We start from the raw sequence: 57,671 nt of genomic DNA, 5'->3' as shown, positions 1-57,671 counted from the left end.
TCGGCGGCACTGGGCAGCTTTTCGCGCGCGGCCCGTGAAGTGAATTTGCTGCCGGGACAAGTGAGCGCCGCGATTCAGCGACTGGAGCGAGAACTGGATCGCCGCCTGTTTGCACGATCCACACGAAGTCTGCGTTTGACCGCAGAAGGTGAAAAGTATCTGCCGTACGCGCAGGAGATGCTCAACCTGGTGCAAGCGGGCGCCGACAGCCTGCAAAGTCATGAAGACGCGCTGAGCGGCGAGCTTAAAATCGCGATGCCTTCCGATATTGGTCGCAACATTCTCTTGCCGCTGATCACCGAGTTTTGCTGTGAACACCCTGCCTTATCGGTTCGGTTATCGTTATCCGATCAAATCAGTGATGTGTTTCGCGATCCGGTAGATATCGCCATTCGCTACGGCAAACTGGAAGACAGCAGTTATGTGGCATTACCGCTCGCCGAGGACAATCGCCGCATCATGGTGGCTTCACCAGCCTATCTCGACCAACATGGGCGCCCGCAACAGCTGGAAGATTTAGCACAACATCACTGTCTGCCCTTTGTGATGGGTGGCCACGTCTACGACAAGTGGACCTTCCCGCAGGAAGGTATGCGCCGACAAATCACCGTCAAAAGTCGCTTGCTGTGTGATGACGCCGAAGTGGCGCGGCGTTGGGCTATCAATGGCATGGGCATCGCGTATAAATCCTGGATTGATGTCTGTGAGGATATTCAGCAGCACCGCCTGGAACGGGTGCTGCCTGAAATCCCCGGTGAAAGTACGCCGCTGCATTTAATCTGCCCGCATCGCAAGCAGTTCTCTCCCGCCATTCGGGCGCTACATGGCGTGTTGCGGACGCATTTGCGGGCGATGACCGCGCAGCTTTAATAGCTGTAAATGTGCAGAACTTATGCGAACTTGCGGTTTTGATTGCCTCGTGAGCGGCTTTATCATTTTTGAAAATTGATAACACCTTCAGGGACTCACATGCACAAAACGACAAAGACAATTCTCGCTTCACTGCTTTTCTTCTCACTGCTTGCCAACGCCAGCGCCGAGGAGACACTTCGCATCGGCTATCAAAAATCCTCTACCTTGCTGACACTCATTAAGCAGCGTGGCGACCTGGATAAGGCCCTCGCCGATCGCGGTATCAAAGTGACATGGCACGAGTTCACCAGCGGTTTGCCGCTGCTGGAGGCGCTGAATCTCAACAACGTTGACCTGTCTGCTGACGTGGCCGATACCGTGCCGGTGTTCGCGCAAGCGGCAGGTGCGGACCTCACGTATTACGCACGCGAGACGCCCTCTCCAGAAGCTCAGGCCATTCTGGTTCCGGCCAACTCCAGCATCAAATCACTGCAGGATTTAAAGGGTAAAAAGATTGCCGTCACCAAAGCGGCTGGCAGCCATTATCTGCTGATCGCCGCGTTGCAAAAGGCGGGACTAAAATTCAGCGATGTCACACCTGCATGGTTGACGCCTGCAGATGGGCGTGCCGCGCTGGAACACGGCAGCGTCGATGCATGGGTGACATGGGAACCCTTTGTGACCAGTTCCAAAGTGGAACAGCACACTCGCGTGCTGGTGAGCGGCAAAGGTCTCGCCAGTTATCAGCGCTACTATCTGGTGTCGACGCCTTACGCGCAGAAGCATCCTGAGGTGTTGGGCATTGTGTATAAGACGCTGGATCAGGAAGCACAATGGCTGAAAGCACATCCGACAGATGCCGCAAAGATTCTCTCTCCGCTGTGGGGTAATTTGCCGTTGGCGACGGTGGAACAGGCCAATCAGCAACGCAGTTATCAGATCGAGCCGGTGAAGAAGAGCGATCTGGCTGAGCAGCAAAAGATTGCGGATGCGTTTTATCAGGCGAAGTTGCTGCCGAAAGCGATTGATGCCCAGGATGTAGGTACCTGGCAGCCGCAGGCGAAATAACCGCTCTGCCAGACAATGGCCTACTCAGGCAGGCTGCCATCGGTGAGGTGCACAGAACGCATTGAAGCTTTGCCCGGCGGTGCCGATAGACGTATCAGGCTTTCTCAAAGCCGTTTCAGCCCCCCATTAGTCGTTTTAAAGGAGAGCAAGATGGATGTATCACAGATTACTTCACTGGCTATCGGTCTGTCTAACATGGACCTCAGCAGTAAGGTGAGCACCATGGTACTGAAAAAGACCCTGGATAATCAGCAGTCTATGGCAGCGGGAATTCTTAATTCGATTCCGCAACTGCCGGCAAATCCCGCTGTTGGCCGCAACATCAATACCACCGCATAAACTCACGTTGCATCGTTGCACTCACTGAACGACCTCCGTTAGCATGTGTTTTTGACCACTCCCTTTCCAGGGGGTGGTTGCTTCCTGGCTTCAACTCAATAGATGAACATGACCTTTATCGCATGGTCTGGCTTTGCACCCTTCATCCGACCATTTGCGGTTAGATATTACAGTTTATAGGTAAGAAACAATGACTGTTCAGCATGAACCCTACTGGAACCGAATGGTTCCCGAACTCACCGTAACGGACTTTACTGCCTCACTGTATTTTTATACTGAAGTTTTGGAATTCCAGATTATGGTCAGACGAAGCGATCCCGAATTTGCTTACATCAACCTCGGCGAAGCACAGCTGATGCTTGAGCAGTATCACACCGAAGGCTGGAATACTGCTGAACTCGTCAAACCGCTGGGGCGCGGCGTAAATTTCCAGATTGAGGTGGACGATATTAAGTGTGTGCTGACGCGGGTGAGGAAACATGGCGTGCCGCTGTATCGGGATTTGAGTGAAAACACCTATCGGATTGGAAAAACTGAGGCTTGCCAGAGAGAGTTTCTTGTTCAGGATCCGGATGGCTATCTTTTGCGTTTTTGCCAGTTTATTGAGTGAGGGTGATTGTTGAGGTTGGGGGCAGGTTTTCGAGTGATGGCTTCCTGGGGCTGGGGCCGCTTTGAGCGCAGGCTGTGTGAAAACTCTGAATTAAAACTGAAGTGCGCGCTTCTACGCAAAATCTGGAATTAATCGACAGGTTAGCTGAGCCAAGTTCACGTATGAGCGCAGTTTCCAGCACTGTTTTCCGCAGTGGAGGCGACCAAAATGGTTTTCACACAGCCTGAGCGATCAGCAGGCGTTGACTGATGACTACTCAGTGAATTAATCATTATTGAACATACCCTCCCGGCAACGAACTCAATCTTTATCGTTCTCAGACAGCTAGCGCTAGTTGTTGATGACGCTCTATAAAGTTCGCTTTGAGGGCACTATAGCGATGTACATCGTTCCAGCTGAGTAATGCAGCTGCGTGTTTTATCTCAGCATACTCTTCTGCAATGTCTTTGTTTATTCGAAGATAATCACGGAAAGCAAGATGCCTTAATACCTGCGTATCTCCGACTGCAAACGCATGGACTTGATGACTACGCTGATCACCACCCTTAATGAAATATCTGCGCCCCGCAATCCCGTTCTCACCGCGAGCAACATACCCGGCGTGGGCCATTGCAGAATGGTACTTATCCAGTTCATTGATGTCGGAAACTTCAAGTAGCATATCAATGACGGGCTTTGCGGAGAGACCAGGAACTGACGTGCTCCCAATATGATGTACATCTTTAGCCACTCCACCGAGTACTGTCTTTATCAGTAAACTTTCAGCTTCAAACATCTCAGGCCATCTATCATCGTATGGCACAACAATAATTTTCCGCACAGAAAAACATCCTCTCTGCCGTGGTTATTTACCATCACAGCACTGTTTCGCCCTTTCCTGACATCCTGATAACGTTAAATTACCTGAGCTTTTTGCACATAAAGACACTCAACGGATCTGCTGCATATGGGGGGAATGCATCGCATGTCTCGTAACCACATCTACGATAAAGTGCTATAGCCGGTTGCTGGTGAATCCCTGTCTCAAGCAGCAAGATGCCCGAATTCTTTTCTGAAGCCATCGTCTCGATTGCAGTGACAATTTTTTCTCCGAGCTTCCTGCCCCGGTATTCCGGTCGAATATAAACCCGCTTAATCTCGGCTGAGCCGTTTTCCTGAAGTAGCAGAGCACCACAGCCTACAGGTGAGCCACTTTCATCACGCACGATAACGCACCGGAGTTGTTTGTCAGTAACTGTTGAAAGATCCAGGCAGTGATTACTCTCTGCAGGATACAGTTGGCTTTGAAAGGCATCTAGCTCGCTCACCAGCCACGTGAGGTCAGAATCATATTTGTCTACTTCTGAAATGCTGAACATGCATTATCCTCGTTTCAGTTTTTACTACGGAACCTACCATAGTGTTCCACCTATTTCGGCATTCAGTATTTAACATACGGGTTCGTTTGCAAGTTCCGTTGTTGGCACCGAGCTGGCCTGAACGCAGCGCAAGATATGCTAAGAGCGAGGAGCGGTCATCATGTACGTTGTATTCAACCTTACTTTTTTGTAGTTTCACAATCTATCACGAAGATATTTCAGCCCAAAGAAATGGCCTTTCTTCTTCTCAAGAATTCCTAGGTTTAAATCGTGAAAATACCACATTAGATCCGGCTTTTTTGGCCGTTCGAGAGATGGAGATTGTAATGCACCATCTGCATACAGTTGAGATATAAAATTGGTATCATTTAATCTTGGGTCCAAAGAATTTATTGTTTCCTCACAATGTATCGCATAGGAAAATATTTCTAATGTATGGCCTGAAGACATTACAGGATTAAGCATATAGGGTTGGTCTGGCGGGATATCTCGTTCAAGGTATCGGCGACGGATGTCAAAGAATCGATGTGCATCCTCAGTGTCATGTTCGAAAACACTGTGAGGGGCGATCGCCACTATAGTGAATATGTCTTTTGATACATCAGCAAAGATAAGGTAGTTACTTCGTCCTTTAGGGTTTTTGTTATCTTTAGGGGCAAAATGAAAGTGATATAATCCTTCCCTGAGCACAAGAGTGTCTATATCCTTCCCTTTGTTTCTTAAGGAAGCACCTGGTAAAATGACACCGTGCGTCCTAACTCGCTCAGATAAATACGGATTGAGATCATTACCTTTAATGACTTTATCGAGAAACACCTTTATGTCATGATGCATTTTAAAAAAAACATTTAAATCTATGCCCATGGGGTAAAAAGCTATAGTTCTTTTCTTTATAGGAATAGTCCTGATCTTCCAAGTGATATATTTCGAAATGATTTCTCTGGTTGGCATTCTTTCAAGTTCTTCGATGGCTACAGGAGTATTAGGAACCTTCGGCAGTTCCTTAATCATTGCTTTTCTGAAACGCTTTATATTCAGCGAATATTCTTCACCCATGTTCAATATTCTCTATATTTTTGATTACTCATGGCTAAAAAATAACAACTTAAATCTAAATGCGGTAAAATTCAATTCATAAACATCTCAATGGTTACGAGCTAGTTAGTCCATTATTTAGACTCGTCCGCTTTTGGCACACAGCGGACACCCACATGTTTCAGCACCGTAGTTAACGAACGTCGCTCCTACCTGACGCCACAATGAAGACCACTGCGTCTAAGTTGATAGCACTCGAAGACAGGTGGCATGCGATGTATTTCGCTGATAACTTGAATATCTTCGTGAACATGTGCAGCACGCAAAGGGCTCTGCATAAACACCCCAAATCGAGGTTAAGGATGATTTCACTGGGTTTTGTGTCAAAAAAAATGCTTGCCAATTGGAATGGCGCCCCGCTTCACCTGCCTGATTTCCAGTTCCACGAAAAACACAGCGCTGTAATCAAAACGAACTGCCCTGAAAAGATCATGCCGCTTATTAAGTCATTCGATCTTGAGCCGGATTCTGTCATCCGGACATTGATGTCGATACGACAGTTGCCCCAGAAGTTGCAAGGCAAGGCGCCTAAAACCCATGATGATGAATTCGGACTGCAAACGTTCACGCTTCTTCACGCGTCTGATTTAGAACTTTGCTAGGGGTTAAGAGGAGAGTTTTGGCGCGCAGACTTTGGCCTGGAAAAAATTTCTAACGCTGAAGAGTATCAACAGCCCGCGCGGCCGGGTGCTGCTAAGCTGTTGCTGCGCTATCAAGTCAATCTTATCAATGGCAGCCAATCCGAACTTATCACTGAAACGTTCATTCACTGCCCGGATAAAGCTTCTCATTGTAAGATGGCGGCTTATTGGCTGGCGATCAGAGCGGGGAGTGGTCTGATCCGACGCAGAATGTTGAGTTCTGTTAAGCATGAGCTGGAAAATACCCTCATAAAAGGTAAACGGGATGATTTCTAAAGAGAATGCTGAGCATTATGTATGGGGTGATAGCTGCGACGGTTGGTATTTAGTCAATCGTCAGGACATGCTGATTATTCATGAGAAAATGCCTCCTGACACGCGTGAAACGCGTCACTTTCACTCAGTGTCCAGACAATTCTTCTTCGTTCTGCAAGGCGTGTTGACGATGGAACTGGAAGGTGAAAAACATGAGATTAATGCCCAGCAAGGTCTCGAAATCGCCCCAGGGTTGAAACACCAGGCCAGGAACGACAGTGGATATCCAGTGGAATTTCTTGTTATCTCCCATCCAACACCACGGGGGGATCGTACCGATCTTTCATCATGCTGAGTTTCGCTTATGATGAACCCTCGCCTCTGCATGAAGCCAAATCATGAATCACGAGCAAGAAGCTGAACATATTATTGATCTGTACAGAGAAGGTGCCGAAGTCTGGGATAACCACCGTACTCAGCATTTCATCGAGCAGCACTGGCTGGCGCGTTTTCTCGAGCTGATTCCTGCAGGCGGGGAGATACTGGATGTAGGCTGTGGTGCGGGTATTCCGATTGCACAGTACTTTTTGCAAAAGCAGTTCAAAGTCACGGGCGTGGATGCTTACGAGCCGATGATCGCCCGCTGTCGGGAAAGGTTCCCACACGCGCAATGGCACATTGCCGATATGCGCACGCTGGCACTCGAGAAGACCTTTAATGGCATCATCGCATGGGACAGCTTCTTCCATCTGACACGCGACAACCAACGGGCGATGTTTCCGCGCTTTGCTCAGCATGCTCAGGTCGGTGCTGGCTTAATGTTCACCAGCGGCCCCGATGATGGTGAGGCGATGGGCACTTTCCTTGAACGTCCGCTCTATCATGCCAGTCTGTCTCAAGATGAGTTCCGCCAACGGCTGTCGGATAACGGCTTCAGCGTGGTTAAGCAGGTGACTGAAGATGCGACCTGCGGTGGTAGAACGGTTTGGCTGGCACAGAAACAATGAAACTGCTTAAAGCGCGAAATCCACGTGCTGGCCGCCAGGCATATTCACGCCAATCGTTAATTGCCCGCCCAGCGCCTCAACATAACGCTTTAAAGTGGCAATTTTCAGGTCTTCGCCACGCGCTTCAATTGCAGCAACCGACCGTTGGGCGATACCCATCACCTCCCCTCAATCATCCCCCACATCCCTGCAAACACTCCGCTCAGACTTTTGTTTCCCACTTCCGAAAGGTGGTTATCGTCTCGATACAGCGGCGCATTCTCCCTCGCTCCGTAGCAGAAACGGCTGTCACATAACCCCTGCGTGGCATCCAGCAAGGTAACGTTGGGCGAAAGCGCCGCGATATTGTTGAGCATTGCCAGCGCGTCCTGATGCCGTGCTTGATAGTCGGCACGAGATTGCTGAATGGTCAGCGCTTTGCCACGCATCGCATCGCGTGACATGCGATAAATGACGTCATAACCAAATTCCGGCACCGGCGTCATGATAAAGACTCGGTGATGGCTGGCGAGTTGTTTCACTGCGGCACCAAAATGCCGTTGATAGGCGGCGATGGAACTGCCGTCCTGCCTGAAACTGTAGGTGGGTGCGCTGCTGCCGTTGCCATACTCGCCGTGCAGATAAAACGACATGCGATTGATGATCAATACCGATGCCTTGGGATACTTGCGTTCGATATCAGCCATCGCCGTCTTCACAAAGCGACCGCAATCAGGGCTGGCGCTGCGTTGAATATCCGGGACCGAAGGGCAACCAGACTGTGCGATGAATACCACGCCATCCTGCGTACTGGCGCTATCCACAATCGAGGACAACATAGCGGCGGCGTGGCTATCACCCAGTACCACCAGATTCACCCGACTGGCATCGCCAAACACGCACTGTGGTGATGTGATGCCGCTGAGCACAAAGCAATTTTTAGCCAGCGTAAAACGTTGCTGCGAATAGTGATCGATTGAGGCCACCACTGCGGGCGCACGTGAAGGGATTCCCGCCCTCGCTACGATCGTCACCCCGAACAACATCACCACAGCAGCCTGTACTAGCGCGATATAGGTTTTCCGGCTGAACCAGCTTTGCCTGTTCTCAACCCAGACGTAAGAAGCCCAACCAGCAGCCAGTGACAGCAGGATCAGCACCAGCAGGCTGACAAACGTGACCGGCCAGTCCGCCAGATGCCAGAACACCCACAAGGGCCAATGCCATAAATAGATCGAGTAAGACGTTTTGCCGATGTGCTGCACGACGCGATGATTTAACCACCGACTGTTCTGTACCCCCGCGTGAAGAATCAACGCGGTGAACATCACCGGTATCAGCGTCATGATACCAGGCCAGGCGATGTTTTCATCAAACATTAACGCACATAATATCAGTGACAAAATACTGACTGGCGGAACCCAACCCTGCTCGCTCAGTTGGGTTTTAGGTGCCAGATACACTAATCCGCCAACCAGCATCTCCCACGCGCGGGTGGGCAACAAATAATAAGTGGCGGTGAGATGATAATCAGTGGCGACCATCGCCAGTACTAATCCAAACGACAACAGCGCAGCGATACCCATCGCCCAGGCAAATTGCTGACGCAAGAAACGTGCGGTAAACATTAATGCCAGAGGTAATAATAAATAAAACTGCCACTCAACGCTTAATGACCAGGTATGCAGCAGCCATTTATACACCGAACCGGTATCAAAATAACCGCCCTGTTTGAAATAGACCACATTAGAGATAAAACTAAGGCTGGAAACCGCGTGCTCCGCCATGCGCTGATACTCCGCGGGCGGCATCAAAAAATAACCCATCAGCATTATTATTGCGCACAGCACCATTAATGGCGGGATAATGCGTCTACAGCGCGCCGCATAAAATGCCATCAGCGAAAATTTCTGATTTTTAAGTCGTGACAGAATAATACTCGTCATTAAATAGCCAGAAATAACAAAGAACACATCAACGCCGAGGAATCCCCCGCTCACATGAGTAAAACCAAAGTGATAGAGGAGGACTAACATCACCGCATAGGCACGCAGCCCGTTAATGTCAGAGCGGAAAGTCATGGGAATGATCCGTGAAAGAGGTTTTCAGGATAATGTAAAGATTGTGAAAAGACTCAGCAATCGATGAAATCTCTGTAATTACATGTCCATGACCCAAGAAATGGAACTGTACACCCGATGATTTATCTTAAGGTCATGTAATTCCCCCTCGAATAATCATCAGGTTGTCAGACGCGCAAACAGGAACAGCTTTACGAAATCATTATTAACTTAAATGAAATGAGATCAGGATATTCAGAATAGTGGCACACTCCCATCAGTCGATATTAACGTTCCAAAATAGTGAGCCATTAAGTTTTATCGGGTGCTAATACCGCAATGGCACCTTTGATTAAACGATAATGTGCAGGTGTGCGACCAATAATTTCCCCATCAGCATTAATGTCATGCGGACGCCGGGTATGCAGGCTAAATTGGGTGCCGCTCAACGTACGCACGCTGCCCCAGCGACCATGCGTACCACGACGCAGAGAGGGAAAGAGCGCCAGAATTTGCCACCAGTGACGCACTTCCAGGCTATAAGCATCCAGACGACCATCATCGGGTGCCGCGTCCTTCTCTATCGTCATCCCACCGCCGTAAAAGCGGCCATTGCCAACTGAAAATTGCACCGTTTTAATGGCTTCCTGCTGGCCAGCATAATGCAGCATGGCGCTAAATGGACGGCTTTGCCGCAGCAGGCGTAAAGCAGCAAGCGCATAACCCGCGGTGCCCCACTTTTTCTTGGCTGCTGCGGTGAGATTGCGTGCCAGGCTGGCAGAAAACCCTACGCTGGACACGTTTAAAAACAGATGGCCGTTGACTTCACCCAGATCGATACGCCGCGTGTGTCCTGCGACAATGATGTTGATCGCTGCATCCAGATTGAAAGGAATGCCCAAGGTACGGGCAAAATCATTGGCCGTGCCGAGCGGCAAAATGCCCAGCGGCAAGCGGGATTGCATCAATCCTGGTGCTGCCGCATTCAGCGTGCCATCGCCGCCGCCGACTATCACCACATCCACTTGATGCTGATGCGCCAGAATCAATTCACCGTAACTGCGTTCATCCTCTTCGTGCGGTGTAATCAGGGAAAAGCCTGCTGCCGTTAATAGTTGATGTGCCAGATTCGCCCACTGTGCACCACGGCGTGCCCGACGATTGACCAGTAGGAGCGCGCGCCGCTGCTCAGGTTGAGCACCAGGATTGGTCATTTCGATATTTCCCTGAAATTAAATGCATCACGCGAAAGTAAACAGAGATAACGAAACTGGCAATCTTCCTTAGATATCTTTACACCCATAATAGGATTTTTCTATATCTAAAAGTAATTAAGATCCTCTTAAGATTTTTGTGCTTCACTTATTCACTGGCGAACACTGGATTTGACGCATTGCGTTATCACAATACTCTCAATGAGCAGGGGTGAATTATGCTGATAAAACTGAAGCGCACCAGAACACACGTTGAAGATCGTAATCTCGCCCTGTGCCTGGCCACATCAGCGGGATTATTAAACGCCATGGCGTTAGCCGCCTTCGGCTTCTTTCCCTCACACATGTCCGGCAACATTGCACAAATCTCCAGCGATTTGAACGAGATGGACATTCGTAATCTTAAAGTCTTCATCGCTATGATTGGTGCCTTTGTTACCGGCGCGGTGGTGGCAAGGATTTCAGTGGTGCTTGGGGTGATTAATGGGCTGCGCACCATATTTAGCTGCATTTTACTGGTGGAAGGCGTGCTGTTAATATTGACTTCGCTGTTCGAGATCTATTATTTCTCATCAAATAATAACGGCGAAATATTGCTGCTATTGGCCTTTTTGATGGGTGTGCACAATTCTACCTCGACGCAACTTTCCAATGGTCGCGTACGATCCACCCATATTACCGGCACCCTAACCGATGCAGGTATCTCTATCGGTTCGGTATTTGTCGCCTTATTGCGCCGCGATCCCTCGAAAAATATCCGTGCCTTTAAGCAGCAACTGAACACCCATCTGGTGACCATTTTCTCCTTCCTGACCGGTGGCATTGTCGGCCTGCTAATCTTCAATGCTTTAGGCTTCGGATCGCTGATTGGCCCCGGATTAATTCTGGTAGTGATTGCCACGCTTTCGATTGTTTTCACGCTTTATAAAGTGAAAAGTCGCAGCTACGCCAAAGCGATCCTTTCTTAATACAGAATCAGCAGTAGTCATTCTGCGATGCAGGCGATATAACAAAAGCAGGACAATCTTATCGCAGAGGACGACATGGCGCTTTCACACGAATTGATTCTGATCTACACCACCTATTTTGTTGCCACCGCCAGCCCTGGCCCGAGCAATATGGCGATTATGGGCACGGCAATGAAGAAAGGACGCGGTGCCGCACTGGCGCTGGCTAGTGGTGTGATCAGCGGTTCGATGATGTGGGCACTGCTGGCAGCCTGCGGCGTGTTAACCGTACTGGCAACCTTTGCTCAACTATTGATTGTGCTGAAAATCGGCGGTGGCTTATATCTGCTGTGGCTGGCCTATAAGGCGGGTAAATCGGCATTACGTCGTCCTGATGCGAATGAATTCAGCGCCAGCGGCGACAAAGTCACTTTTGTCAGGCTGTTTCGTCAGGGTATTTTGATGCACGTCGGCAATCCCAAGGCGATTCTCACCTGGGTGGCGATCATGTCGGTGGCACTGAAACCGGATGCTGCGACTTCAACCTTACCGATGATCATCGCCGGTTGTGCCACGATCTGCGTGCTGGTGTTTTGCGGCTATGCCCTGCTGTTCTCCACTGCGATCATGGCAGCATTTTATCGCCGTATCCGCCGTGGGTTGGATGCGCTGTTGGCGTGCTGCTTCGCCGTTGCGGGTTTGAAACTGGTTTTTAGCCGGAGTTAACCGGAAGCGGTGCTGGCAAGCGCAGCACCGCTTGCAATTCATCAGGAGTTGTTAGGCGTAGCGGCCTGGGTTTCGCTAAAGGTCGGCTTCTGACGTGTCACCGAATAGACCACGTTCTTCGGGCCTTTAGTGTCGGTGGTCACATCCACCGATGCAATGGTCACCTTGCCAAAACCGAACAGCGTCTGCACGTAACCACCGACCTGGTGTTTACCTTCACTCACGCGGATCTCTTTATTCTCGCCTTTTTGCAGCAGCCCGGCATCCTGACCATCTACCGTCACGTAAACGGAAGACCCGTCATCGGTACGCGTGATCAGATGGGAAACGTTGATCACGGTCGGGCCGCTATCAAACTGGGAAGGAATGTTGTCATTCTCGATGGGGGCAGCAGCTGGAGCGTCAGCTTGCGCGGTAGCGTTGCTATCTGCGGCGTGGCGTGCACAACCGGTAAGCATGAGTGCGGCCGTCAAAGCGGCCAGAGTGAAACGCGAAAACATCGTGACGAAAAACCTTTTGCTAAATGAGAAGCAATTATTTTAGCGTGCCTCGCGGAGTGATGACAGTCACACAAATCCAGTATTTTCCGAAAACCTGTCTCGATGTGTTTCAACCGGGGAAAAGCAGCACGGAATGCAAATGGGTAAATTGAGGGCGCCCGGAAGGACGCCCTGCCTGAGAGTGATTACCAGCTGTAGCTAACAGACGCCACAATCGAACGACCGCTGCCGTAGAAGCACGCGCTGGTGTTGCTGCAGGATGCAACATAGTGCTTATCGGCCACATTGTTCACGTTCAGCTGCAGCGTGGTGCCACGCAGTGAGTTAGCCGCTTCGCCCAGCTCATACTTCGCCATCACGTCATACAGCGTGTAATGCGGAACCTTGTCCTGACCGGTGGAATCCGCCCAGGCCGTGCCGGTATAACGCACACCGCTGCCGAGCGTCAAACCGTTCAGCACGCCGTCCAGGAAGCTGTAGCTGCCCCAGGCCGAAGCAGCATGGCGCGGAATACTGGCAGGCGTTTTGCCGACCTGTGCCGCGGTGTTGCTCTCTTTGGTTTCCGCATCGGTAAAGGTATACGCCGCCATCACCTTAATCTCCGGGGTGATCTGCGCGTGCGCTTCTGTCTCAATACCTTTGGACTTCACCTTACCGATCTGCTCGTTGTAGCCCAGATCGCTGTTGTAAGTAGTGATGTTTTTCTGCGTGATATCAAACGCGGAAACGGTAAACACCGCATCCCAACCCACAGGCTGATACTTGATACCGATTTCGGTCTGCTCGCCCGTGGTCGGTGCGAACGGATCGCTACCCGGTGCACCGGTGCTCAGATTCGGTTCGAACGAGGTGCTATAGCTGATATACGGCGACAGGCCATTATCGAAAGCATACAGCAGGCCAGCACGGCCGGTGAACTTGCTATCATTCTGCTGGGTGGTGCTGTTCTCAATGCGGTCCTGCGAACGCACTTCTGACCAGTCCTGGCGACCGGACAGCAGCAGATTCCATTGATTCCATTCCAGCTGGTCCTGCAGATACACGCCAACCTGATCGAGCTTTTTGCGCGTGCTGGTGTTCAAGGCCAGATCGCTCTCATTGATTGTCACGCTGGTCGGATTCGCCCAGTCGAGAATGTACTGGTCACCGCTGTCGCGCCACAGTTTGTTGTCGACATCGCTCCATTTGTAATCCAGCCCGCCCAGCATGGTATGCGCAACGTTGCCGGTATCGAACGTCGCTTTAACCTGGTTATCAATGCCCAGTTCTTTGGACTTGATTTTATCATGCTGTGGACGACGGTTGATCTGATGGTCACTGCCATCCACATCGAAGGTATAGACCAGATATTTGTACGACTCATCCATGTTGCTGTAACGCATATTCTGCGTGAAGCTGATGTTGTCGTTAAAGTTATGCTCGAAGATATAGCCAACAGAAGTCTGCTCGCGTTTCGCTTCGTTAAAGCTCGGATCGCTGACGTTGAAATCGTAAGGAATGTAGCCCGCGCTGGTGTTAAACAGCGTGCCATTGGCAGGCAGGAAGTTACGATATCCGGCCTTTGGCTCGTTCTGATACATCGTCAGCAAGGTGAAACTGGTGTCCGCGTTTGGTAGCCACGTCAGCGCGGGGGCAATCGCCATGCGCTGCTGTTTGTTATCTTTCACGAACTCATGCTTGGTGCTGGCGATACCGTTAAGACGATAAAACAGCGTGTTGTCGTCATTCAGTTTGCCGCCGAAATCAAACGCCGCTTCGCCCAGATGCTGATTACCGGTGCTGAGCTGAACTTTATGAATGCTCTGCGCAGTCGGGCGTTTGCTGGTCATCGCAATGATGCCGCCGGGGTTCACCTGGCCATACAACACCGACGCAGGGCCATGAATCATCTCCACACGCTCCAGCAACCACGGGTCGATCTGCCCTGCCGCGCCAGCCTGGCCGGATAAGCCATAGCTCAATCCATCGAGGAATTTCGGTGCATAGCGGAAACCGCGCGCGATGATCTCATCGTTACGGTTCGAGTTACCACGGTAGTTGGTCAGTACGCCGCTGGTGTAACTCAATGCATCCGCTACCGACGGTGCTGCCTGATCGTCCATCTGCTGACGCGTAATCACCGAAATCGATTGCGGAGTTTTACGCAGTGGCGTAGAGGTTTTGGTACCCGCAGCACTCTCTTTCGCCACATAGCCTTGTAGCGGAGACGTCACGCTTTCACGCGTATCCGCATTCACGGTAATGGTCTCTTCTGCCGCGACGCTGAAGGTGGCAGGTGCCACCAGCAGAATTGAGGCCAGTGAAAGGTGAAGACGGGAGAATCTGAACGGAAGTGCCACAGCAGGTATTGCTAAATTTTTTGCTTTAACGGACATAGTTGCCATCTCTATTTCAAACTGCCTTGTCGATGAAATAATCCGTCCACTCCCCTCCACCCAACGGCGAAAGCTGTAACGGATTGAAATATAACTTCCTCTCGCGAAACGCGGTCCTGAATCCCCCTTCAACATCAACTTCAGAATAATCATCTGAAAAATAGGGGATTTATTCGGCGCAAAAATAATATTGCAAATGTAAATCGTTATCAATAGCATTTGCATTACGTTTGTTAATGTAAAGTCTTTGAAGAAAATGTGGAGAGAGATTGCAGGATGTTTCTCAGTGATGCAGAGCAAATGACGCAAAACGAGTTGCCAACCGGAACCGTCACCCAATGGTTACAGCTTGATGATTTAGGCAGTCACCACTGGTGGGAGCGGCTTCAATCCGTGGGTACGCCGGTGATTGAGCACCAGGCAGGCGGCGAAACCCGTATGCATTTTTTCTGGCGCGATCCGGAAGGCCGTTCCGAGCTATCGTCTACCAAAAAGGTCTATATCGATATAAACGGCGTAACCGATCATCACAGCCAGGCGCCTGAATCCCTTGTTCGCATCGGTCATAGTGATGTCTGGCATTGGTCGACGCCTATCGAATCTGACTGGCGCGGCAGCTACAGTCTGATCCCGGTGACCGCTGAGCATTTGCCCCCGCTGTTCTGCGGCAGTGACGAATCCTGTCGGGTACTCCAACGCAAGTGGTGGATATCGCTGATGCCGCTGGCGATCCCCGATACGCTGAATCCTTCGCCCCCATTTCTGAGTAGCCGCCGTTTTGCGTTGAGTAATGCGCATATGCCCGACGCGACGGATCAATCCGCCTGGCAACCGCTGGATGCCGGATTGGCCGACACCTGGCCGGATGGTCTGCAAACCTTGCAGTGGCACAGCGATCTGCTCAACGTCACGCGTCACGTTTGGCTTTACACCACCGGAAAGACCGCACAACCGGACCAGCGCCCGCTGGCAATTCTGCTGGATGGGCAAAACTGGGTATACGGACAGCCGATTTTCAGCGCCCTCGATCAGGTTACTGATGCGGATGAGCTGCCGCCTGCCTGCTGGTTATTTATCGACGTGATCGACAGCCAGCATCGCGAGGTTGAACTGCCCTGCAACGAAACCTTCTGGCTGGCGGTACAACAAGAACTGTTGCCACTCGCACGCCAGCATGCGGCGTTCAGCAGCGATGGCAGCCGCACACTGGTGGCGGGTCAAAGCTACGGAGGCCTCGCCGCGCTGTATGCCGGTCTACATTGGCCGCAGCGTTTTGGCCGCATCCTCACACAATCTGGCTCTTTCTGGTGGCCGCACCTGCAATACATCCGCGATTACGCCAACCGTGAACAGCATGCGCCGGGTCTGCTGTTGCAGCGTTTGCAGAACAATGCCCTGCCCGCTGGACAACTGAAGATTTTCCAGGAAGTCGGCGATCGTGAGCAGGACATGCTGTTCGTTAACCAGCAAATACGTCCCGCGCTGGAAGCCGCAGGCCATGAACTCTTTTTCCGCTGCTACGCCGGAGGGCACGACGCGCTGTGCTGGCGCGGCGGCTTGATCGACGGCTGCCGCTGGTTGCTGGCCGATCTTCTCTCTGACCCAACCTCAAAAGGTAACCACCATGTCTGAACAACAAAATCCGTTTGATAACGATGCGCTCGATTTTCTGGTGCTGATCAATGCGCGCCAGCAGTACAGCCTGTGGCCCGCATTTGCCCTGGTGCCTGCGGGCTGGCAAAACGTGGCGGGTCCGCTACCGCGTGCCGCAGCGATTGAGTACATCGAAACACACTGGCAAGACATGCGACCAGCGACGCAACAGACGTCGTCCAGCGCACATTAATTTTTCGTTTTTTGACTTTTCCTTTTTTTGATTTTTTAGACGGGAACATTCCTTTGGCATCGATAATCACGCATTCACCTGCGTATCCTTTGGTGGCGGCTCAGCCCGGCATCTGGATCGCGGACGCTATTGCGCAGCAGCGCAATCAATTTACCGTGGCGCACTACAGCGTGCTGCACGGCGACATTAACCGCGCGGCGTTGGACAGCGCCATCCGCCAGACGATGGCAGAAGCCGACACCGTGCAGGCACGCTTTGGCCTCGATGAAAACGGTGATCCCGCGCAGTGGTTTGATGCGCAGGTTCTGGTGCTGCCGGAGTGGCACGACTTCAGCCAGCGCGCGGACGCCACCGGTCAGGCACATAAACTCATGCAGGCCGATCTGCGTGCTGACCTGGCGGCTGACGGCGATAAACCGCTCTATCGCCACGTATTAATGCGCGTGGGTGATGGTAGCTGGTGGTGGTATCAGCGCTATCACCATTTGCTGGTCGATGGGTTTAGTTTCGAGGCGCTGACGCAACGTGTGGCGGCCATCTATGCCGAACTGTGCCGTGGCGAAGAACCTTCGCCTTCACCCTTCACGCCATTTAGCGAAGTCATTGATGAGTATCAACAGTGGCAGGCATCCCCGGCGTTTACCCGCTCCGCCAGCCACTGGCAGAGCTATGCGACTGAACTGCCCGAGACCTTAACCCTCTCCTGTGAAAGCGTACCGGGTGCTGGCGATCGTCCCATCAGCTGCCACGTCGCACTGCCAGAGTTGGCAACGTTGCGTCAGCACGCTGCATTCCAGGATTGCAGCGAAGGCGATATCGTCAGTGCCCTGCTGCTGGCTTATCTGGCGCGCATCAGCGACAGCCCGCGCTTGTCGATTGGCTTTCCCTTTATGCGCCGCATGGGTTCAGCGGCGCTGACGGCGTTGGGTCCCGTGGTCAACGTCCTGCCGCTGATCTTCGACATTCCTCATCAGAGCGATTTAGCCACGCTGGTGCAGCAGGTGCAGGCGGAAATCCGTAAAGCACGCCGCCACCAGCGCTATGAAGCAGAGCAACTCCGTCGCGATCTGGGTTTGGTCGGCAGCAACCAACAGCTTTACGGACCGGTGATTAACGTCAAGGTCTATCATGATGAACTGCAATTCGATGGCATTCCGTCGGCAACTCATACTCTGGCCATGGGACCGGTTGACGATATCGAGTTTGAAGTGGGCTTCCGCGAGGGGGCTTTACAGTTAACGCTGGTGGCAAACCCAGGGCGCTACGACACGCAAATGTTACAGCGTCACGCCAATCGCATTCGTCATCTGCTCACGCAGTTCGCCGCGCAACCACAAATCAGCCTGGATACGCTGTCGATCATTGCCCCAGACGAACAGGCTGATTTGCAGCGCTGGTCCACTGGCCCGGAATTCACTCTGCCTGCGGGCGCGACCACCATCGTGGATATGCTGCTGCAACGCACGGCGCAAAGCGCTGACCAGACGGCGGTCGTCTGTGGCGCACAGTCGCTGACCTACCGCCAACTCACCAATCGCGCCATGCAACTGGCGCATGTACTGATTGCGCGTGGCCTGCGAGCGGACGACGTAGTGGCGATTGGCATTCCGCGCTCGGTAGATTCGCTGGTTGCGATCTTCGGCGTACTGGCGAGCGGCGCGGCTTACATGCCGCTGGATCTCGATTATCCACGCGAACGTCTGGCACTGATGTGCGACGATGCTCAACCCGTATTATTGCTGACCCACTCCGCGACACTGGCGCAGATGCCGACACTTCCCGCGCTGTGCATCGATCAGCTGGAGAGTGAACTGGCGGCACAGCCGTCGAGTGTGCCGCACACCGCGTTGTGCGGTGTCGATCTCGCTTATATGATTTACACCTCCGGTTCAACCGGCCGGCCAAAAGGCGTGATGAGCACACATCAGGGATTACTGAATCTGTTCCTGTCACATCGCGAACATCTGTTTGGACCGGCGATTGACCGCTTCCACGCCAGCAACCCGCGCCGGATGCGCGCCGGCCATACCGCGTCGTTCTCATTCGACTCTTCGTGGGAGCCGCTGTTCTGCATGCTGATGGGCTGCGAGCTGAATATCTTCGACGAAGAACTGCGTCGCGATGCCTGGGGTTTGATTCAGCAGATGAACGCGGTGCCGGTCGATCTGCTGGACATCACACCGTCATTCTTCTCTCAGATGATCGACAGCGGATTGCTGGAAGCGGAAAACCATCGCCCTGCTTTTGTCATGATCGGCGGTGAAGCCGCCACGCCGACGTTGTGGAAACTGATGCAGCAACAGCAGCAGATGGAAATCCACAACTATTACGGCCCGTCTGAGTACACCATAGATACCCTCGGTGCCAGCGTGCTGGCTTCACCGCAGCCGGTAATTGGTCGTCCGGTGGGCAACAGCCAGGTTTATCTGCTCGACAGCCAACTGCGGCCGGTACCGATTGGCTGCACCGGCGAACTCTATATTTCCGGAACGGGCATCGCGCGCGGATATCTGCGCCGCCCGGATCTGACTGCCGCCCGCTTTGTCGCTAACCCCTTCCGTGAAGGCGAGGTGATGTACCGCAGCGGTGATGTGATGCGCTGGCGTCAGGATGGTCAACTGGCGTTTATCGGGCGGGTGGATCACCAGATCAAAGTGCGCGGGTTCCGCGTCGAACTGGGTGAAATTGAAAACGCACTAGTGGCACTGCCCGAAGTGAGTACCGCAGTGGTGATTGCCGAAGTGATGGGCGCCACTCACCGTCTGATTGGCTACTGCTCGGTACAGGATGATGCCCTGCGCGCCGATCCGCAACTCAGCACCCGCTTGCTGGCGCAGCTGGGTACCCAGTTGCCGGACTATATGCTGCCAGCCGTGCTGATGGTGCTGGATGACCTACCACTGAATGTGAATGGCAAAATCGACCGCCAGGCACTGCCGAAACCACAGCAGGCTCAGCAACAGCAAAGCCGCGCTGCGCGCACCCCGCAGGAAACGTTGATTTGCCAGGCGATGGCCAGCCTGCTCGGATTGGAGAGCGTCGGCGCGGAGGATGACTTCTTCTCACTCGGTGGAGACAGCATTTCGGCGATGGGCCTCAGCACCGCCGCTCGCCGCGCAGGTTATATGCTGCGCCCGCGAGACATTTTTGCCGAACGTACCGCCGCACGCATGGCACAAGATTTAGCCCCGCTGGCACAGCACTCTCAACATGCTCGTGTGTCACAACAGGGGACGATTGGCGGATTGCCGATTCTGCACTGGTTCAATGCGCAAGCAGGCATCAATGCCCGCTTCGCCCACGGCGTGCTGCTGTCCGTGCCGCCAGAGCTGCAACTCGCGCAGCTGGAACAGCTGATTGAACAGCTTGCCAGCACACATCCAGCCCTCAACGCCTTCACACATGATAATCAGTTAGTGGTGGGCGAACCGCTCTCTGCGCGCCCTGCGCGTTGTCGCGTTATCGAAGTGACAGCCCGTGACCAGGCCGCCGATCAGGTCTTCCGTGACGATGCAGCACGCCTCGATCCGGCGACAGGATCATTGCTACAGGCGACCCTGCTTCAGACACAAGGTGCAAGCTGCGGATTGGTGTTAACGTTGCACCATCTGGTGGTGGATGGCGTGTCATGGCGCGTATTGCTGGATGAACTGCAACAGGCCGGTGATGCACTGCTGAGCGGCGCGCCGATCACCTTACCCGCTGAAGAGACCTCGCTGCATGACTGGTCCGCTACGCTGCTGGCCAACCTGGCCTCACGCGCCAGCGAAATGCGGTTCTGGCAACGCATGCTGGAGCAACCGTTGCCTGCACTGGGTGAGCGTGCCTTAAACGGTCATGAACGCGCCTTGCATCAGCGCACTCTGCTGGATGCGCCCACCAGCACCGCCTTAATGCATACCCTGCCGCAGCAGTTCCGCGCCACCAGCGAAGAGTTACTGCTGACTCTGCTCTCACTGGCGCTGCGCAGCATGAACGGCAGTGCGTTACAACGCGTGACGCTGGAGTCACACGGCCGTGCCGAGTTGCACGATCATCAGGATCTGGCGCGAACAGTAGGCTGGCTGACAGCGGAGTTTCCTCTGCTGCTCGACCTGCCTGCTTCGGCCGACCTCAATGACAGCGTGCGCGCGGTGAAATCTGCGCTGCGTGCCGTGCCGGATCGCGGCATCGGTTATGGCCAACTGCGCTGGCTGGATTCCCACCGTGGCATCACGCTGGCGAAACTGGCCGCCGACCATGCGCCACAGGTGCTGTTCAATTATCTCGGCCGCTTCACTCAATCCGCTGGTCACTGGCAGCCTCAGCGCACCGCGCAGCAGTTCCGCGACACCTTTGCGGTGATTCAGGACGATGCTATGCCGTTACAGCACGCACTGGAACTCAACGTGTTTGTTGATGACCAGCAGCTGGCGCTGAACTGGAGCTGGGCGGAGGGCGTCTTGCATGCCGATCAGATTCAGCAACTGCATCAGGCCATCGCTCTGGGTGCACAACAGCTTTGCCACTTCGCAGAGCAACAGCCACAGCAGGCCGCTAACACGCTGGTCGCTGCGGAAATCAATCTTGAAGGTGTGGATGATGCGCTGCTGCAACTCTTGCGCGCACGTCACGGGGCCTTTAGCCACGTCTTGCCGCTGCTGCCGTTGCAGAAAGGATTACTGTTCCACGCGCAGACCAGTGGCGCGCAAGGCAGCTATAACTCACTGACGCGATTAACCCTCAGCGGTGATGTGTCGGTAGCATCCGTGCAGCAGGCGCTCAACCAGGTCTTAAAGCGCCATCCGCAGCTCGCCGCCCGATTTGACAGCGAACTTAGTCTGCAACCCTTGCAGTTGCTGCCGGAAGGCGATCTGCATTGGCCGCTGCAGGTGCTGGAAGCCGGGGATATGGACGCCGCTGAACACCAGGCGCTGTCACAGGATCTTTTCCAGCAGCCGGTGATGTTGCAGGCCACGCTGATCCCTCATCAGCCTGAAGCACGCTGGACGCTGCTGCTGAATGCGCATCATCTGGTGGTGGATGGCTGGTCAACGCCGGTAATTTTAAACGATTTACTTAGCGCGTTGCGTCAACAGCCGCTGGCCGCCCAACGCACCCATTATGCCGACATCGTGCGCCAGCTTAGCCAGCGTGACGTGCATCAGGCACGCCAGCAGTGGCAGGAATGTCTGCGCGACGTGCGGCCCACGTTGCTGTATCCCAATGCCGCCGACAGTGCTGTGCAGGAAAAACGCATTACGCTGGATGCCACGCTGGAGCGCGAACTCTATGCGCTGTGCCGCACTCGCGGATTGACCCTCAATACCGTGATGCAGGGCCTGTGGGGCATGATATTGTCGATTGCCAGTGGTCAGCAGGACGTGGTGTTTGGCGCGCCGGTTTCCGGTCGTTTCGGCCAGATTGAAGGGATCGATCAACATGTCGGTCTGTTCAGTAATACGCTGCCGGTGCGCGTGCGGTTTGATACTCAGCGCCCGCTGCTGGAGCAGTTAGCCGCGCATCAAAATCAGCAGATCCAGCTGATTGAACAGGATTGCCTCGGACTGGCTGAAATCCAACAGCTGGCAGGTGCAGGCACCCTGTTTGATACCTTGCTGGTGGTGGAAAACTACCCTGACAATCCATCGTTACAGGATGCCAACGCGCGAGTACGCTGTGAAGCGATCCACAACCGTGGCTACACCCATTATCCGTTGACGCTTCTGGTGCTGCCGGGTGAACAGCTAACGCTGTTGATGGAATATCGCGCCTGTGTCACCGATGCCGATCGTCTGGCTGAACGCCTGTTGCTGCTGTTGCAACAACTGGTCACCACACCGGATCTGCCGTTAACGCAATGGCGTTTACAAACCCTCGCCGAGCAATCGCTGCTCGAGTGGGTCAATAACACCGGTGTGCAACTGGAGAATGAAACTCTGCAACAAGCCATCGCCCAGCAAGCCGCACGCACGCCGGACGCGCTGGCGCTGAGCGACGTCGATCATCAACTCACCTACCGCGAGATGCAGCATCAGGCCACATTGCTGGCCGATCGACTCATCGAAGCGGGCGTGATGCCAGGCGATATCGTTGCCGTTGCCTTGCCGCGCTCGGTTCGTCTGAGTATTGCCCTTACCGCCATCTTGCAGGCAGGCGCGGCCTGGTTGCCGCTGGATATTGGTTATCCCGATGAGCGTCTGGCGTACATGGTGGACGATGCACGACCGTGGGTGGTGATCACCGAATCGGCGCTGGAAAGTCGATTCGCCAACTTTGGCACCCTGATGATGTTCGATCGCCTTGCCAGTGAGCAGAGTGTGGCGCGTCATACGTTGCCTAAACCCGACGCGCAGCGACCGGCTTATGTGCTTTACACCTCAGGTTCGACCGGCCAGCCAAAAGGCGTGGTGGTCAATCAGCGCGCCATCGTTAACCGCTTGCGCTGGATGCAAGCCAGCTATCCATTGCGTAGCGACGACGTGGTGTTGCAGAAAACCCCGTGCAGCTTTGATGTTTCGGTATGGGAGTTCTTCTGGCCGTTAATGACCGGCGCACAGCTGATGATGGCGCCCCCGGATGCCCATCGCGATCCGCAGGCATTGTGGCAGTTGATTGACGATTATCAGGTCACCACCCTGCATTTCGTTCCATCAATGCTGGCCGCCTTTGTCGGGCATGTCAGTGCGCAAACCGATCGCGCCTGCGCCTCACTACGCCGTGTATTTTGCAGCGGTGAAGCGTTAGCCTGCGATCTGGCTCGCAGCTATCAGCAAGTGATCGCGGCACCGCTGCATAATCTTTACGGCCCCACCGAAGCGGCCGTGGATGTGACCTGGCAACCCGCCAGCGGTAGCGCGCTCGAAGGCCTGAATGGCCCTGGCGTGCCGATTGGTCGCCCGGTGTGGAACACCCAACTGCATATCCTCGATAATCTGCTGCGCCCGGTGCCGGTCGGCGTGCCTGGCGATCTTTATCTCAGCGGCATCCAGCTTGCCGATGGCTATCTGCATCGTGCCGATCTTACCGCGCAGCGCTTTGTTGCCGCTCCGTTTGCCGATGGCGAACGTATGTACCGCACCGGTGATATCGCCTGCTGGCGCGAGGATGGCGCCGTGGAGTATTTCGGGCGCAGCGACGACCAGCTGAAGATGCGTGGACAACGTATCGAACCGGGTGAAATTGAGCAGGCGCTGGTGGCACTGCCGGGCGTGGCGCAGGCAGTCGTGGCTGCACGCAATTTGACACAACAGGCGACGGCGGGTGTCGATAATCGCCAGCTGCTCGGCTGGCTGGTGGCTCAGCCTGGCGTGGCACTGGACATCGAACAGGTAAAACAGCAGTTGAGCACTCGCCTGCCCGCCCACATGCAGCCGGTGAGCTATTTGCTGCTGGACGATTTGCCCCTCAGTGCCAACGGCAAATTGGATCGTAAAGCACTGCCGATGCCGCAACGCAGCGCGCAGGCTGGCCGTCTGCCGGAAACGCCTCACGAGCAGATGCTGGCAGAACTGTTCCAGCAGCTACTGGGATGTGAGCAGGTGTATGCCGACGATGACTTCTTTGCGTTGGGCGGTCATTCGCTGCTGGCGATGCGACTGGCAGCAGAACTACGCCGCCGTATAGCGCAGCCAGTGAGTGTCGGGCAGATCATCGCCGCACGCAGCGTGGAGAAACTGGCGGCACTGCTGGCGGGTGATGTCAGTGACAGCAGCGGCAACGGGGAGTTGCTGCCACTGCGTGCCGGCCAGGGTCCGACGCTGTTCTGCATCCATCCGGCATCGGGCTTCGCCTGGCAGTACAGCGCGCTGCTGCACTATCTCGACGGCGATTTCCCGATTGTGGGGCTGCAATCACCGCGCCCGGCGGGCGTTATCGCAGCCTGTGCCAGCGTAGAAGCCATGTGCGATCGCCATCTGGCCGCTATTCGCGAGCACCAGCCACAGGGGCCTTACTTCCTGTTGGGCTACTCGTTGGGCGGCACGCTGGCACAAGGCATTGCGGCGCGTCTGCAGGCCAGCGGCGAGAGCGTGGCCTTCCTTGGTCTGCTGGATACCTACCCAGCCGAAGGACAGGACTGGCGCACACCCGATGCTGAAGAGGCAGAGCAGGAAGTGGCACGGGAACAGGCCGAATTTATGGCCGCCACCGAAGATGAGCGCGATCCCCTGTTGCGTGCTGAGAAAGCCGCGATGTTTAGCACCATCGTCGCCAACTACAAGGACGCTGTTGCACGGCTGGCGGAAGCGCGTACGCCGCGTTATGCCGGTAAAGCCACGCTGTTTATGGCAGAGAAAACCCTGCCTGCCGACATGGATGTGCCTGCGACCTGGAAACCGTTTGTTTCAGACCTGGAAATCTGGCCGCTGGATTGTGAGCACGCTGACATTTTGTCTGCGGCCTCGCTGAAAGTGCTGGGTCCGCTGATCAACCGGTTGCTGACCGCGACTCGCTTATAACCCGGCCCTCGGCCAATGAATGTGGGCGCGCTGATGTGCGCCCCAGCTCGTTTTTAACAATGGATATTTATGGCTAAGCCTTCAATTTTTCTTGATTTCAGCCTGCTGAAAAACAACGCCGCGTTTCGCGCCATCTTCTGCGCTCGCATGCTATCCGTGTTTGCGCTGGGCATGCTGGCAGTGGGTGTACCGGTTCAGATTCAAGCCATGACCGGCTCGACCTTACAGGTTGGCGTGGCCGTGATGCTCGATGGTATCGGCATGTTTATTGGCCTGCTGCTCGGCGGGGTGCTGGCAGATCGCTACGATCGCCGCAAACTGATCCTGTTTGCGCGTGGCACCTGTGGCATCGGTTTTGTGCTGCTGAGCCTGAACGCGTTTAGCCATGCCCCTTCATTGTGGGCGCTCTATTTCCTCGCCTTCTGGGATGGTTTTTTTGGTGCACTGGGCATGACGGCGCTGATGGCGGTGATTCCGTTAATTGTGGGACGCGAGCATCTGGCGGAGGCCGGTGCGTTAAGCATGTTAACCGTGCGGCTGGGTGCGATCCTGTCTCCGGCGCTGGGTGGCATGATTATCGTGGCGGCAGGTGTTGGCTGGGCGTTTGCCGTCGCCGCCCTCGGCACGCTGGCGACGCTGATCCCGCTGGTGCGGCTGCCCGCGATGAAACCTGAACAGGAAGAGCCTGAACACCCTTTGCGCGCGCTCGCCAGCGGCATTCAATTTGTCTGTCGGCACAATGTGGTGGGCGCTGCGGTGCTGGTGGGTTTGCTACTCAGTATGGTGGGTGCGGTGCGCATTCTTTTCCCGGCGCTGGCGCAGGTGTGGCAGGTTGATGCCTCAGCGCTGGGGTTAATGTACTCCGCCGTGCCGCTCGGTGCGATGATCGGCGCGTTCACCAGTGGCTGGGTGCGACAGCTGTCACGACCGGGTCTGGTGTTGCTGGTGAGTGCGTTGGTGGCATTTGGCTGCATCGCTTCTCTGGGTCTTTACAGCCAACTGATCCCGGCGTTGCTGGCATTGGTGGCTTATGGCTACAGCAATGCCATCGCGTCCCTGCTGCAATTCATCCTGATTCAGCACCACACGCCGGACGCTCTGCTGGGTCGGGTCAACAGTCTGGGCACCGCGCAGGATGTGAGTGGCGATTCGCTGGGTGCATTAGGACTCGGTGCATTGGCACGTGCGCTGAGCGCGCTCAACAGTGTGCTGTGGTTTGGGGGCGTGGCTGCAGGTTTACTGCTGCTGATCGCGCTGGCCGTACGCGGTTTGCGCACGGCACAGCTGCATCATGAACCTCCAGCCGCTGAGCAAGCTGCCGCTTAGTGTACGAACTGTCGTTCGATACTGTTGAGTATATTGCTACCTGTTAGTGCACGAACTGCCGCTCAATACTGCTGAGCATGTTGCTGGCGCTATAGTAATCGAGGCGGAAAGTGTCGTTACCCATGGCAAAGATGTCGTGATGCTGCACCGCGGGTAAATACGCGAGGAACGGATTCTTCGCCACCTGCGGCACGGTTTTATCATCGGCGGCAAATAGCAACAGCGTATTCCCGGTAACGCCATCCGCCATCGTCTCGCCGTTAAGTTGGATGATGTCTTTGCGTTTGCCCATACTGGTACTGCCCTGCAGACTGGCAGGCGGCATCGCCAGCGTGAAGCCCAGAGCCTTGAGTAGCTCTCCCTGCGCCGAAGCCGGCGTCCATACATTCATCCCGCGACCATCTTCGTAATAAACAATCGCTGAAGTGGGCTGCGGCGGCAGGGTAATTTTGCTGCGCAGCGACTCAACGCGTTGGTCAAACTTTGCAATCACCTGCTTCGCCTCCGCTTCGTGGCCAGTGATATGACCCAGCTGCAACGCCAGCGCCTGCCAGCTCTTATCGCCGTAATCAACCACCAGCACGGGCGCGATGGTTTTCAGCTGATCGTAGAGTTTCAGCGCGGAGTCTCCACCCGTGGCAGCGATGACGATCAGGTCTGGTGCCTCCGCCGCTATCGCTTCTGCGTTGGGCTGGGAAACATACAGCGGCTTGACGTGACGGGCTTTGGCGACCTCCCCCCATTGGGTAAAGAAGCCCTGGGCATCGGAAACGCTGCTGTTGCGGCTGGTGGCACCCGACCCAATCAGCGGCGCGTTAATCGCCAGTAGGGTGCCGCTTAATGTCACGCTGGTTGAAACAATGCGCTGTGGCGACTGTTGCAAAGTGAACGGGCCCTGCGGTGTGGGTATTGTGCGTGGCCAGCGGGCTGAGTCTTCAGCGGCAAGCGCGGGGTTAAACAGCGAGGTGAGGCAAAGCAGTAAGGCCATTACGGGCAAACGCATCAGGTTATCCATCACTTGATAATTGAGAATGGATATCATTATCAAAATGGCGATGTGGTGCAAGTTGATTTGGTGGCGAGGAGTTATTAAGGGGGCGATTAGTGATGGGTAAATGTATTGCGGGCCAGCAAATTAGCCAGCCCGCACACCGGTTACTGCTCCAAAGAATAACGTGTCATCGGCGCCACATCTTTGATCAGCCCGTTGGCTTTCATGTATTCACCAAACGCCTGATAGCGCGCTTTATCAAAGATGGCGCTGTGCCCATCAAACAGCGGCAGCGTCGCTTCCCATGCCTGATGATTGAGTTTGGTGTTCAGCTCAGGATACTGTTTGATAAACGCCTTCCAGGCTTCTTCCGGATGCGCACGCAGCCACACAACGCCAGCATCCAGACCGCGTAAAAATGCGGGGATGCGCTTGTCCTGCGCCGCGCTCTTGTTGTTCGCCAGAATAATCAGCTCATCATAAGCGGGCACACCGTAATCTTCGGGTTTAAACACGACGGGCTTCGCGCCCTTATCCTGGAGATCGATCAGCTCGTAATTGCGGAAAATGGTCATCGCGCCATCGATTTTGTGCGTCAGCAGCGCCGAAGTGGAATCCATATTCAGGCTGATCAACTTCACCGAATTAACATCCACTCCCTGCGATTTCAGCATGTTGCGGATCGCCACATCTTCCGATCCTGGCACCGCATAGCCCAGCGTTTTGCCGGCTAAATCCTTGAGCGAATGAATATCGTCGGACACGGTGGTCAGCGTATTCAGCGGTTGTCCAATCAGCGTACCCACGCGGATCACCGGAACATCCTTGTCTACCAGCGTATAAAGCTGTGGCTGATAGCTGATTGCCAGATCGGCCTTGCCTGCCGCCAGCAGCAGCGGCACCGACGCCGAATCAGCCGGAGCGATCATCTCGACATCCAGCCCTTCTTTCTTGAAAGCGCCGCTGTACTGCGCGGCAAAAATGGCTGCATGGTTGGGGTTCACAAACCAGTCGAGCAGCAGGCGAACTTTTTGTTCGGCGTGCGCGCTGGTGGTCGCCAGCAGCAGCAAAGCGGTAATCGCGTTACGTAGGGTGTTCAAGGGACGTCCTTATGTTGAGTGCCAGAGAAATTTTTTACGCAGCATCGCGACGCCGCCGGAGAGCAGCAGCGCCAGCATCAATAACAGCAACAAAGCAGCAAAGCTGGTGGCCGTTTCCAGCCGGGCGTTGGATTGCATCATCAGATAGCCCAGCCCTTCGCTGGCACCGACCCATTCGCCAATCACCACCCCAATCGGGGCCAGCACCACCGCCATCTGCAAACCGGAAAAGAACTGCGGGAGCGCTGCGGGCCAGCGCACGTACCAGAAAATCCGCGCACGTGAAGGATTCAGGGTGCCCGCCAGTTCCAGCCAGCCGGAAGGCGTACGGCACAGGCCATCAAATAGCGACAGACACAGCGGGAAGAAGACGATTAATGCTGCGACCACCACTTTGGAGGCGATGCCAAATCCCAGCCACAGCACCAGCAGTGGCGCCAGCGCAAACACCGGAATCGCCTGGCTGGCGGTCACGAGCGGAAACAACACGCGACGCAGAGTCTGGCTGCCCGCCATCAGAACCGCCAGCATCACGCCCGTCCCAACGCCAAGCAGCAGCGCCAGCACAATCTCTGCCAGGGTAAACAACGCGTGATGTGCCAGCAGCTGGCGATGCAGCCATAATGCCTCCAACACCGCCAGCGGCGAAGGCAGCAAAAAGTCAGGCACGCCATGGTGCCGCGCCAGCAGCCAGCCACACAGCAGCACCGCGATCAGATAGATCGCACTAAACAGTTTTTTCATCTTGATTCAGTCGGGAAAAGAGTTCGCCCTGCGCCTGTAACAGGCGAGGGTCATCAAGGGATCGGGGAGCATCACCCGCAGGCACCGGCCAGCTTTCAACCGCTAACGGCTGGCCATGCAACAGCACGATGTCATCGGCCATTCGGCAGGCTTCGAGCGGATCGTGCGTAACCAGCAGTACCGTTTTGCCCTTGAGCAGCGTGGCGGTCAGGGTTTGCAGACTGAGTTTGGTCATCACATCCAGCGTGGCGAAGGGCTCATCCATCAGCACCACTTCGCGTTGGGCATACAGTGTACGCGCCAGAGCGACACGCTGCCGCATCCCGCCTGAAAGCTTATCCGGTGAGGCTTGCGCCACCTCACTCAGCTTCACCTGCTCAAGCAGCGCCAACGCACGCGCGCGGTCCGGTTTTTCACCGTTGAGCCGTGCGGAAAGCATCACGTTTTCCAGCACCGTCAGCCACGGATACAACAGATCCTGTTGCCCCATCCACGCCACCTTGCCCGGTAAGCCACTGATTTCGCCCTGCTGTGGCTGCAACAAACCCGCCACCAGCCGCAATAAGGTGCTTTTCCCAATGCCGCTGCGCCCCAACAGCACCGTGGTTTTACCGCCGCGCAGTTGCAGATTGAGTTGCTGGCACAGCGCCTGTTCACCCCAGCTAAAGGTGATGTCATTAAATCCGATCGAATTCATGGTCGCCTTGCCGCCAACATCGCCAGACGGGTAAACCCTCGCGCTTCCAACTCAGAGGCCGCCTGTGCCGCGCGAATTCCGCTGGCACAGACCAGTACAATGCGTCGATCCTGTGGCGGCTGCCATTCGGCTATGGCCTGCGGCAGAATGCGTTCGACGTTGTGTGCCACGCTGACGGGGGCTTCTTCCACACTGCGCAACTCGACAATGCAATCCTCTTTCGTCAGCAGTTGCTCATTGATGAAGGGCACGCTGTTTTCTGGCTCTTCTGCACCGTCAAAACGAAATGCGCTCACATGCCAGTTGATGAAGTCACAGTTGATGACGCTGCCAAGCGGTGAAGGTCGCAGACCCAGCAGTACGCTCAGTGCCATCTGAGCCTGCATTGCACCCAAAGCCGCCACCGCCGGTCCCATCACGCCTGCGGTGTTGCAGTTGGCTGCGGAAGCGGGTAAGCGGGGAAACAGCGCCCGATAACTCGGCGCGCTGCCGCAGAAGCCACCGACGTAGCCCTGACGACCTAATACTGATGCACTGATCAAAGGAATCTGCGTTGCCAGACAGGCGTCAGAGAGTTGATAGGTCACCGCGAAATTATCAGCGGCATCAATCACCAGATCGATATCCGTTAGCAGGTGCGGCAGCTCGCTGGCGCCAATAGCGCGTGGCACGACCTCTATCTTCACCTCGGGATTACGTTGCAACAGCGCCTGTTGCGCGCACGCTGCTTTGCCGTGACCAATGTCCTGCATCGTAAACAGCGTCTGGCGATGAAGATTGTGCAAGGCCACCTCATCGTCGTCACACAGACGGATAAAACCGACGCCTGCGCCAACCAGCTGCGGCAGTAACGTAGCGCCCAATCCGCCGGCGCCCACCACGCATACCCGAGCAGCCGCCAATTTTTGCTGACCTTCGACACCGATTTCCGGCAGCATCATCTGCCGTTGATAGCGCTCCATGATGGCTCCTTAACTCAAACTCGCCAGACCGAAGATCGGTGTTGAAGCTGCCGCCATATCCCGTTTCTCCATCAAACCAGCACTGCGCGCGGCCTGCCCCGCTTCAATCGCCAAACGGAAACCATTCGCCATCGCAATCGGATCACCCGCCTTGGCCACAGCGGTGTTGAGCAGGATGCCATCGAAGCCCATCTCCATCGCCTGTGCGGCCTGTGATGGCGCACCGATGCCTGCATCAATTATCAACGGGATGTCGCTGAACCATGCCCGCATCGCGCGTAGTCCTTCAATGTTGCGCAGCCCCTGCCCGGAACCGATCGGCGCGCCCCACGGCATGAGCAGTTCGCAACCGGCTTCCAGCAGCTTTTCACCCACGATCAGATCCTCGGTGGTGTACGGGAAGACCTGAAAACCGTCCGCACAGAGAATGCGTGCCGCTTCAACCAGCGCAAAAGGATCAGGTTGGAGCGTGTCGGCATGGCCGATCACCTCCAGTTTGATCCACGAGGTATTAAACAGTTCGCGCGCCATCTGCGCGGTGGTCACCGCCTCTTTCACCGTGTGGCAGCCTGCGGTGTTCGGTAGCACGCGAATGTCCAGCCCGGTTAGCAGCTCGCGAAAAGCCGCGCCCGCCGCACCTTCACGGCGCAAACTCACGGTGATGATTTCCGTGCCAGAGGCGGCAATCGCCTGTTGCAGAATCGCCGGTGATGGGTAGCCCGCGGTGCCAAGCAGAAAACGTGACTGGGGAGTGAAATCGTAAAACATGCGTCAACCTCCCTGCATCGGCGATAAAACTTCTAACTGGCAGCCTTCTTCCAGCTGCTGGCTGCTGTACTGACTTTTAGGCACAAAGTTGCCGTTAAACGCACTGGCGACGCAGCTGGCATCAATTTGCTGCTCGATCAGCAATTCGCTGAGCGTGCTGGCCTCGGTGCGGATCGTCCGGCCGTTAAGCTGAATGTTCATAGGATTGTTCCCCGAAAAGGCGCTGCATCAGCTGTTCTGCCATCATGGGGGCCAGCAGAAAACCATGGCGATACATGCCGTTAAGATAATAAGTGTCGTTTTGATAATGGATTTCTGGCAGGTTAGCCGGATAAGCCGGGCGGAGTCCGCTGCCGCTTTCCACCACGCGGGCTTCCGCCAGGGCAGGATGTATCGCGTAGGCCGCGCTGAGCAGTTCCATCATGGCGCGCGCGCTAATGGCGCTGGCATCGTCGCTTTCCACCATAGTGGCACCGAGCATGAAATGACCATTGCGGCGCGGCACCAGATAGCAGGGAAAGCGCGGATGCAGCAGGCGAATTGGTCGCGAAAAGTGCACTTCATCGCTGTGCAGAATCACCATTTCACCGCGCACCGCACGCAAGCGCGATAGATCGGTTTTGGCATGCATGCCACGACAATCAATAACCCGACCAGAGGGTTGTTGTGCATCGAAACGCACACCGCGCTGTAACAGCTTTTCACGCAATTCAGTGAGCGCCAGACGCGGGTCAAGATGCGCTTCTTCGGCAAAAAACAACCCGCGTGCAAAGCGGCCTGCCAGCAGCGGCTCAATATCACCGGGATCGACCCAGTGATGCTGTTCAGTCATGCGCGCAAAACGGTTGAGTTCCTGGCTATCGCGCGGCGGTGCCACCACCAGCGTTCCCTGATGCGCCACACTGCTGACGCGCTGTTGCCACCAGGCCGCAGCATGCTGTCCAAGAGCGATCACTTCTTGCGGGGCACTTTCAGATTCACACCAGGGTGCCAGCATGCCGCCAGCAAACCAGGAGGCAGGTTGGCGGGAGTCGTCGCCAATGACGTCGACTTCTTCACCGCGTTCCGCCAGTAGCGTGGCCACGCACAGGCCTGCTACGCCGCAGCCTAATACTGTCCAGCGGCTCACCGCAGGTAATCCGGGATATCAAGGGAATTCACATCGGCCTCTCAGTGTTGACTGAGACCCGCAGATACAGGAGGAGGGAAAGGGCGCAAGCGATCCTCTGCGCCAGACAACGTACAGGATACGCTGTCAGTCTTCCTACGCCAGTATCAACTGGGTCAGGTTCAAAGGGTCGCTAAGCCGCGCATTGCGCTTTTAGCCTCTCAGTCTCTTTGGCGAGACTCCCCCGACGCGTCTATTTGTATTGCAGGCGCCGTTCGGCGTCAAGCGTGGATTTCGTTGTGCGATAAAGGCATTTATCGCTACGTGCACGTTCTGGATCGAAAACGTAACATATGGTATACAAAGGCATTATTGCTACTTTTCAAGCGCAAAGAAATTACAGGTGATGTTGGACTCATTATGAAAAATATTAGAATTGCCTTTATTAAAGCCGGTTGGCACAAAGAAATTGTGCACAATGCTTTAGTGGGTTTTGAGCAAGAATTAAAAGCACAGAACGTCGAAGCCGAATTAAAAGTACTGGAAGTACCCGGTGCATTTGAAATGCCGCTGCTGGCAAAACGTTTAGCAGAAACCGGCAAATACGATGCGATCGTTGCTGCGGCGCTGGTGGTTGATGGCGGTATTTATCGTCACGACTTCGTGGCTGCCGCTGTGGTGGATGGCCTGATGAATGTGCAGCTGACAACCAATGTGCCTGTATTCTCAGTGTCACTGACGCCACATAATTTCCAGCCGGTTGATGTACTGGAAAACTTCTACACCGAACACTTTATCAAAAAAGGCAAAGAAGCCGCGCGTGCTGCGCTGGCGATTCATAATTTGTCGATTGATTAATTCTCTCTCAGGAACACTTCATTATTCGCGATGAAGTGTTTTTGCTCTCAATAATACTCCCCTGCCCTTAAGAACAATATGTTCTACGCTATTTCGAAAATCGCATAAGCCACTTTCATTATTCTCCTGTCCAACTTCAACTTAAGTAAATTTTTGTCGTAAACAGCAAAAAGTGGACAAAAACACTTCACATTCATAGCATTCACTATAATGTATAGCACAGGCTATACTTCTTAGGGGATGACTATGTTGACCAGGCACGTTGTATCGGTGGTGATGCTTACGCTCTCGATGAGCGCTTCGGCATTTGCTGCCGACAAACTCAAAGTGGTCACCACTTTCACGGTGATCGCTGACATGGCAAAGAACGTCGCGGGCGATGCCGCCGAAGTGACCTCCATTACCAAGCCCGGCGCTGAAATCCACGAATACCAACCCACCCCGGGCGATATCCGTCGCGCGCAGGGAGCAGACCTGATTTTGGTGAACGGCTTTAATCTTGAACTGTGGTTTAGTCGCTTCTATCAGCGTCTGAAAAATGTGCCTGAGGTGACGGTAACAGAAGGAATCCAACCCCTGGGCATCACCGAGGGGCCTTACAATGGCAAGCCGAATCCGCATGCGTGGATGTCACCGGATAATGCACTGATCTACGTCGATAATATCCGTAAAGCCTTACAGAAATACGATCCCGCCAATGCCGATGTTTACCAGGCCAATGCGGATCGATACAAAGCGCAAATCCAGCAAACTCTGGCCCCGATGCGTGCTGCCATCGATCAACTGCCTGAAAATCAACGTTGGCTGGTCACCAGTGAAGGCGCGTTCTCTTACCTCGCGCGTGACCTGGGACTCAAAGAGCTTTACCTGTGGCCAATCAATGCCGATCAACAAGGCACACCACAGCAGGTGCGCAAAGTGATCGATGCGGTAAGAGCCAACCCGATCCCGACCATCTTTAGCGAGAGCACCATCTCAGCTAAACCGGCCGAGCAGGTGGCACGTGAAGCGGGTATCCACTATGGCGGCGTGCTTTACGTCGATTCACTCAGCAACAGCGATGGACCGGTGCCGACCTACCTTGATTTACTGCGTGTCACCACCGATACCGTGGCGAAAGGCATCACCGCCGGGAGCAAATCATGACCCTTAACGTGCAGGATGTCAGCGTGACCTATCGCAACGGCCACACCGCGTTGCGCCAGGCATCGTTTTCCGTGCCATCGGGCAGCATTGCCGCGCTGGTGGGCGTCAACGGTTCCGGGAAATCCACGTTGTTCAAAGCCATCATGGGCTTTGTGCCACTCTCCACAGGCAGCGTGACGCTGGCGGAAATGCCCGCCAAAACTGCGCTGAAACGCAATATTGTCTCCTATGTTCCGCAGTCCGAAGAGGTGGACTGGAGTTTTCCAGTGCTGGTGGAAGATGTGGTGATGATGGGTCGATACGGCTATATGAACATGCTGCGCATCCCGCGTGCGGAGGACAAGCGCAGCGTGGATCAAGCGCTGGCTCGCGTCGGGATGCAGGACTTTCGTCATCGCCAGATTGGTGAACTCTCCGGCGGGCAGAAAAAACGCGTTTTTCTCGCGCGGGCACTGGCGCAAAGTGGGCAAATCATCTTGCTGGATGAGCCCTTTACCGGCGTCGATGTTAAAACTGAGGCGGCGATCATCGCCCTGTTGCAAGAGTTGCGCGATGAGGGCCGCACCATGCTGGTCTCCACACACGATCTCAATACCATTCCTGATTACTGCGACCGTTGCGTACTGGTGAAAAACACCGTGCTGGCCAGCGGCCTGTTGCGCGATACGTTCACCGCCGCCAATCTGGCGCGTACTTTCGATGGCGAAGTGCAGCAGCGCAATGCCGCGTTATTACAGAAGATTGCCGCACGCCCGGGGGCGGATCATGTCGTGGATTATTGAGCCATTTGGCTATCAATATATGCTGAACGCGATGTGGATCGCCGCGCTGGTCGGGGCGATTTGCGCGTTTCTCTCCTGTTTCCTGATGCTCAAAGGCTGGTCGCTGATTGGTGATGCACTCTCGCACTCGATTGTGCCCGGTGTAGCCGGCGCCTATATGTTAGGGCTGCCCTTCTCGCTCGGCGCTTTTCTCTCGGGCGGACTGGCGGCAGGCAGCATGCTGTTTCTTAACCAGCGTACGCGCCTGAAAGAGGACGCAATCATCGGACTGATTTTCTCTTCCTTCTTCGGTATTGGTCTCTTTCTGGTGTCGCTCAATCCCACCTCGGTCAATATCCAAACCATCGTTCTCGGCAACATCCTCGCGGTGGCGCCCGCCGATATCTGGCAGCTCGGCACCATCGGTGTGGTGACGCTGACGTTGCTGCTACTGAAATGGAAGGATCTGATGGTGACCTTCTTCGATGAAAGCCATGCGCGTTCCCTTGGGCTGAATACTACCGGCTTGAAGATTCTGTTCTTTACCTTGCTCGCCGCTTCCACCGTGGCTGCGTTGCAAACCGTCGGTGCCTTTATGGTGATTTGTCTGGTCGTAACGCCAGGTGCCACTGCTTATCTGCTGACTGACCGCTTCCCGCGCTTATTGATGATTGCGGTGGCTATCGGCAGCATCACCAGCTTCCTTGGCGCGTGGAGCAGCTATTTCCTCGACGGCGCCACCGGCGGCGTGATCGTGGTGGCACAAACCGTCGTGTTCCTACTGGCGTTTGTGTTTGCCCCAAAACACGGTGTGCTAGCCGCGCGGCGACGTGCGCGCCAGGCTCTGGAGATCAACGCCAATGATTGAATTATTACTCAGCCCGTTTCAGTTTGAATTTATGAACATGGCGCTGGTCGTCACGCTGATGTTGTCACTGCCTTGCGCCATGCTGTCCGCATTTTTAGTGTTGAAAGGCTGGTCCCTGCTCGGTGATGCCATGAGTCACGCGGTTTTTCCCGGTGTGGTGCTGGCGTGGTGGGTTGGCTTACCGTATGCGATAGGGGCATTTATCGCAGGCATGTTGTGCGCACTCGCCACCGGTTTTATCAGCCAGAACAGCCGCATCAAACCTGATACGGTGATGGGCATTGTGTTTTCGGGGATGTTTGGTGCCGGACTGGTGCTCTATTTGAAACTGAAACCGGAAGTTCATCTCGACCACATTCTATTCGGCGATATGCTGGGTATTGGCTGGGCAGATATCGCGCAAACTGCTGTGATTGCGCTGCTGGTGGTGCTGGTGCTGAGCGTGAAATGGCGCGATCTTTTACTGCATGCGTTTGACCCACAACAGGCGCGCGCTTGCGGTATAAACGGCAATTTGATGCATTACGGGCTGCTGTGTTTGATTGCGCTAACCATCGTTGCCGCGCTGAAATCGGTGGGCGTGATTTTGTCGATCGCTATGCTCATCGCACCGGGGGCGATTGCGCTGTTACTGGCGCGGCGATTCCTACAGGTGATGCTGCTGGCGGCGCTGATCGCCATTCTCACTGGCTTGTGCGGCGTTTACGCATCCTTCTTCCTCGATAGCGCGCCGGGCCCCACCATCGTGGTGCTGTATAGCCTGTTATTCGTGGTGACATTTGTGAGTGTGAGCTGGCGCGATAGTGAGAATCGTCGCGGCTCTGTGGCTGTCAAATAAAGCGCTAACGGACCGCAAATTTTCCACTTGGGCCATAAATTTGTTTTCCTGGGCCGATAATGAGTGAAATGGGCCGATTATGATTTATAATGGGCCGTAAATGTTCAGTGTGGGCCATAACTTCATTAACGTGGGCCATTAACATTCATTATGGGCCATGAACCAGAACCCATGCTCCCAAAGCACTCGATGAGTGCTATGCATGGGCCATGCAGGTTCCTGATTATGTGGATTTTAAGCTAATCTCAGAGGTGTACGATTTTGATCCGGCTAACTTCCTCAGATGATCTTTCAGACCTACAACACAGAATTCTCTCGACCATCGCACTTGCCGAGTCTTCGCTCAGTTCCGGTGATCTCGCGAGTCGGCTGGGTGTGGGTCGTTCAACGATCAAACGTCATGTCGAGGTTTTGCTTGGTCAAAACAAAATTATCAGGCATGGCTTAGGAAGGGGGACTCGTTATACCGCACAAGCGCCCTCAAACATACTGCCCCAACCCAGTTCATCGGTTATGGAGAAAACACCTGAATATCATTCCTCTCCAATCTCTTCAGCTCAGTCACTGCATCAATATCTAAACTTACCTCTGTCAGTAAGGGATATTTCCGGGTATGACCGAAGCTTCGTGGACAATTATATTCCGAACGAAACGTTCCTCCTGCCTCAGACGCTAGCCCTGGCCTTAATGAATGAAGGCAAAATGGCAGGGCAACAGCCCGCGGGGACATACGCGCGGAAAGTTCTGGAGCAATTGCTCATTGATTTGTCATGGTCATCCTCTCAACTTGAAGGAAACCGATATTCATTGCTGGCCACCGAGGAGCTGTTCAAAAGTGGCGCGGCTTCGAATGATTTGGATGCCGTCATGCTGCTTAACCATAAACAGGCAATTGAGTTTTTGGTCGATGCGGTCCCTGAGTCTGGATTAACTGGGCCGGTAATCAGCAACCTGCATGCTTTATTGATGCACGATTTACTCTCAAATCCTGACGAGTTGGGGGCTATCAGGCGCAAAATCGTGAATATTTCGGGAACGACCTACACCCCACTACAGGCACCGTTCCTGTTACAAGAAATGTTCGACCTTATTCTCAAAAAAGCACGGCTGATTAATAATCCTGTGGAGTCAGCCTTTTTCCTGTGGGTCAATATCGCTTATTTGCAACCCTTTGAAGACGGAAACAAAAGAACCAGCAGGCTGGCCGCAAATATTCCGCTCATGATTTACAATAGTGCTCCACTCTCCTTTCTTGATGCTGATGTAACAAGCTATGCATACGCGATGATGGGAATCTATGAAAAACGTGACGTGACTTTAGCCGTTAAGTTGTTCGAACATTTATATCGTCGTTCAATTAAGCGCTATGCCGTCACACTGGAAGCCATGGGGGTTCCGGATCCGTTTAGACTTCGTCACCGTGAAAACTTAAACACGACTATTCGCTTAATCGTTGCCGATGGTCAGAATATCAAGTCTGCCATGCAGATGATTGACCTTGATCCTGAAGACAGAGAGCGATTTATGCAGCTTTTGCAGAACGAGCTGCGCATATTGAGTACGTTAAATTGTGCCCGGTATCGTCTTTCAATATCGTTAACGGATCAGTGGATTCGTCAGGGTCGTCCAGGTTAGCCATTATTTTTAGCGAGACCGAAAAACAACGTTCACACTCGTTTTTGACTAACCCGAGTCGCGACTTAACGCTATAGTGGCACTTCTGATTCACGACCTGAAACCGGCATGAAACTGACCCTCGACAACGATCTCACCGTACGCAAACTGCTGATTTTCACTTGCTACATGGAAACGGAAAACCTCGCCAGAGCGGCTGAAACGTTAGGAATCAGCACCGTGAGTGTGCACCGTGCACTGCACACGCTCGAAGAGAGTTTGCGTTGCCCGCTGTTCGAACATAAAGGCCGCAACCTGGTGGCACTGCCTGCCGCCTCGACGCTGCTGGAATACAGCAGGGAAGCACTGGCCACACTGAGCCAGGGCATTGATGAAACACGACGCACCGCAGGCATTGGCCTGGGGCATCTGCGGGTTGGCACCTTGTATTCGCTGTCGCTGGAAACCGTGCCGCGCCTGATCATGAAAATGAAGCTGCGGCGCCCGGAGCTAGAACTCAACCTCACCATGGGTTCAAATGAATTGCTGCTGCGCGCGCTAAAAGATAATCAGCTGGATGCGATTATCATTTCTGTCAGCGAAGCCGAGATCGATGAAAAGATTTTTGAGCAGGTCGCGCTGTTTCAGGACGATATCTTTCTTGCCGTGCCAGCGGGTAACAGTGACCACAGTGAAAGAGATATCGACCTGCGCAGCTACAGCGATAAACCCTTTGTCTCGCTGGCAGAAGGCTTTGCTACCTTTGCCGGATTTCAGGAAGCCTGCCACGTAGCCGGTTTTGAACCCAATATCGTCACGCGCGTGAATGACATCTTCTCGATGCTCAGTCTGGTGCAGGCCGGCATGGGCTATTCGCTGGTGCCGGGCAGGATGCGTAAGCAGTATGAAAACGATCTGCGTTTTCTGCGCTTAGCCGAGCCGTACCAAATGCGACAGCAGATCGCCATCGTGTTTCCGCGCAACCGTGAACATGATCCGAATCTGCTGGCACTGGTGGCTGAAGGGCGTATGTTCGCCCTGAGTTTGCAGGAAAAAGTTCAGCGAGCGAGCCGCTGAAACAGACGCAGCGCCACTTCAGCGCCGCTGCGCTCAAGGGCAATACACTCTCCCTGGCACTGCACACTGCGCGTTAAGCCCGTCAGCACTTCACCGGGCGGCATTTCAACGACCAGACGCACTTCACGTTCTTTCGCCGCCACCATCGCATCATGCCAGCGCACGCTGCGCGCCATGTTCATCGCCAGATCGTCAGCAATACGCTCTGGCTGCCAGAGAACGCGAGCGCTGCTGCCGCTCAGATACGCTAATGGCGGACGCTGTAATCTGACCTTGTCCAGAGCGGCTTTGAGCTGCTGCGCTGGACTATCCAGTAGCGCGCAATGTGAAGGCACGCTGATCGCCAGCCGCTGCGCTCGCTGTGCCCCTTGCGCCAGCGCCTGCTGCGCCACTGCGGCCATGGCGCTGTCGCTTCCCGCTATCACAATCTGGGTTTCGGCATTGATGTTGGCAATGAAACTGTTTTGTCCATCTACCAGCGCTTCAACTTGCGCCAGCGTCATCCCACTGATGGCCGTCAAACCATAGCCCTGCGGATACGCCTGCTCCATGAGTTCACCGCGTAACGCCACAAGGTGCAGAGCATCGGCAAAATCCAAAACCCCTGCGATCACCGCCGCAGGATACGCACCAATCGACAGTCCACACACCATATCGGGCTGCACGCCGCGGGACATCAGCTGGCGTGCCGCCGACACACCCGTAATCAGCAGCGCCAGTTGTACCGCGCGCGTATGTTGCAGTGCCACGGAGGAATCGAGTTGCATCAGCTCCTCTCCCAGCACCTCATGTGCCACTTGCCAGGTCTCATCGCGCGCCAGCGACTGCAACATGCCAGGCCGTTGCGTGCCCTGCCCCGGAAAAGTGAACAGCGTTTTCATTTTATGTCCTCCGCCCAGGGAAGCGTTGTCAGGCGTGGACCGCATGCGGTTTTCAGCAACACGCGCCCCTCGCGCAGCCACTCATTAAGCGCGAAGGCACCCACCGGCGTTTCCACCTGGGTATCAGCCCGACAGGGCAAACCTGACAGTTGTTGCTGCCAGGCCTTAACCTCCTCCGTCTGCAACGGCTGAGGTGCGCGAATTAACAGGTCGAGATCGCTTGTGGCATGCAGCACCGGCAATCCGGTCGCTAAGGCGAATCCCGTGCTACCGGTCACGCCCCACGACCAAGACCAGCGCTGCTGATAAAGTTGTATCACTGCCTCAACCGTAGGCAATGCGCGAAACACAGAATCGCTTGCGCGCGCCAGTAGCCCCTCCGGCGTATCAATGCGCAGCACATCCTGCCCTCGCACCCATCCCGCCGCCCGTTGATGACGCGCACTGCCGCGCACGCCAATCGGAATGCGATCCTGCCGCATCACATCGCGCCGCACCACAACCGGCTGCTGAGCGTTCCACTGCTGTGCTACCCAGCTCTCCTGAATATCAAGCAGCGTGGTATCAGCGTGCAGCCAGAGCAGGTCGTGTGGGCGGATATTCATGATTACATTCCTGAAGTTAAGCTAATAAACAGCGGCAGTGACACAATCGACAATAGCGAACTGAGTAATAACACCGCTTCTGCATCCGGTGATTGCACACCAAAGCGGTTGCCAAACACCACACCAAAGAAACCGGCTGACAGCGCAATCATCAGAATCGCGGTAATCGCCACGGTGCCGTGCAGGCCAAACAGCATCACAATCCCCCACGCCAGCAACGGTTGGATCAGCAGTTTGGTGACGGTGGAACTGATCACCATGCTGTTGATCTTCAGCTGACGTGCCGACAGGATCACCCCGGTGAGGAACAGTGCGGCGGCTGTGGCCGCCAGACCGAGTGGTTTGATCGCGGCCAGCACCAAATCCGGCATTTTGATGCCAATCGCCGACAGCACCACGCCCAGTAGGGGCCCCAGCACAATTGGTTTTTTCACCGAGCGCCACATCAGCACCGGCAGCATCGCCAGCGTCGAGCGTTGTGTTTCTCCCGCCGAGCGCGCTTTTTCACGTTCGAGTATCAGCAGACAGAAGGGGGTCATCAGCACTGAACCGCAGGCAATGGAGACGGCAACAGAGAGTGATGTCGCCGAACCTTCTCCCACCACGCTGCCAAGGATGGGTAAACCCAGCGCCGCGTAATTAGGCAACGCCACAGTCAGCGTCAATACAGCCGCATCCTGTGGTGATTTTTTGAAGATTTTAGTGGCAACGAAATAGAGCACCGCATAGGCCACCCACATCGCCAGCGTCAGTACAACAATCAGCGGCATCTGCGCCACAATCCCGCTCCACGGCGTTTGCACCGTAGCGCTAAACAACGCGGCGGGCAGCGCAAAATCCATCACAAAAATATTGAGCAAAGAGACGTTCTTGTTATCAACCATTTTGGCTTTGCCGGCCCAGAATCCGAGCAACATGATAATGAAGATCGGAGCCAGAGCATGCAGAATCACGTAAGTCATAAATCACCTGTTTGTTATTAAAAGAGTGAGTACTGACGCGATGGTGTTGAATTTATCAGTTGCCGCAGAGGCCGGACGCCGCGTGCGCCCGGCATACTGACAGCCGGCAGGTTGATTTAATGCTTTTTATTATTAGGGTGTTACCAGCTGGCGCGCAGACGTTCGCGTACCAGCGCCGAGCTTTGACGATGGGGTGCCGCCAGGCGCGAACCCCGGCCAGGCACACGGCGCGTATCGTCAATCGCTTCCGCCAGCGTGGCTTTAACGCGCGTGACCTCTTCGGCCGTCGGCGCATCCGGATGGGTGATGTCCAGCAGCGACGACAACAGGCCGAGCGTGGCGTAATTACCGATGTCATAGGCCATTGGTGGCACGCTGGCGGCAAGTTTCTCCAGCGCCTCCACGGTGCGCAGGGTGATACGCGCCGCCGAGGCTTTACCCATGGCATGTACCTGCACCGCCGGATCGTTAAAGGCAATCAGTCGATTGGCCTGATAGCCATGCGCCAGAAATGCACCGGACATTGCTTTACCCACAATCAGCCCTATTACCGGATGCCCGGCCAGACGCGCTTGCGCATACGCACCGGCGGCCCCAGCCAATGCCTGATGAATACCAAAGCCCTCTTCACGCCGGCCATAAGCCTGACTCGGCACATCAATCACCGCGATAATCGGCCGTTTCACGGCGTTGGCAGCGTCTTCCGCGAGGGTTTCCTGCACCACTTTCGCCAGCGTCCAGCCCTCCAGCAGGCCCACTTCACCCTGCGCAGCGCGTGGATAGCGATTGTGCGCATCCGGAACGACAGCAATGTAACGGGCGGTTTCGCCATTGAGTTCGGCATCTGCGACCTGCACGGACGGGCAAAGCCCAGTGTGGCGGGCCGCTCCGGCGGTTAACTGGCTGAGCCACAGCTCACCCCGACTGTTGTGTGCGCTCATGATTTCACCTCCGGATGGAAGACCTGATGAATAGTGGCTGTGCTGGCCTGTTGAGCGGTATCGAAGTGGCTTAAACGCTCAAGATAAAATGCATAGTTTTCGCTGCGATGCTGTGCCGGAACCCCTTGTGCTAACGCGGCATCCACTGCCGTTTTCATCGCCTGCACACCGTCTGGCACCAGCGCATCGACCAGCCCGCTTTGATAGCGAATCTCGCCACCGGTCATGCTCCAGATGAACGGTCTGTCACGCGAGTCATACTCATCAATGCCCGCCTCCTGCTCAATCACCTGCGGGCCATTCAATCCCAGACGGGCTTCACGTGTCACAATCAGATGGCTGCACAGCGCTGCGGCAATCGACATCCCGCCAAAGCAGCCAACGGTCCCGGCAACAATGCCAATCACCGGGGTGTATTGACGCAGATCGACGATGGCAGCGTGAATATCCGCAATCGCCGCCAGCCCCAAATTAGCTTCCTGCAAGCGCACGCCGCCGGTTTCCAGACACAGAATGGCTTGCGTCGGAATGCCGTTGCGATTGTCTTCAGCCGCCAACTCCAGCGCACCGGCCATCTTCGCGCCGGAAACTTCACCCATGCTGCCGCCCTGGAAGGTACCTTCAATAGCGATCACTACGGTAGGATTACCGTTAAGCGTGCCTTTCATCACTACCATGCCGTCATCGGCCTGCGGCACAATGCCCTGCTTTTCCAGCCACGGTGACATGACGCCTTCAAACGGATCGAGCAATTCGCGCGCGCTGCCGCTGTCCAGCAATGCCAGCGCACGCTGACGGGCGCGTAATTCAATAAAGCTGCTGTCATCACGCATGATTCACCTCCTCAAACACCTGTTCGATGCGGATACGTGCGACACCCGGCGTGGCACCGAAATCATGGATCACCAGCTGGCCCGCCGGTAGCTCGGTCAGTTCCGCCAGGCGGCTGAACAGTGCATCCCATCGCGCTTTGCTGTTATCCACCGAGGTGGTGATCGCCACGCTGAGCACGGCACTGTTATCCGCGCGGTACAGCACTTCCATATCACCCGATCCCACTACGCCCGCCAGCGCATTTCCGCTGAGCGTGCGACGTGCCGGGTAAGACAACGTTATCTTTTCCATAGCAACCTCTTAATCAATGAGTGGCGATGCTGACGCGATCGATAAACAGCGTGGCGGCGAGTAAATCAGCCGCGCCGCCGGGTGACGCATTCAGCGCCAGCATCGCGCTATCCAGTTGTTGTAAAGCCTGACGACCCGCTATGTGCGCAGTGCCACCCGCCTGTAACACCGCGTGCGCACCCTGTTGTAAGGTCAGCAAACCGTTCATGCCTGAACGGTTGAGCACGCAGGTGTCACTGAGCGAGGTGAGAATCGCCATCAACGCATCAAGCCGCGCCTCGGTTTCGTTGGCTCCAGATTCACGACTGCGCCATAACTGCGGCAGCGCCCGTTGTGTGATGTGCGGAAAGCCCTGCTGTGCCTCTTCACGTGCGCCTGGCACCTGAAAGCGATGCACCGCACGCAGCCCTTTGCTAAAGGTTTTCGGGGCATGCCGATCCGGTAAGCAAGCCAGTTCAGCGGCGCGGGTACAGAGTTGTTCGCTGTTCGCATCACCGCTCTGCATCGCCGCCGCACTGACCAGCAGACCCAATGCCCAGATGGCGCCACGATGGGTATTCACCCCGTCGGTGGCGGCCATCATCCGGCGTTCTCCTTCGCGGCCCAGACGGCCAACGGTTTCGCGCAAAGCGATATCCGCTGGACGCTGCCAGCACTGTTGCGCCAGCGCATAAAAGGTCGGCGTCAGGCTGCGTGCAGAACGTTCCATTAGCGCCAGCGAGAGATCCTGATGCGCGCCGCTACCGCGACGATCCACCAGCCCCGGTTTCGGCGTCAGATTCACTTCTTCGATCAGGCAATCGGTGGCGTGCTGTGCCAGTTGATGCAGGCGGCTTTCAACCGATTGCGGCGCGAGTCGTTTCATTACCAGCTCCGGAATTTTGCCGGTGGGTTGTAAAGGCCATCAGACCATTCGACCAGATCAGCCACACTACCGGCCGCCAGCAGCGAACGCGTGGCATCCGCGCGGCGAATGCCGAGATCTTCCGGGAACACCACTTTGCCGCTGCGACGCAGTTCAGCGACGCGTTTGGCATCCACTCCCAGACCGATGTCGGTAATCCCGGCCACCGCCGCCACCATCGCCCGACGCTCTTCGAGATCCTGCGCGCGATACAGATAGGCAATGCCCTCTTCCGTCAGGACGTGCGTCACGTCATCGCCGTAGATCATCACCGGTGCCAGCGGCATCCCGGCGTTTTTAGCGACCTCAATCGCATCGAGTTTCTCGACGAAAGTCGGTTTCACGCCGGCCTGGAAGGTTTCCACCATCTGCACCACCAGCTTGCGGCCGCGTTCCATAGCATCTTCGCCATTTTTCATCGCCAGCCAGGCGGCGGTTGCATGACGACGACCGTGCGGATCGTGGCCCATATTCGGCGCGCCACCGAAGCCAGAAAGGCGACCGCGCGTGACCGTTGAGGAATTTGCCAGACCATCGATTTGCAGCGTTGAGCCAATAAACATATCGACGGCATACTGACCCGCCAGCTGGCACATCGCGCGATTAGAGCGCATCGAGCCATCGGCTCCGGTGAAAAAGATATCCGGGCGCGCGCGAATGTACTCTTCCATACCCAGTTCACCGCCGAAGCAGTGCACACTCTCGACCCAGCCACTTTCAATGGCGGGAATTAAGGTGGGGTGCGGGTTCAGCGTCCAGTGTTTACAAATTTTGCCTTTCAGACCGAGTTGCTCACCGTAGGTTGGTAGCAGCAATTCGATGGCGGCGGTATTGAAACCAATGCCGTGATTGAGCGATTGCACCTGATGTTCGGCGTAGATGCCTTTTATCGCCATCATCGCCATCAGGATGTGTTCCTGTTTGATTAGCCGCGGATCGCGGGTAAAAAGCGGTTCGATAAAGAAGGGTTTGTCGGCAACCACCACGTAATCGATCCATGAGCCAGGGATATCGACGCGCGGCAGATCACACTCGTCATCCACCAGTTCGTTAACCTGCGCGATCACAATCCCGTCGTGGAAAGCAGCTGCTTCAACCAATGCTGGCGTGTCTTCGGTACTTGGCCCGGTGTAGAGATTGCCTTTACGGTCAGCTTTGTATCCGGCGATCAGCGCGACATTCGGAGCGAGGTCTACGTAGAGGCGGGAGTAGAGTTCGATGTAGGTATGAATCGCGCCGATTTCCAGCTGATCGTCTTCCAGTAGCTGCGAAATACGCAGACTTTGCGTGCCGGAGAAGGAGAAATCGAGCTTGCGGGCGATGCCTTTTTCGAAGATATCGAGGTGTTCACTGCGGCCCACGCTCGGCATGATCATATGAAGATTGTGCACGACTTGCGGGTTGACCTCGGCCAGCATGCGTGAGAGGAAATCGGCTTGTTTCTGGTTATTGCCTTCCAATACGACGCGATCACCTGGCGAGATTAATTTTTCCATCATCTCGACCATGTGTTCAGTGGGTAACACCTTGCCCTGCACCGGCACGGACGCCTGCCGCCGCTGTTTTTCGATGCGGCGCGTATTCCACACTCGCGCCGTTTGTTGTCCTGATGACATGACTAACCTCCTGAATGAGCGAATATCTTGATGACGTCAATGCAGGAAAGTGTGGTCTTAAGCCGTTCAGCCATCAATCAACCTGAGGATGTGATCGTTAGCCTGAGAGTAATGATCAAGAGGACAGAAATTTGCGGTTGATCAACGATTAGGGGGGAGAATTGTGTCCCGCTGCTTTGGGAAGAGTAAGGAGTGCAGATGTGAATAATGTCAGGTAGTTATGGGCGGCCCTAAGGCCACCCACACTCAATGACTGCCGCAATCCACATAGTTACAACGGCTTATGCGCCGTCTCTTTTGCCTTCCACACGGCAAACAGCGTGATTAACAATGCCAGCGTGACATACAGCGACACCCACAGCGTAGTGCCCATTTCTTTATAGAGCGTGGTGATGATCAACGGTGCAAATCCACCGCCAACAATACCGGCCAGCGTGTAAGCCAGTGACGATCCGGCATAACGAACGTGACTGGGAAACTGCTCGGTAACGAATGCGGCCTGCGGACCATACATGATCGCATGGATCAGCAGCCCTCCTATTACCGCCAGCACAATCAGCACCGGCTGCGTGCTGTCTAACAACACGAAGAACACGAAAGACCAGACGATGGCCAACACAGCACCCGTGATGTAAACCGGGCGGCGTCCCCATTTATCTGATAACGCACCGAACATCGGGACGGTAATAGCATTCCCTATTGCGCCCAACATCGTGGCCATCAATGCTAGCGGACGTGGCAGCTGCAATACGGTGGTGACATACGTCAGGGTAAACACCACCACCAGCGCGTAGAGCACATCGGAACCGATACGCGATCCACCCGCAATCAGCAGCTGTTTCGGATAGTTGACGAACACTTCTTTCAGTGGCGTATGCGTCGTTTTTTCCGCAGCCTGCATCGCGACGAAGGTCGGTGTCTCTTCCACGCCACGACGCAGCCACAATCCAAATAGCACCAGCAACAGACTCAGCAGGAATGGAATCCGCCAGCCCCATGCCTGAAACTGATCGCCGCTCATCATCACCGTCACCAGGGTGATAAAACCGGTGCCAATCAAGGTTCCGCAGGAAGGCCCCACCTGTGCAAAAGATGCATTACGCCCACGTTTATCCGCATCACCGTGCTCCATCGACAGTAAAACGGCACCCGCCCATTCGCCGCCCAGTGCAATGCCCTGCACAAATCGCAGCGCCACTAACAACACCGGACTCCAGATGCCCCACACGGCATAACCGGGCAGCAAGCCCATTAACGCGGTGGTGACGCCCATGATCACCAGCGTAATGATCAGCACCGCTTTGCGCCCAGCGACATCACCCAAATGACCAAATACAAAACCGCCCAGCGGACGAGAAATGTAGCCTACCGCATAGGTTGAAAATGCCAGAATGGTGCCGACCAGTGGATCAAAACTCGGGAAGAACACATGGTTAAACACCAGCGCGGCCATGATGTTGTAAACGGTAAAGTCATACCACTCCAGCGCAGTGCCGATGGAACTGGCGGCGGCCAGACGGCCGGTTTTTGAAGCGGTGCGCTCATCACGCACCGTCTGCTGTAATGAAGAGTCTGTATTAGCCATGTGCCATCTCCTGTTTCGTTAACTGCCAGCTAAAGGCATAGCGTTGAACATCGCCCATCATCAGTTCCGCTACCTGTGCAGCCAGCTGGTCACAGCTTGATGCGTTACTGCAGTGAATCAGCAGCATGGGCAGCATTTGACGCTGTTCTTTGCTCTCCATCGGCAACGGAGAACTGAGCACAACATCCGGGGTGAGTAAACTGGAGGCAACATAGCCCGGCGTAGGGCTAATTTGCTGCTGCCACGCAGTCAACACGCTGGCATCCAGCGCTTTCAGCGTCACCACCGCCAGCTGGCTGCCGGTCCCTTTGCCATGCTTATGGGTGATCGCGCTGACCCGGCGCATTGGATTAACCATCTTTTGCAGATTTTTCACTGACCATTCGGTCTGGCGAGTGAAGGCCGCGTGATAATCCGCGCTGGTAAAGGCTTCCAGCGCCTCGGTTTCGTACAGGCCAAGATATTTGCGCTCAGCATGGATAGCCTGGTAGCGCGTTCCGCTTAAGAAGCCACTGATCGCGACGCGCTCTTCTACATGTTCATGGTCATACCATTGGTTGAAGTCCGCTTCGTCTTCAGCGCCAATGTTGGTGGCGACAAACAGCATGCCGTGGGATTGAGTCATCATCAGGATCTCCAGTTGAGGGCAGTTTCCACGGCGAGCGACCAGCTGATTAAGCGGGCGTCATCACCATGAACAGAAGCAAGGCTAAGGCCAACCGGCGCACAACCGGTTTGATGGCAGGGTAAAGAGAGCGCACAGCCGTCCAGCATGTTGATCACGCTAGTGTTGCGGAGCATCAAAGCATTGACCTCCATGTACTGCTGCGCATCGTTCAGAGAAGCGATGGTCGGCGCGATACGTGGAACGGTGGGCATCAGTAAGGCGTCAAAGTCTGCCAGCGCGCCATTGATGCGGTGCTGCCACGCTTTCCGCTGTTGATGAAGTTCACTGGCATCCTGCTCCGTCAGCAAACTGCCACGCTGCACACGCACTAACACTTGAGGATCGTAAGCTTCGGGTTGCGCCAGTGCGGATTGTTGATGCCACTGCCATGCCTCGTAGGCAGTCATGCCGCCACGCGCATTCATACTGTTCAACTCATCCAGCTCTTCAAGTGGCAGTGCAATGAGGGTGGCCCCCGCCTGTTCCAGCACCGCGATAGCGTGTTTCCAGGCCAGCGCAACGTCTTGGTCGAGTCCATCCAGTACACGGGTTTGCGGGATGGCGAAACGCGCATTGCACAACTCAAGCTGCTGGAGTGCCAGCGGCTGTTCTGCGATAACGCTGTCCAGCAGCCAGCAGCTGCGTACGTCATGGGCAATCACGCCGATACTGTCGAGTGAAGCAGAAAGCGGTAACGTACCCACCTGGTTGATGCGATTCGCGGTGGGTTTGAAGCCGGTCAAGCCGCACAGCGCAGCAGGAATGCGCACCGATCCACCCGTGTCAGTGCCGATAGCGCCCAGGCACATGCCGTCTGCCACGGCGACAGCCGCACCAGAAGAAGAACCGCCCGGAATGCGTTTGTCTTCGCGACGCCACGGATTAGCCGGTGTGCCGTAATGCGGATTGATACCCAGCCCGGAAAAGGCAAATTCGGTCATGTTGGTTTTACCGACAATCGCCGCCCCGGCGTGATGTAAGCGATCGACCACGCGGGCATTCGCTGCTGCCGGTTCTGCATTCAGGAGCAAATGTGAACCCGCCGTGGTTGGCTCGCCTTGCACATCAAACAGATCTTTGATGCTGACAGGCAGCCCATCAATAGCACTGAAGGCTTGCTGGGTTTGCCAGCGCGCACTCGCTGCTGTTGACTGTTGAGCAGCCTGGGTGGCATAGCGGGTGGTGAAAACAAGATCCCCCTCTTTTGACGGATCCTGCGCTGCGCGCAATGCCGATTCAGTAAAAGCTTCAGGAGACGCGTTACCTGCCTGAAGCTGCTGACTTGCTTGCCAGAGTGTGGTCATTAGCATGCTCCTTAAGCGACCACTGGCAGCGCGCCAGTGCAGTAAGCGTGTTCCAGCGTGCGGTTCAATCGTGGATCGTGCAGTGCCATGCGGAATTCATTGGAGGGACGAATACCGCCAATCGCACCCAGGGTGCCGCAGGACATCGCCACCCCTTCTTTAGCCGGGCTGCCGTTCAGATAGCGGGACAGCAGATCTTGTGGTGTCAGTAATGAGGCCAGCGTGCCCTGCTGATAAACCACCCATTCGCCCTGCTCTTTTATCCACGAGGTCAGCTCCAGCGCATCCCAGTGCTCAACCACCTCGCTCATGCGCCAGGCTTTGCTGGCAACCGGTTTAATACAGGCCTGTTTGGAGAGGGCAACGCTGAAGGTTTCCAGATAACGATCGGTGTGATCTGAAGTGAGGGAGACCCACCACTCACCCCGATGGAAAAACACAAAGGGTTCGGCTTCCCCGGAAGTTTCATTGCCGACCACTTCCAGCAGTGGCTGCTGGCTCAGTTGATTGGTCGCGACGCGGTAAAACAACGGTACTGCACCGGGAGCGGGCACGCCCAGCGCCTCAAGCTCCCTGATATGGTGCAACACCGCATCACTATCGCGTCCGGCCCAACCCGCAATAATGAAATGGGAAACCTCGACATCGAGCGTGCTAGCGGCTTCATCGCCGGTTGTGAACTGAAGGTGCATGTGATGATCTCCATTTGAAAAATCACTGTGAAATTTCACTGTGTTTTCAAACTAGCGATTTTCATGCCAGATTTTTGTGTAATATGTCTCATTGGCAAAAAAAGGAACGTCGTGATGAGTGAGTCAGTTACTGAAAATGTGAACCCAGCCAGCCGGGAAAAGAGCCTCTCTTTGAATGAACAGGCTTATCTGGCGTTCAGGCACAAGCTCATCACGCTTCGCTACAAACCGGGGGAGTATTTAAATACCGCTCAGGTGATGGACGATTTGGCAATGGGCCGAACACCGATCAATCAAGCGATTCATCGGCTGGCCACCGAGGGGCTGTTGCAGATCATCCCGCGCAAAGGCGTAATGGTGGCGCCTTTGTCGATAGATGATGCACTGGAGTTAATTGAGGTGCGATTGGTCAATGAAACCCTGTGTGTCGAACTAGCCAGTCAGAAAGTCATTGATTCACACATTCAACAGCTGCGCGAACTAAACCAGCAAATCGCCAGAGCGAGCGAATCACGTAGCCGCGAAGAAATGATGTTGCTGGATCGCGAATTTCATCAGGTGCTGGCGGATATCGCCGGAAACAGTCGGCTGTCAGATATTCTGAGTGTGATTCATGCGCAGGCACAGCGCTTTTGGGCGACAACGTTGTCCAATGTTGTCCATATGGATGAGGTCATTGCGGAGCATAATGAGATTATTAACGCGCTGGAGTCCGGTGACACGCAACGAGCGGCCGATGCCGCCCGAGCTCATATTTTCTCGTTTAAGCGTGCCCTGCTCTCGACCTGATTTCTCCGGAAATTTCCCTCATGACCAGGCGTTAAGCGCTTGTGTTGGCAAGGCACCCAGCAACCGACTCGCGGTCACTGGGCGATTCAATCTTGCTGCCGAATCGAGCGGCGACTTGAAATTTTTCTGCTGTAAAAGCGCTTTTTCTTTTTACCATGTACAATGGCATAAATTGAAAATGCCAGGACTAAACATAATATAAAAACCAAAACCAGTTGTGACATGACCTGCCTTATTATTGTTTACAGACAATACCTTTCGCAATATAGATCAGTGCTCGCTCAGAGAATGAACTCCTGATATGCAAACGCCTTTTGCAGTATGAAAAGTTGTTTTTTATCGTTGAATAACTTCTGTTCATCAGTGATGCAATATCCGCAATCTCGACACCCAATGATTTCATGTAGATGATTTGCATACTTTGCAACGATAGCCTGACGGCTCTACTTTCATGCAATATCACCGCACTCATGATGTAGCACAGTAGCGCATTGGCTGATGATCTCAGTGAAACAAAGTGAATACGGGAATAGATCTCGTAATTGTCTTTATCCTGCGTCAGCACAAAAATAAATGCGCGCTCGCCATATCTTTTTCGTAATACGAAAACATCATTCATTCTTGCCTCCAGAGACATCGAGCAGGCATTGACGATGATGATGGTACTGTCAGTGGGTTGCTGTGGAAATCTCTCACGCATCATGGCTGAAATACCGGCTACGGTATATTGGCAATCTGAATACAGCACGAGCGAAGTCGTTCCCAGATTAAGTACCCTGGCGTTAGTCAGTGGCATACGAATACTCACGCAATGTTGCAATGAATTAGGTTTTTTCTGATTTACATTGGACTTAAGTCTCAAAAAAATCATACACCTTTCATATCCTGCCGCGCAGGGTTATTTCATTTCGCTTGCGTGTTCTTAGCGGAATACTTACGCACCAGCAATGAGATATGCCGATTAGGGTTAATTTATTCAAATAATTGGGGTTTGATAGAGAAATAATCTTCGATAAATTTGAATGTGATGCATTTGGCACGCCGTTCTTAATGAACTTTACATGCCACTCTAAAATAGTGTCTGCGAGGTCAGCGTTGCGCTGCTAACGGCAGCGCAACCCTTTACTTCACGCTCATCAGCCTATCATCCGCCCCGGCTTCACGCGGAGCCGACGGATTGATATCGCAATTACGCGGCAGCAATGCCGTAATAATGCCGGCCACCACCAGCGATCCCGCCAGCCAGCACACCGCCACACTCTGCCCATACAGCATCGTCATCATGCCGACCAGATACGGTCCGCAGAACCCACCCAGATTACCCAGCCCGTTGATCACGCCACGCGCACCACCCGCCACTTCTGGCGAGGCGATACGGCCGGGAATCGACCAGAACGGGCTGGTTGCCGCTTTCAGGAAGAAACCGCACACCACCAGCGCAATGTAAGATGCGACGATATTGCTGTGCAGCACCACCGAAGCCAGCAGCGCGGCGGCGAAACAGAGCAGGGAAACCATCACCCACAAACGGCGTTTTCCCGTGCGGTCGCTGAGCCACGAAATCGCATAAATACCCAGGATAGTGGCCACAAACGGGATTGCCGCTAATAAGCCGACCCCCGCCATATTTGTGCCGGTAAGATTTTTCAGGATACTCGGCAGCCACAGCGTGTAGCCGTAATCGCCGGTCTGATAGAAGAAGTTCAGTGCCACCAGCTTCATCAAGCCAGAATGACGGAAAACTGCTTTCAATGGCGCTTTGTTCACTGGCGCAGCGCTGCGATGGGCGGCGCGTTCGCGGGTCAGTTCCCGTAACAGATACGCTTTCTCACGGGCAGGGAGCCAGCGCGCTTCTTCCGGGCGATCGGCGATCACCAGCCACCACACCAGCAACACCGCTGCAGAGAGCATGCCTTCAATAATAAACAGCCAGCGCCAGTCGAGCACATTGATGATGTATCCGGAAATCGGCGCAGTAAACATGCCACCCAGCGGCGCGAACATCATCACGAAGGCATTGGCGCGTCCGAGTTCTTTTTCCGGGAACCAGTTACTGACCATGGTAAGGACCACCGGCAGCATGCCGCCTTCGGAGATACCCAGCACAAAGCGCAGCGCCAGCAGTTGGTAGTGGTTAGTGACAAAACCGGTGGCGATGGAGACCACCATCCACGCGATCAGTGACCAGGCGATGAAGCGTTTACCGCTGCCATTCACCGCGATTCGTCCGCCCGGTACCTGTAAGAACAGATAACCAATAAAGAAGATGCCGCTCACCATACCGGCCATCTGACTGGTGATCGCCAGATCCTGATCCATGCCGCCTGGCAGCGCAAAGCTGATATTTACGCGGTCCATAAACGAGATGATGCAGGTAATTAAAATCGGGGCAATAACGCGATACCAACGTGTTCCGGGGATTTTCTCGTGCATAACGCCCTCTCTCTTTGCGCAACCATGCGTAAGCTTTATGGCTCCTTATTAAAGAGAGTTTGGTAATAATTATTGCGATCTTAATCACTGGGATGAATGTTAAGAAACTGTGTTACTTACGGCGTGATCGCAGGGGCACAATTCACCGGTTTTAGAGCCATCAAGTTCAGCCATACGATTTTTGGCGGGATGATTGATTCGGATTGGTGGCTGAAACAGCAGGTGTAACCTGATGCCGTAACATGACATGCAACAAGGTCGCTATTAATGGTGAAATGCTGGTTAGATTGAACATGGATAAACAGCCAGAGCAAAAGCAATCACCTCCCCTGTCCAGTTTAACGGCAGGGGAAATCATCCCCGCACCGCATCCCTCACTTGATATTTCAATCATCAAACTATCAGCAGGCTCTTTACTGCATCGTATTCATCTTGCTCGTTATCAAGCCGAGCAATTCAATCCAGGGAGAGGGAATGCCCGCTGGCGATTCAGCGAGTTTGCTGAATGATGCTGATACCTATGGTGCCGTTCCAGACCTGGCCGTGAGAATTGGGGTGCTGATAGTCTCTGCAAAATGACTTAAAGTATTTTTATTGACACCATTCATCGTTAATCATGATCGACGCTTATGAGAAGTACGAATAGCGGTGGTAAATCAGCAACGGCGTTTTCACATCCGCCGATGAGCGCTCACTCAACGGCTGTTCAAATATCGCCAGACACTGCTCAATCTCCCGCCGCATATCATGTCCCAGCACCATATCCATCGTGCCTGTCTCCAGCAGTAAGCGACTCGATTCACTCAACTCATGCCCGGTGAAAATAACCTGATCCTGCACACCAAACGCTTCCAGCGCTCTGGCGACGCCTTCATTCCCTCCCGCCGTGTTGTAAATTCCGGCCAGCGGTTTCCCCTCTTCCAGCCACTTTTTCACGCTGTGCCAGGCCGTTTCCGCTTCGTCGTTGATATTGACGCGGTCACGGATCGTCAGCCACGGAAATGATTCGCGTAGCACGCGGCGAAAGCCGATTTCGCGCTCCTCCTGGGTGCGATAAGTCGAACTGCAAATCAATAAAATATTGCCTGGTTGCTGCGGCGGCAGCATGCGGCCCATAAACCAACCGGCGGTCGCTCCAGAGGCGATTTGGTCGATACCGACATAAGCGGTACGGCGGGAATTCGGTAGATCGCTGGTCAGGCAAATGACCTGCACGCCATCGTCAATGGCGGCTTTCACCGCGCGATTAATTTTCACATCGTCACGGCATACCAAAATAATGCCGCTGGCTTCTCTGGCGCGGCGGGTGATCAATTGGCTGAAACGGTCGGCGTTAAACTGGACACTCGGCAAGGTATCCATACTGATGTGCAATTGCGGGCGATCCGCCTTCATCACGCGCGCCTGGCGCTCAAGCTGACCGCCAAAACTGCTACCCGATTCGCAGATGATCGCCACGCGCTGAACACCGGCACTGCGGCTCTCTCCCTCCGACTGCAGACCTAGCCGCGCCATGGCAGAGTCCACTTTCTTGCGCGTCACGTCGCGCACGCCTTCACGTCCATTAAGAACTCGATCCACCGTGGCCGGACTGACACCCGCTTCCTGCGCGATATCCTTGATGGAAGGTGATTTCCAGTTGTGCAGTGCCATGACGGTTCCTGATGTTATCCACCTCGTGATGGCAACAATACCTTGATAAGTCTAAAGAAATCAAATCGATATAACATACTGTATTTACTTAATTAGTTTGATTTTGAGGTGATAAACCTCAAATTTATATGTGATCGGCCTCATCCTTTCACCCTTCGTTTTGGGCTTTGTTTTGACTTAACCGCACGCTAAGTCGATTAATAGCGCCATCACCTGTCGCCCTTAATAGGAAAGAAAAATGCTAAAAGTTGCTCTCTTAGGTGCTGGCCGTATTGGACAAATTCATGCCGGGAATATCGCCGCCCACCCGCAGTGCAGTCTGGCGTATGTGATGGATGTTTACGCCCCTGCCGCCAATGCGCTGGCCGAGAAATACGGCGCTCAAGTGGCGGACCTCGACACCATACTGGCGGACAGCTCGATTGACTTGGTGGCGATTTGCAGCGCCACTAACACCCACGCAGATTTGATTGAAGCCGCCGCCCGCGCCAAAAAAGCCATCTTCTGTGAAAAACCGGTAGACCTGAGCCTGGAACGCGTGCAGAGCTGTTTAGCCACAGTGCGCGAAGCAGGCGTGCCGCTGATGGTGGGATTCAACCGTCGCTTTGACCCAAGCATGGCGCACCTGCAGGCGTGTCTGCGTGATGGCGAGATTGGTGAAACCGAGCTGGTGACCATTAGCTCGCGTGACCCAGGCGCACCGCCTGCCGAGTACGTTAAAGTCTCTGGCGGCCTGTTCCGTGATATGACGATTCATGATTTCGACATGGCACGCTGGTTGTTAAATGAAGAGCCGGTATCGGTGTTTGCCAGCGCAGCTGCACTGGTGGATCCTGAGATTAAAGCGCTGGGCGATGTGGATACCGCAGTGGTAACCCTGACCTGCGCCAGCGGCAAGATGGCGGTGATCACTAATAGCCGTCGTGCCAGCTATGGTTACGATCAGCGTATTGAAGTACACGGTAGCGAAGGGATGTTACAGGTGACGAATCAGCTGGAGTCACAATTAGTGAAATCCGTTGCCAATGGCGTGGTGGCGCAGAAGCCGCAGCACTTCTTCCTGCAGCGTTATGCCGAAGCTTATCGCAATGAACTCGCGACCTTGATCGATGCGCTGGTCAAAGGTGAAGGTCATTATCCCAGCGGTAATGATGGATTGCAGGCGTTACTGCTGGCGGATGCCGCGCTGGAGTCATTGAAAACCGGCAAGCCGGTAGCGCCGCAGTCGTTGCTGTAAAGCGGTGCCGATAACGGGCGATCCCGGGTTCGCCCCCTCCAACGGCTCCCAATAGGGATGGATAACGCATTATGCGTCAGGGCGTCCTTTATGAAGTGAACCCCGAAAG

At 54.7% G+C, this 57,671-nt stretch carries 53 protein-coding genes, 1 pseudogene and 1 riboswitch (1 of these 55 running past the window's edge); of the genes and pseudogenes, 23 read left to right on the top strand and 31 right to left on the bottom strand.

The features are described from left to right. From VH86_RS14145 to VH86_RS14130, 4 genes are all read left to right on the top strand, one after another. Nucleotides 1-870 carry the 3' portion of a LysR family transcriptional regulator gene (locus VH86_RS14145; RefSeq protein ID WP_045833253.1) on the top strand. The gene continues 36 nt to the left of window position 1, outside the view, so 870 of the gene's 906 nt are visible here — the last part of the coding sequence; its start codon lies beyond the left edge, outside the window; its stop codon occupies nucleotides 868-870. Between the two features lie 99 nt (nucleotides 871-969). Then, on the top strand, nucleotides 970-1,920 hold the full coding sequence (locus VH86_RS14140; RefSeq protein ID WP_045833252.1) for an aliphatic sulfonate ABC transporter substrate-binding protein: 951 nt from the start codon (nucleotides 970-972) through the stop codon (nucleotides 1,918-1,920). A gap of 150 nt (nucleotides 1,921-2,070) precedes the next feature. Then, complete coding sequence (locus VH86_RS14135) at nucleotides 2,071-2,259, top strand: YjfB family protein (RefSeq protein ID WP_045816831.1); 189 nt, start codon at nucleotides 2,071-2,073, stop codon at nucleotides 2,257-2,259. A gap of 223 nt (nucleotides 2,260-2,482) precedes the next feature. Further along, complete coding sequence (locus tag VH86_RS14130) at nucleotides 2,483-2,869, top strand: VOC family protein (protein ID WP_156150591.1); 387 nt, start codon at nucleotides 2,483-2,485, stop codon at nucleotides 2,867-2,869. Nucleotides 2,870-3,185: 316 nt separating this feature from the next. Here the strand turns inward: VH86_RS14130 and VH86_RS14125 are convergent, their stop codons facing one another. From VH86_RS14125 to VH86_RS14115, 3 genes are all read right to left on the bottom strand, one after another. Beyond that, nucleotides 3,186-3,689 (bottom strand): GrpB family protein, encoded by a 504-nt coding sequence (locus VH86_RS14125; RefSeq protein WP_045833250.1) that lies wholly within the window; start codon nucleotides 3,687-3,689, stop codon nucleotides 3,186-3,188. Nucleotides 3,690-3,768: 79 nt separating this feature from the next. Next, nucleotides 3,769-4,227: a GNAT family N-acetyltransferase gene (locus tag VH86_RS14120; protein WP_045833249.1), complete on the bottom strand. Its 459-nt coding sequence runs from the start codon at nucleotides 4,225-4,227 to the stop codon at nucleotides 3,769-3,771. Between the two features lie 195 nt (nucleotides 4,228-4,422). Continuing rightward, nucleotides 4,423-5,283 carry a hypothetical protein gene (locus VH86_RS14115; protein WP_045833248.1) on the bottom strand — a complete coding sequence of 287 codons (861 nt, stop codon included), beginning with the start codon at nucleotides 5,281-5,283 and terminating at the stop codon, nucleotides 4,423-4,425. A gap of 254 nt (nucleotides 5,284-5,537) precedes the next feature. Here VH86_RS14115 and VH86_RS26355 point away from each other — a divergent pair, with 254 nt between their 5' ends. The 3 genes from VH86_RS26355 (at nucleotide 5,538) to VH86_RS14100 (ending at nucleotide 7,225) form a co-directional block, all read left to right on the top strand. After that, complete coding sequence (locus tag VH86_RS26355) at nucleotides 5,538-5,924, top strand: hypothetical protein (protein WP_369800334.1); 387 nt, start codon at nucleotides 5,538-5,540, stop codon at nucleotides 5,922-5,924. 304 nt (nucleotides 5,925-6,228) lie between these two features. Then, nucleotides 6,229-6,573 (top strand): cupin domain-containing protein, encoded by a 345-nt coding sequence (locus VH86_RS14105; protein ID WP_045833247.1) that lies wholly within the window; start codon nucleotides 6,229-6,231, stop codon nucleotides 6,571-6,573. A 43-nt stretch (nucleotides 6,574-6,616) separates the two neighbouring features. After that, a complete protein-coding gene (locus VH86_RS14100; protein ID WP_045833246.1) occupies nucleotides 6,617-7,225 on the top strand; it encodes a class I SAM-dependent methyltransferase in 609 nt (202 codons plus the stop codon). Nucleotides 7,226-7,231: 6 nt separating this feature from the next. Here the strand turns inward: VH86_RS14100 and VH86_RS14095 are convergent. The 3 genes and pseudogenes from VH86_RS14095 to VH86_RS14085 all read right to left on the bottom strand — a co-directional run. Next, nucleotides 7,232-7,384 (bottom strand): annotated as a pseudogene (locus tag VH86_RS14095) (helix-turn-helix domain-containing protein); the annotation flags it as partial. Continuing rightward, nucleotides 7,384-9,285 (bottom strand): acyltransferase family protein, encoded by a 1,902-nt coding sequence (locus VH86_RS14090; RefSeq protein ID WP_045833245.1) that lies wholly within the window; start codon nucleotides 9,283-9,285, stop codon nucleotides 7,384-7,386. The pseudogene VH86_RS14095 and the gene VH86_RS14090, both read right to left, overlap by 1 nt. A 290-nt stretch (nucleotides 9,286-9,575) precedes the next feature. Then, nucleotides 9,576-10,478, bottom strand: coding sequence for a lipid kinase (locus VH86_RS14085; RefSeq protein WP_045833244.1), 903 nt, complete (start codon nucleotides 10,476-10,478; stop codon nucleotides 9,576-9,578). A 218-nt stretch (nucleotides 10,479-10,696) separates the two neighbouring features. Here VH86_RS14085 and VH86_RS14080 point away from each other — a divergent pair, with 218 nt between their 5' ends. Beyond that, entirely contained in the window at nucleotides 10,697-11,446 is a 750-nt protein-coding gene (locus tag VH86_RS14080; protein ID WP_045833243.1) for a YoaK family protein, read from the top strand. Between the two features lie 75 nt (nucleotides 11,447-11,521). Further along, nucleotides 11,522-12,151: a LysE family translocator gene (locus tag VH86_RS14075; RefSeq protein ID WP_045833242.1), complete on the top strand. Its 630-nt coding sequence runs from the start codon at nucleotides 11,522-11,524 to the stop codon at nucleotides 12,149-12,151. 41 nt (nucleotides 12,152-12,192) lie between these two features. On the opposite strand, the gene VH86_RS14070 is transcribed toward VH86_RS14075, so the two are convergent. Both VH86_RS14070 and VH86_RS14065 read right to left on the bottom strand, forming a co-directional pair. Next, the gene (locus VH86_RS14070) at nucleotides 12,193-12,651 is read right to left on the bottom strand and encodes a hypothetical protein (RefSeq protein WP_045833241.1); all 459 of its coding nucleotides are present in this window, start codon (nucleotides 12,649-12,651) and stop codon (nucleotides 12,193-12,195) included. Between the two features lie 185 nt (nucleotides 12,652-12,836). Then, nucleotides 12,837-15,026, bottom strand: a complete 2,190-nt coding sequence (locus tag VH86_RS14065) for a TonB-dependent siderophore receptor (RefSeq protein WP_045833240.1) — start codon at nucleotides 15,024-15,026, stop codon at nucleotides 12,837-12,839. Nucleotides 15,027-15,302: 276 nt separating this feature from the next. Here VH86_RS14065 and fes point away from each other — a divergent pair, with 276 nt between their 5' ends. The 4 genes from fes to entS all read left to right on the top strand — a co-directional run bounded on the left by fes (nucleotide 15,303) and on the right by entS (nucleotide 26,636). Continuing rightward, nucleotides 15,303-16,658 (top strand): enterochelin esterase, encoded by a 1,356-nt coding sequence (gene fes / locus VH86_RS14060; protein WP_052696615.1) that lies wholly within the window; start codon nucleotides 15,303-15,305, stop codon nucleotides 16,656-16,658. Further along, the gene (locus VH86_RS14055) at nucleotides 16,651-16,872 is read left to right on the top strand and encodes an MbtH family protein (RefSeq protein ID WP_045833239.1); all 222 of its coding nucleotides are present in this window, start codon (nucleotides 16,651-16,653) and stop codon (nucleotides 16,870-16,872) included. Before fes ends, VH86_RS14055 begins: the two co-directional genes overlap by 8 nt. 53 nt (nucleotides 16,873-16,925) lie before the next feature. Further along, complete coding sequence (locus VH86_RS14050; protein WP_156150590.1) at nucleotides 16,926-25,310, top strand: non-ribosomal peptide synthetase; 8,385 nt, start codon at nucleotides 16,926-16,928, stop codon at nucleotides 25,308-25,310. Nucleotides 25,311-25,379: 69 nt separating this feature from the next. Continuing rightward, nucleotides 25,380-26,636, top strand: coding sequence for an enterobactin transporter EntS (gene entS / locus VH86_RS14045; protein WP_045833238.1), 1,257 nt, complete (start codon nucleotides 25,380-25,382; stop codon nucleotides 26,634-26,636). Between the two features lie 43 nt (nucleotides 26,637-26,679). On the opposite strand, the gene fepB is transcribed toward entS, so the two are convergent. The 8 genes from fepB to VH86_RS14005 all read right to left on the bottom strand — a co-directional run bounded on the left by fepB (nucleotide 26,680) and on the right by VH86_RS14005 (nucleotide 33,027). Next, a complete protein-coding gene (fepB, locus tag VH86_RS14040) occupies nucleotides 26,680-27,639 on the bottom strand; it encodes a Fe2+-enterobactin ABC transporter substrate-binding protein (protein ID WP_045833317.1) in 960 nt (319 codons plus the stop codon). A 152-nt stretch (nucleotides 27,640-27,791) separates the two neighbouring features. Continuing rightward, nucleotides 27,792-28,727, bottom strand: coding sequence for an ABC transporter substrate-binding protein (locus VH86_RS14035; RefSeq protein ID WP_045833237.1), 936 nt, complete (start codon nucleotides 28,725-28,727; stop codon nucleotides 27,792-27,794). 9 nt (nucleotides 28,728-28,736) lie between these two features. Further along, complete coding sequence (locus VH86_RS14030; RefSeq protein WP_045833236.1) at nucleotides 28,737-29,471, bottom strand: ABC transporter permease; 735 nt, start codon at nucleotides 29,469-29,471, stop codon at nucleotides 28,737-28,739. After that, nucleotides 29,455-30,168 (bottom strand): ABC transporter ATP-binding protein, encoded by a 714-nt coding sequence (locus tag VH86_RS14025; protein WP_045833235.1) that lies wholly within the window; start codon nucleotides 30,166-30,168, stop codon nucleotides 29,455-29,457. Before VH86_RS14025 ends, VH86_RS14030 begins: the two co-directional genes overlap by 17 nt. Then, complete coding sequence (locus VH86_RS14020; RefSeq protein WP_045833234.1) at nucleotides 30,165-31,130, bottom strand: HesA/MoeB/ThiF family protein; 966 nt, start codon at nucleotides 31,128-31,130, stop codon at nucleotides 30,165-30,167. Before VH86_RS14020 ends, VH86_RS14025 begins: the two co-directional genes overlap by 4 nt. A gap of 9 nt (nucleotides 31,131-31,139) precedes the next feature. Next, a complete protein-coding gene (locus VH86_RS14015) occupies nucleotides 31,140-31,898 on the bottom strand; it encodes a thiazole synthase (RefSeq protein ID WP_045833233.1) in 759 nt (252 codons plus the stop codon). A gap of 3 nt (nucleotides 31,899-31,901) precedes the next feature. Beyond that, a complete protein-coding gene (gene thiS / locus VH86_RS14010) occupies nucleotides 31,902-32,099 on the bottom strand; it encodes a sulfur carrier protein ThiS (RefSeq protein ID WP_045816121.1) in 198 nt (65 codons plus the stop codon). Further along, nucleotides 32,083-33,027, bottom strand: coding sequence for an FAD-dependent oxidoreductase (locus VH86_RS14005; protein WP_045833232.1), 945 nt, complete (start codon nucleotides 33,025-33,027; stop codon nucleotides 32,083-32,085). Before VH86_RS14005 ends, thiS begins: the two co-directional genes overlap by 17 nt. A 115-nt stretch (nucleotides 33,028-33,142) precedes the next feature. Continuing rightward, nucleotides 33,143-33,262, bottom strand: a riboswitch (TPP riboswitch). 164 nt (nucleotides 33,263-33,426) lie between these two features. On the opposite strand from VH86_RS14005, the gene VH86_RS14000 reads away from it, so the two are divergent. The 7 genes from VH86_RS14000 (at nucleotide 33,427) to VH86_RS13970 (ending at nucleotide 40,168) form a co-directional block, all read left to right on the top strand. Beyond that, entirely contained in the window at nucleotides 33,427-33,864 is a 438-nt protein-coding gene (locus VH86_RS14000) for a 6,7-dimethyl-8-ribityllumazine synthase (protein ID WP_034830445.1), read from the top strand. 246 nt (nucleotides 33,865-34,110) lie between these two features. Next, nucleotides 34,111-35,010, top strand: a complete 900-nt coding sequence (locus VH86_RS13995; RefSeq protein WP_045833231.1) for a metal ABC transporter substrate-binding protein — start codon at nucleotides 34,111-34,113, stop codon at nucleotides 35,008-35,010. Next, nucleotides 35,007-35,792: a manganese/iron ABC transporter ATP-binding protein gene (locus tag VH86_RS13990; protein ID WP_045833230.1), complete on the top strand. Its 786-nt coding sequence runs from the start codon at nucleotides 35,007-35,009 to the stop codon at nucleotides 35,790-35,792. The genes VH86_RS13995 and VH86_RS13990 overlap by 4 nt, the downstream gene beginning before the upstream one ends. Then, nucleotides 35,776-36,639: an iron/manganese ABC transporter permease subunit SitC gene (gene sitC / locus VH86_RS13985; RefSeq protein ID WP_045816126.1), complete on the top strand. Its 864-nt coding sequence runs from the start codon at nucleotides 35,776-35,778 to the stop codon at nucleotides 36,637-36,639. Before VH86_RS13990 ends, sitC begins: the two co-directional genes overlap by 17 nt. Continuing rightward, entirely contained in the window at nucleotides 36,632-37,477 is an 846-nt protein-coding gene (locus VH86_RS13980) for a metal ABC transporter permease (RefSeq protein WP_045833229.1), read from the top strand. Before sitC ends, VH86_RS13980 begins: the two co-directional genes overlap by 8 nt. A 375-nt stretch (nucleotides 37,478-37,852) precedes the next feature. Beyond that, nucleotides 37,853-39,112, top strand: a complete 1,260-nt coding sequence (locus VH86_RS13975) for a Fic family protein (protein ID WP_231647218.1) — start codon at nucleotides 37,853-37,855, stop codon at nucleotides 39,110-39,112. Nucleotides 39,113-39,220: 108 nt separating this feature from the next. Further along, nucleotides 39,221-40,168: a LysR family transcriptional regulator gene (locus tag VH86_RS13970; protein WP_045833228.1), complete on the top strand. Its 948-nt coding sequence runs from the start codon at nucleotides 39,221-39,223 to the stop codon at nucleotides 40,166-40,168. On the opposite strand, the gene mdcH is transcribed toward VH86_RS13970, so the two are convergent. The 12 genes from mdcH to VH86_RS13910 form a co-directional block, all read right to left on the bottom strand. Continuing rightward, nucleotides 40,150-41,049 (bottom strand): malonate decarboxylase subunit epsilon, encoded by a 900-nt coding sequence (gene mdcH / locus VH86_RS13965; RefSeq protein WP_045816129.1) that lies wholly within the window; start codon nucleotides 41,047-41,049, stop codon nucleotides 40,150-40,152. The genes VH86_RS13970 and mdcH overlap by 19 nt on opposite strands. Next, nucleotides 41,046-41,654, bottom strand: a complete 609-nt coding sequence (locus VH86_RS13960; RefSeq protein WP_045833227.1) for a malonate decarboxylase holo-ACP synthase — start codon at nucleotides 41,652-41,654, stop codon at nucleotides 41,046-41,048. Before VH86_RS13960 ends, mdcH begins: the two co-directional genes overlap by 4 nt. 2 nt (nucleotides 41,655-41,656) lie before the next feature. Continuing rightward, nucleotides 41,657-42,616 (bottom strand): AEC family transporter, encoded by a 960-nt coding sequence (locus VH86_RS13955; RefSeq protein ID WP_045833226.1) that lies wholly within the window; start codon nucleotides 42,614-42,616, stop codon nucleotides 41,657-41,659. A gap of 140 nt (nucleotides 42,617-42,756) precedes the next feature. Then, a complete protein-coding gene (mdcE, locus tag VH86_RS13950; RefSeq protein ID WP_045833225.1) occupies nucleotides 42,757-43,557 on the bottom strand; it encodes a biotin-independent malonate decarboxylase subunit gamma in 801 nt (266 codons plus the stop codon). Further along, nucleotides 43,554-44,390 (bottom strand): biotin-independent malonate decarboxylase subunit beta, encoded by an 837-nt coding sequence (locus VH86_RS13945; RefSeq protein WP_045833224.1) that lies wholly within the window; start codon nucleotides 44,388-44,390, stop codon nucleotides 43,554-43,556. Before VH86_RS13945 ends, mdcE begins: the two co-directional genes overlap by 4 nt. Beyond that, nucleotides 44,383-44,682 carry a malonate decarboxylase acyl carrier protein gene (gene mdcC, locus VH86_RS13940; protein WP_034830400.1) on the bottom strand — a complete coding sequence of 100 codons (300 nt, stop codon included), beginning with the start codon at nucleotides 44,680-44,682 and terminating at the stop codon, nucleotides 44,383-44,385. The genes VH86_RS13945 and mdcC overlap by 8 nt, the downstream gene beginning before the upstream one ends. A 13-nt stretch (nucleotides 44,683-44,695) precedes the next feature. Further along, the gene (locus VH86_RS13935) at nucleotides 44,696-45,547 is read right to left on the bottom strand and encodes a triphosphoribosyl-dephospho-CoA synthase (protein ID WP_045833223.1); all 852 of its coding nucleotides are present in this window, start codon (nucleotides 45,545-45,547) and stop codon (nucleotides 44,696-44,698) included. Further along, nucleotides 45,547-47,202 (bottom strand): malonate decarboxylase subunit alpha, encoded by a 1,656-nt coding sequence (mdcA, locus tag VH86_RS13930; protein ID WP_045833222.1) that lies wholly within the window; start codon nucleotides 47,200-47,202, stop codon nucleotides 45,547-45,549. The genes VH86_RS13935 and mdcA overlap by 1 nt, the downstream gene beginning before the upstream one ends. A gap of 271 nt (nucleotides 47,203-47,473) precedes the next feature. After that, nucleotides 47,474-48,787 (bottom strand): MFS transporter, encoded by a 1,314-nt coding sequence (locus VH86_RS13925; protein ID WP_045833221.1) that lies wholly within the window; start codon nucleotides 48,785-48,787, stop codon nucleotides 47,474-47,476. After that, nucleotides 48,780-49,415 (bottom strand): DUF4286 family protein, encoded by a 636-nt coding sequence (locus VH86_RS13920; RefSeq protein ID WP_197080217.1) that lies wholly within the window; start codon nucleotides 49,413-49,415, stop codon nucleotides 48,780-48,782. The genes VH86_RS13925 and VH86_RS13920 overlap by 8 nt, the downstream gene beginning before the upstream one ends. Next, nucleotides 49,415-50,758, bottom strand: a complete 1,344-nt coding sequence (locus VH86_RS13915) for an amidase (RefSeq protein WP_045833220.1) — start codon at nucleotides 50,756-50,758, stop codon at nucleotides 49,415-49,417. Before VH86_RS13915 ends, VH86_RS13920 begins: the two co-directional genes overlap by 1 nt. Nucleotides 50,759-50,769: 11 nt before the next feature. Further along, on the bottom strand, nucleotides 50,770-51,450 hold the full coding sequence (locus tag VH86_RS13910) for a DUF2848 domain-containing protein (RefSeq protein WP_045833219.1): 681 nt from the start codon (nucleotides 51,448-51,450) through the stop codon (nucleotides 50,770-50,772). A 114-nt stretch (nucleotides 51,451-51,564) separates the two neighbouring features. Here VH86_RS13910 and VH86_RS13905 point away from each other — a divergent pair, with 114 nt between their 5' ends. Next, nucleotides 51,565-52,239: a GntR family transcriptional regulator gene (locus tag VH86_RS13905; RefSeq protein WP_045816141.1), complete on the top strand. Its 675-nt coding sequence runs from the start codon at nucleotides 51,565-51,567 to the stop codon at nucleotides 52,237-52,239. A gap of 235 nt (nucleotides 52,240-52,474) precedes the next feature. Here the strand turns inward: VH86_RS13905 and VH86_RS13900 are convergent, their stop codons facing one another. After that, the gene (locus VH86_RS13900; protein ID WP_156150589.1) at nucleotides 52,475-53,035 is read right to left on the bottom strand and encodes a hypothetical protein; all 561 of its coding nucleotides are present in this window, start codon (nucleotides 53,033-53,035) and stop codon (nucleotides 52,475-52,477) included. A gap of 326 nt (nucleotides 53,036-53,361) precedes the next feature. Beyond that, the gene (locus tag VH86_RS13895; protein WP_045833217.1) at nucleotides 53,362-54,672 is read right to left on the bottom strand and encodes an MFS transporter; all 1,311 of its coding nucleotides are present in this window, start codon (nucleotides 54,670-54,672) and stop codon (nucleotides 53,362-53,364) included. Between the two features lie 293 nt (nucleotides 54,673-54,965). Here VH86_RS13895 and VH86_RS25755 point away from each other — a divergent pair, with 293 nt between their 5' ends. Beyond that, nucleotides 54,966-55,181, top strand: a complete 216-nt coding sequence (locus VH86_RS25755; protein ID WP_156150588.1) for a hypothetical protein — start codon at nucleotides 54,966-54,968, stop codon at nucleotides 55,179-55,181. Between the two features lie 118 nt (nucleotides 55,182-55,299). Here the strand turns inward: VH86_RS25755 and VH86_RS13890 are convergent, their stop codons facing one another. Continuing rightward, complete coding sequence (locus tag VH86_RS13890) at nucleotides 55,300-56,325, bottom strand: LacI family DNA-binding transcriptional regulator (RefSeq protein WP_045833216.1); 1,026 nt, start codon at nucleotides 56,323-56,325, stop codon at nucleotides 55,300-55,302. A gap of 238 nt (nucleotides 56,326-56,563) precedes the next feature. Between VH86_RS13890 and iolG the strand changes: the two genes are divergently transcribed. Beyond that, complete coding sequence (gene iolG, locus VH86_RS13885; protein ID WP_045833215.1) at nucleotides 56,564-57,562, top strand: inositol 2-dehydrogenase; 999 nt, start codon at nucleotides 56,564-56,566, stop codon at nucleotides 57,560-57,562. Nucleotides 57,563-57,671 lie beyond the last annotated feature (109 nt).

Source organism: Pantoea sp. BL1, assembly GCF_000963985.1.
Classification (GTDB): Bacteria; Pseudomonadota; Gammaproteobacteria; order Enterobacterales; family Enterobacteriaceae; genus Pantoea; species Pantoea rwandensis_B.
Note: the sequence above shows the minus strand (reverse complement) of the source record. Positions and strands in the feature narration are given on the sequence as shown.

Excerpts from the sequence above, each read along its gene's own strand:
- VH86_RS13890 (WP_045833216.1), bottom strand. The coding sequence starts at position 56,325 with ATGGCACTGCACAACTGGAAATCACCTTCCATCAAGGATATCGCGCAG.
- VH86_RS14030 (WP_045833236.1), bottom strand. The coding sequence starts at position 29,471 with ATGAAAAAACTGTTTAGTGCGATCTATCTGATCGCGGTGCTGCTGTGT.
- VH86_RS13905 (WP_045816141.1), top strand. The coding sequence starts at position 51,565 with ATGAGTGAGTCAGTTACTGAAAATGTGAACCCAGCCAGCCGGGAAAAG.
- entS (WP_045833238.1), top strand. The coding sequence starts at position 25,380 with ATGGCTAAGCCTTCAATTTTTCTTGATTTCAGCCTGCTGAAAAACAAC.
- VH86_RS13995 (WP_045833231.1), top strand. The coding sequence starts at position 34,111 with ATGTTGACCAGGCACGTTGTATCGGTGGTGATGCTTACGCTCTCGATG.
- VH86_RS14020 (WP_045833234.1), bottom strand. The coding sequence starts at position 31,130 with ATGGAGCGCTATCAACGGCAGATGATGCTGCCGGAAATCGGTGTCGAA.
- thiS (WP_045816121.1), bottom strand. The coding sequence starts at position 32,099 with ATGAACATTCAGCTTAACGGCCGGACGATCCGCACCGAGGCCAGCACG.
- VH86_RS14015 (WP_045833233.1), bottom strand. The coding sequence starts at position 31,898 with ATGTTTTACGATTTCACTCCCCAGTCACGTTTTCTGCTTGGCACCGCG.
- VH86_RS14080 (WP_045833243.1), top strand. The coding sequence starts at position 10,697 with ATGCTGATAAAACTGAAGCGCACCAGAACACACGTTGAAGATCGTAAT.
- VH86_RS14135 (WP_045816831.1), top strand. The coding sequence starts at position 2,071 with ATGGATGTATCACAGATTACTTCACTGGCTATCGGTCTGTCTAACATG.
- VH86_RS13920 (WP_197080217.1), bottom strand. The coding sequence starts at position 49,415 with ATGATGACTCAATCCCACGGCATGCTGTTTGTCGCCACCAACATTGGC.
- VH86_RS14075 (WP_045833242.1), top strand. The coding sequence starts at position 11,522 with ATGGCGCTTTCACACGAATTGATTCTGATCTACACCACCTATTTTGTT.
- VH86_RS13910 (WP_045833219.1), bottom strand. The coding sequence starts at position 51,450 with ATGCACCTTCAGTTCACAACCGGCGATGAAGCCGCTAGCACGCTCGAT.
- VH86_RS13980 (WP_045833229.1), top strand. The coding sequence starts at position 36,632 with ATGATTGAATTATTACTCAGCCCGTTTCAGTTTGAATTTATGAACATG.
- VH86_RS25755 (WP_156150588.1), top strand. The coding sequence starts at position 54,966 with ATGGATAAACAGCCAGAGCAAAAGCAATCACCTCCCCTGTCCAGTTTA.
- VH86_RS14120 (WP_045833249.1), bottom strand. The coding sequence starts at position 4,227 with ATGTTCAGCATTTCAGAAGTAGACAAATATGATTCTGACCTCACGTGG.
- VH86_RS14070 (WP_045833241.1), bottom strand. The coding sequence starts at position 12,651 with ATGTTTTCGCGTTTCACTCTGGCCGCTTTGACGGCCGCACTCATGCTT.
- mdcE (WP_045833225.1), bottom strand. The coding sequence starts at position 43,557 with ATGAGCGCACACAACAGTCGGGGTGAGCTGTGGCTCAGCCAGTTAACC.
- mdcH (WP_045816129.1), bottom strand. The coding sequence starts at position 41,049 with ATGAAAACGCTGTTCACTTTTCCGGGGCAGGGCACGCAACGGCCTGGC.
- VH86_RS26355 (WP_369800334.1), top strand. The coding sequence starts at position 5,538 with ATGTATTTCGCTGATAACTTGAATATCTTCGTGAACATGTGCAGCACG.
- VH86_RS14000 (WP_034830445.1), top strand. The coding sequence starts at position 33,427 with ATGAAAAATATTAGAATTGCCTTTATTAAAGCCGGTTGGCACAAAGAA.
- VH86_RS14115 (WP_045833248.1), bottom strand. The coding sequence starts at position 5,283 with ATGGGTGAAGAATATTCGCTGAATATAAAGCGTTTCAGAAAAGCAATG.
- VH86_RS14130 (WP_156150591.1), top strand. The coding sequence starts at position 2,483 with ATGGTTCCCGAACTCACCGTAACGGACTTTACTGCCTCACTGTATTTT.
- VH86_RS13945 (WP_045833224.1), bottom strand. The coding sequence starts at position 44,390 with ATGCGTGATGACAGCAGCTTTATTGAATTACGCGCCCGTCAGCGTGCG.
- fes (WP_052696615.1), top strand. The coding sequence starts at position 15,303 with ATGTTTCTCAGTGATGCAGAGCAAATGACGCAAAACGAGTTGCCAACC.
- VH86_RS13970 (WP_045833228.1), top strand. The coding sequence starts at position 39,221 with ATGAAACTGACCCTCGACAACGATCTCACCGTACGCAAACTGCTGATT.
- VH86_RS13925 (WP_045833221.1), bottom strand. The coding sequence starts at position 48,787 with ATGGCTAATACAGACTCTTCATTACAGCAGACGGTGCGTGATGAGCGC.
- VH86_RS13895 (WP_045833217.1), bottom strand. The coding sequence starts at position 54,672 with ATGCACGAGAAAATCCCCGGAACACGTTGGTATCGCGTTATTGCCCCG.
- VH86_RS13960 (WP_045833227.1), bottom strand. The coding sequence starts at position 41,654 with ATGAATATCCGCCCACACGACCTGCTCTGGCTGCACGCTGATACCACG.
- fepB (WP_045833317.1), bottom strand. The coding sequence starts at position 27,639 with ATGCGTTTGCCCGTAATGGCCTTACTGCTTTGCCTCACCTCGCTGTTT.
- VH86_RS14085 (WP_045833244.1), bottom strand. The coding sequence starts at position 10,478 with ATGACCAATCCTGGTGCTCAACCTGAGCAGCGGCGCGCGCTCCTACTG.
- VH86_RS14100 (WP_045833246.1), top strand. The coding sequence starts at position 6,617 with ATGAATCACGAGCAAGAAGCTGAACATATTATTGATCTGTACAGAGAA.
- VH86_RS13900 (WP_156150589.1), bottom strand. The coding sequence starts at position 53,035 with ATGCCACTGACTAACGCCAGGGTACTTAATCTGGGAACGACTTCGCTC.
- sitC (WP_045816126.1), top strand. The coding sequence starts at position 35,776 with ATGTCGTGGATTATTGAGCCATTTGGCTATCAATATATGCTGAACGCG.
- VH86_RS13915 (WP_045833220.1), bottom strand. The coding sequence starts at position 50,758 with ATGACCACACTCTGGCAAGCAAGTCAGCAGCTTCAGGCAGGTAACGCG.
- mdcA (WP_045833222.1), bottom strand. The coding sequence starts at position 47,202 with ATGTCATCAGGACAACAAACGGCGCGAGTGTGGAATACGCGCCGCATC.
- VH86_RS14090 (WP_045833245.1), bottom strand. The coding sequence starts at position 9,285 with ATGACTTTCCGCTCTGACATTAACGGGCTGCGTGCCTATGCGGTGATG.
- VH86_RS14065 (WP_045833240.1), bottom strand. The coding sequence starts at position 15,026 with ATGTCCGTTAAAGCAAAAAATTTAGCAATACCTGCTGTGGCACTTCCG.
- VH86_RS14140 (WP_045833252.1), top strand. The coding sequence starts at position 970 with ATGCACAAAACGACAAAGACAATTCTCGCTTCACTGCTTTTCTTCTCA.
- VH86_RS13955 (WP_045833226.1), bottom strand. The coding sequence starts at position 42,616 with ATGACTTACGTGATTCTGCATGCTCTGGCTCCGATCTTCATTATCATG.
- VH86_RS14055 (WP_045833239.1), top strand. The coding sequence starts at position 16,651 with ATGTCTGAACAACAAAATCCGTTTGATAACGATGCGCTCGATTTTCTG.
- mdcC (WP_034830400.1), bottom strand. The coding sequence starts at position 44,682 with ATGGAAAAGATAACGTTGTCTTACCCGGCACGTCGCACGCTCAGCGGA.
- VH86_RS13990 (WP_045833230.1), top strand. The coding sequence starts at position 35,007 with ATGACCCTTAACGTGCAGGATGTCAGCGTGACCTATCGCAACGGCCAC.
- VH86_RS13935 (WP_045833223.1), bottom strand. The coding sequence starts at position 45,547 with ATGAAACGACTCGCGCCGCAATCGGTTGAAAGCCGCCTGCATCAACTG.
- VH86_RS14025 (WP_045833235.1), bottom strand. The coding sequence starts at position 30,168 with ATGAATTCGATCGGATTTAATGACATCACCTTTAGCTGGGGTGAACAG.
- iolG (WP_045833215.1), top strand. The coding sequence starts at position 56,564 with ATGCTAAAAGTTGCTCTCTTAGGTGCTGGCCGTATTGGACAAATTCAT.
- VH86_RS14105 (WP_045833247.1), top strand. The coding sequence starts at position 6,229 with ATGATTTCTAAAGAGAATGCTGAGCATTATGTATGGGGTGATAGCTGC.